The sequence below is a fragment of the Lysinibacillus sp. DFXJR4 genome, from assembly GCF_057196045.1.
Genome location: NZ_JBXUNW010000001.1, coordinates 1,415,672 through 1,471,696, shown reverse-complemented (window position 1 = coordinate 1,471,696; position 56,025 = coordinate 1,415,672). Strand labels below are relative to the sequence as shown.

The 56,025-nt window shown below is 33.8% G+C and carries 72 protein-coding genes and 2 pseudogenes (2 of these 74 only partly in view); 22 read left to right on the top strand and 52 right to left on the bottom strand.

Translation table 11 applies throughout. The annotated features are described in order from the left end of the window. From AC2CGN_RS07505 to AC2CGN_RS07485, 5 genes are all read left to right on the top strand, one after another. Positions 1 to 68, top strand: partial view of a hypothetical protein gene (locus tag AC2CGN_RS07505; RefSeq protein ID WP_429981641.1) — the final stretch only. It extends 265 nt beyond the left edge of the window; the window shows 68 of its 333 coding nt (coding positions 266–333); the start codon falls outside the window, past its left edge; the stop codon is at positions 66 to 68. 659 nt (positions 69 to 727) lie between these two features. Beyond that, positions 728 to 880: a YjcZ family sporulation protein gene (locus AC2CGN_RS07500; protein ID WP_313373234.1), complete on the top strand. Its 153-nt coding sequence runs from the start codon at positions 728 to 730 to the stop codon at positions 878 to 880. Between the two features lie 684 nt (positions 881 to 1,564). Then, positions 1,565 to 1,954 carry a spore coat protein gene (locus AC2CGN_RS07495; RefSeq protein ID WP_484513014.1) on the top strand — a complete coding sequence of 130 codons (390 nt, stop codon included), beginning with the start codon at positions 1,565 to 1,567 and terminating at the stop codon, positions 1,952 to 1,954. A 158-nt stretch (positions 1,955 to 2,112) separates the two neighbouring features. Continuing rightward, the gene (locus tag AC2CGN_RS07490) at positions 2,113 to 2,451 is read left to right on the top strand and encodes an ATPase (RefSeq protein WP_286923002.1); all 339 of its coding nucleotides are present in this window, start codon (positions 2,113 to 2,115) and stop codon (positions 2,449 to 2,451) included. 834 nt (positions 2,452 to 3,285) lie between these two features. Beyond that, positions 3,286 to 3,936, top strand: a complete 651-nt coding sequence (locus tag AC2CGN_RS07485) for a FusB/FusC family EF-G-binding protein (protein WP_484513012.1) — start codon at positions 3,286 to 3,288, stop codon at positions 3,934 to 3,936. Positions 3,937 to 3,985: 49 nt separating this feature from the next. On the opposite strand, the gene AC2CGN_RS07480 is transcribed toward AC2CGN_RS07485, so the two are convergent. The 3 genes and pseudogenes from AC2CGN_RS07480 to AC2CGN_RS07470 all read right to left on the bottom strand — a co-directional run. Next, positions 3,986 to 5,260, bottom strand: coding sequence for an oligosaccharide repeat unit polymerase (locus tag AC2CGN_RS07480; protein ID WP_484513010.1), 1,275 nt, complete (start codon positions 5,258 to 5,260; stop codon positions 3,986 to 3,988). Positions 5,261 to 5,636: 376 nt separating this feature from the next. Next, complete coding sequence (locus AC2CGN_RS07475) at positions 5,637 to 6,506, bottom strand: excalibur calcium-binding domain-containing protein (protein ID WP_429990276.1); 870 nt, start codon at positions 6,504 to 6,506, stop codon at positions 5,637 to 5,639. Positions 6,507 to 6,509: 3 nt separating this feature from the next. Further along, positions 6,510 to 6,578: pseudogene (locus tag AC2CGN_RS07470) on the bottom strand (excalibur calcium-binding domain-containing protein); the annotation flags it as partial. A 650-nt stretch (positions 6,579 to 7,228) separates the two neighbouring features. On the opposite strand from AC2CGN_RS07470, the gene AC2CGN_RS07465 reads away from it, so the two are divergent. Together AC2CGN_RS07465 and AC2CGN_RS07460 are read left to right on the top strand one after the other, a co-directional pair. Then, a complete protein-coding gene (locus AC2CGN_RS07465; protein WP_484513008.1) occupies positions 7,229 to 8,017 on the top strand; it encodes a hypothetical protein in 789 nt (262 codons plus the stop codon). Between the two features lie 414 nt (positions 8,018 to 8,431). Continuing rightward, on the top strand, positions 8,432 to 9,742 hold the full coding sequence (locus AC2CGN_RS07460) for an Ig-like domain-containing protein (protein ID WP_484513006.1): 1,311 nt from the start codon (positions 8,432 to 8,434) through the stop codon (positions 9,740 to 9,742). Between the two features lie 132 nt (positions 9,743 to 9,874). Here AC2CGN_RS07460 and AC2CGN_RS07455 read toward each other — a convergent pair whose 3' ends face one another. The 6 genes from AC2CGN_RS07455 to AC2CGN_RS07430 form a co-directional block, all read right to left on the bottom strand. Continuing rightward, positions 9,875 to 10,534, bottom strand: coding sequence for an N-acetylmuramoyl-L-alanine amidase (locus tag AC2CGN_RS07455; RefSeq protein WP_484513004.1), 660 nt, complete (start codon positions 10,532 to 10,534; stop codon positions 9,875 to 9,877). Next, positions 10,515 to 10,754, bottom strand: a complete 240-nt coding sequence (locus tag AC2CGN_RS07450) for a hypothetical protein (protein ID WP_484513002.1) — start codon at positions 10,752 to 10,754, stop codon at positions 10,515 to 10,517. The genes AC2CGN_RS07455 and AC2CGN_RS07450 overlap by 20 nt, the downstream gene beginning before the upstream one ends. A 455-nt stretch (positions 10,755 to 11,209) precedes the next feature. Then, positions 11,210 to 11,635, bottom strand: coding sequence for a hypothetical protein (locus AC2CGN_RS07445; protein WP_484513001.1), 426 nt, complete (start codon positions 11,633 to 11,635; stop codon positions 11,210 to 11,212). Between the two features lie 324 nt (positions 11,636 to 11,959). Beyond that, the gene (locus AC2CGN_RS07440; protein WP_484512999.1) at positions 11,960 to 12,901 is read right to left on the bottom strand and encodes an S-layer homology domain-containing protein; all 942 of its coding nucleotides are present in this window, start codon (positions 12,899 to 12,901) and stop codon (positions 11,960 to 11,962) included. A 164-nt stretch (positions 12,902 to 13,065) separates the two neighbouring features. Beyond that, entirely contained in the window at positions 13,066 to 13,503 is a 438-nt protein-coding gene (locus AC2CGN_RS07435; RefSeq protein WP_484512997.1) for a hypothetical protein, read from the bottom strand. 319 nt (positions 13,504 to 13,822) lie between these two features. After that, the gene (locus AC2CGN_RS07430; protein WP_484513187.1) at positions 13,823 to 14,374 is read right to left on the bottom strand and encodes an NADPH-dependent FMN reductase; all 552 of its coding nucleotides are present in this window, start codon (positions 14,372 to 14,374) and stop codon (positions 13,823 to 13,825) included. A 394-nt stretch (positions 14,375 to 14,768) separates the two neighbouring features. Between AC2CGN_RS07430 and AC2CGN_RS07425 the strand changes: the two genes are divergently transcribed. After that, positions 14,769 to 14,972, top strand: coding sequence for a helix-turn-helix transcriptional regulator (locus tag AC2CGN_RS07425; RefSeq protein WP_054550329.1), 204 nt, complete (start codon positions 14,769 to 14,771; stop codon positions 14,970 to 14,972). After that, positions 14,972 to 15,271 (top strand): hypothetical protein, encoded by a 300-nt coding sequence (locus AC2CGN_RS07420; protein WP_429981631.1) that lies wholly within the window; start codon positions 14,972 to 14,974, stop codon positions 15,269 to 15,271. The genes AC2CGN_RS07425 and AC2CGN_RS07420 overlap by 1 nt, the downstream gene beginning before the upstream one ends. A gap of 50 nt (positions 15,272 to 15,321) precedes the next feature. Here the strand turns inward: AC2CGN_RS07420 and AC2CGN_RS07415 are convergent, their stop codons facing one another. Beyond that, a complete protein-coding gene (locus tag AC2CGN_RS07415; protein WP_484512995.1) occupies positions 15,322 to 15,744 on the bottom strand; it encodes a hypothetical protein in 423 nt (140 codons plus the stop codon). Between the two features lie 204 nt (positions 15,745 to 15,948). On the opposite strand from AC2CGN_RS07415, the gene AC2CGN_RS07410 reads away from it, so the two are divergent. After that, positions 15,949 to 16,068 (top strand): DUF4177 domain-containing protein, encoded by a 120-nt coding sequence (locus AC2CGN_RS07410; RefSeq protein ID WP_484513185.1) that lies wholly within the window; start codon positions 15,949 to 15,951, stop codon positions 16,066 to 16,068. 107 nt (positions 16,069 to 16,175) lie between these two features. Here AC2CGN_RS07410 and AC2CGN_RS07405 read toward each other — a convergent pair whose 3' ends face one another. Beyond that, entirely contained in the window at positions 16,176 to 16,577 is a 402-nt protein-coding gene (locus AC2CGN_RS07405) for a YhfM domain-containing protein (RefSeq protein ID WP_429981629.1), read from the bottom strand. Positions 16,578 to 16,675: 98 nt separating this feature from the next. Then, a complete protein-coding gene (locus AC2CGN_RS07400) occupies positions 16,676 to 17,071 on the bottom strand; it encodes a YopX family protein (protein ID WP_429981628.1) in 396 nt (131 codons plus the stop codon). A 283-nt stretch (positions 17,072 to 17,354) separates the two neighbouring features. Here AC2CGN_RS07400 and AC2CGN_RS07395 point away from each other — a divergent pair, with 283 nt between their 5' ends. Further along, the gene (locus AC2CGN_RS07395) at positions 17,355 to 17,609 is read left to right on the top strand and encodes a hypothetical protein (RefSeq protein WP_429981627.1); all 255 of its coding nucleotides are present in this window, start codon (positions 17,355 to 17,357) and stop codon (positions 17,607 to 17,609) included. 50 nt (positions 17,610 to 17,659) lie between these two features. Here AC2CGN_RS07395 and AC2CGN_RS07390 read toward each other — a convergent pair whose 3' ends face one another. The 8 genes from AC2CGN_RS07390 to AC2CGN_RS07355 form a co-directional block, all read right to left on the bottom strand. Further along, positions 17,660 to 17,845 (bottom strand): RusA family crossover junction endodeoxyribonuclease, encoded by a 186-nt coding sequence (locus AC2CGN_RS07390; RefSeq protein WP_484512992.1) that lies wholly within the window; start codon positions 17,843 to 17,845, stop codon positions 17,660 to 17,662. A 552-nt stretch (positions 17,846 to 18,397) separates the two neighbouring features. Continuing rightward, a complete protein-coding gene (locus tag AC2CGN_RS07385) occupies positions 18,398 to 19,006 on the bottom strand; it encodes a YpjP family protein (protein ID WP_286923024.1) in 609 nt (202 codons plus the stop codon). Between the two features lie 717 nt (positions 19,007 to 19,723). Continuing rightward, a complete protein-coding gene (locus AC2CGN_RS07380) occupies positions 19,724 to 19,981 on the bottom strand; it encodes a DUF1871 family protein (RefSeq protein ID WP_429981598.1) in 258 nt (85 codons plus the stop codon). A 388-nt stretch (positions 19,982 to 20,369) separates the two neighbouring features. Continuing rightward, positions 20,370 to 21,116, bottom strand: a complete 747-nt coding sequence (locus AC2CGN_RS07375; protein WP_484512990.1) for a hypothetical protein — start codon at positions 21,114 to 21,116, stop codon at positions 20,370 to 20,372. 512 nt (positions 21,117 to 21,628) lie between these two features. Continuing rightward, on the bottom strand, positions 21,629 to 21,937 hold the full coding sequence (locus AC2CGN_RS07370) for a GNAT family N-acetyltransferase (protein ID WP_484512988.1): 309 nt from the start codon (positions 21,935 to 21,937) through the stop codon (positions 21,629 to 21,631). 5 nt (positions 21,938 to 21,942) lie between these two features. Further along, positions 21,943 to 22,134 (bottom strand): hypothetical protein, encoded by a 192-nt coding sequence (locus AC2CGN_RS07365; RefSeq protein ID WP_484512986.1) that lies wholly within the window; start codon positions 22,132 to 22,134, stop codon positions 21,943 to 21,945. Between the two features lie 186 nt (positions 22,135 to 22,320). Next, positions 22,321 to 23,094, bottom strand: coding sequence for a GNAT family N-acetyltransferase (locus AC2CGN_RS07360; protein WP_484512984.1), 774 nt, complete (start codon positions 23,092 to 23,094; stop codon positions 22,321 to 22,323). Between the two features lie 175 nt (positions 23,095 to 23,269). Continuing rightward, positions 23,270 to 24,088, bottom strand: coding sequence for a DUF2087 domain-containing protein (locus AC2CGN_RS07355; RefSeq protein WP_429981594.1), 819 nt, complete (start codon positions 24,086 to 24,088; stop codon positions 23,270 to 23,272). A gap of 306 nt (positions 24,089 to 24,394) precedes the next feature. On the opposite strand from AC2CGN_RS07355, the gene AC2CGN_RS07350 reads away from it, so the two are divergent. Beyond that, positions 24,395 to 25,480: an NAD(P)H-dependent flavin oxidoreductase gene (locus AC2CGN_RS07350; protein WP_484512982.1), complete on the top strand. Its 1,086-nt coding sequence runs from the start codon at positions 24,395 to 24,397 to the stop codon at positions 25,478 to 25,480. A gap of 308 nt (positions 25,481 to 25,788) precedes the next feature. Here the strand turns inward: AC2CGN_RS07350 and AC2CGN_RS07345 are convergent, their stop codons facing one another. Then, positions 25,789 to 25,977: a hypothetical protein gene (locus AC2CGN_RS07345; RefSeq protein WP_429981592.1), complete on the bottom strand. Its 189-nt coding sequence runs from the start codon at positions 25,975 to 25,977 to the stop codon at positions 25,789 to 25,791. A gap of 81 nt (positions 25,978 to 26,058) precedes the next feature. Beyond that, positions 26,059 to 27,084, bottom strand: coding sequence for a nitroreductase family protein (locus AC2CGN_RS07340; protein WP_484512980.1), 1,026 nt, complete (start codon positions 27,082 to 27,084; stop codon positions 26,059 to 26,061). 708 nt (positions 27,085 to 27,792) lie between these two features. Between AC2CGN_RS07340 and AC2CGN_RS07335 the strand changes: the two genes are divergently transcribed. After that, entirely contained in the window at positions 27,793 to 28,296 is a 504-nt protein-coding gene (locus AC2CGN_RS07335) for a MarR family transcriptional regulator (RefSeq protein WP_429981590.1), read from the top strand. A 445-nt stretch (positions 28,297 to 28,741) separates the two neighbouring features. Here the strand turns inward: AC2CGN_RS07335 and AC2CGN_RS07330 are convergent, their stop codons facing one another. The 9 genes from AC2CGN_RS07330 to AC2CGN_RS07290 all read right to left on the bottom strand — a co-directional run bounded on the left by AC2CGN_RS07330 (position 28,742) and on the right by AC2CGN_RS07290 (position 36,425). Further along, on the bottom strand, positions 28,742 to 29,662 hold the full coding sequence (locus tag AC2CGN_RS07330; protein ID WP_484512978.1) for a VanZ family protein: 921 nt from the start codon (positions 29,660 to 29,662) through the stop codon (positions 28,742 to 28,744). Positions 29,663 to 29,788: 126 nt separating this feature from the next. Continuing rightward, positions 29,789 to 30,898 (bottom strand): sensor histidine kinase, encoded by a 1,110-nt coding sequence (locus AC2CGN_RS07325; protein WP_484512976.1) that lies wholly within the window; start codon positions 30,896 to 30,898, stop codon positions 29,789 to 29,791. Then, a complete protein-coding gene (gene vanR / locus AC2CGN_RS07320; protein ID WP_429981587.1) occupies positions 30,891 to 31,583 on the bottom strand; it encodes a VanR-ABDEGLN family response regulator transcription factor in 693 nt (230 codons plus the stop codon). Before vanR ends, AC2CGN_RS07325 begins: the two co-directional genes overlap by 8 nt. Before the next feature lie 573 nt (positions 31,584 to 32,156). Next, positions 32,157 to 32,972, bottom strand: a complete 816-nt coding sequence (locus AC2CGN_RS07315) for a nucleotidyl transferase AbiEii/AbiGii toxin family protein (protein ID WP_484512974.1) — start codon at positions 32,970 to 32,972, stop codon at positions 32,157 to 32,159. Positions 32,973 to 33,472: 500 nt separating this feature from the next. Continuing rightward, on the bottom strand, positions 33,473 to 34,231 hold the full coding sequence (locus AC2CGN_RS07310) for an ANT(4')-I family aminoglycoside nucleotidyltransferase (RefSeq protein WP_484512973.1): 759 nt from the start codon (positions 34,229 to 34,231) through the stop codon (positions 33,473 to 33,475). Positions 34,232 to 34,363: 132 nt separating this feature from the next. Next, positions 34,364 to 34,576, bottom strand: coding sequence for a DUF6366 family protein (locus tag AC2CGN_RS07305; protein WP_286923055.1), 213 nt, complete (start codon positions 34,574 to 34,576; stop codon positions 34,364 to 34,366). Between the two features lie 141 nt (positions 34,577 to 34,717). Continuing rightward, entirely contained in the window at positions 34,718 to 35,512 is a 795-nt protein-coding gene (locus tag AC2CGN_RS07300; protein WP_484512971.1) for a class I SAM-dependent methyltransferase, read from the bottom strand. Beyond that, positions 35,500 to 35,931, bottom strand: a complete 432-nt coding sequence (locus AC2CGN_RS07295; protein WP_283872387.1) for a BrxA/BrxB family bacilliredoxin — start codon at positions 35,929 to 35,931, stop codon at positions 35,500 to 35,502. The genes AC2CGN_RS07300 and AC2CGN_RS07295 overlap by 13 nt, the downstream gene beginning before the upstream one ends. Before the next feature lie 272 nt (positions 35,932 to 36,203). Next, entirely contained in the window at positions 36,204 to 36,425 is a 222-nt protein-coding gene (locus AC2CGN_RS07290; RefSeq protein WP_484512969.1) for a hypothetical protein, read from the bottom strand. A 186-nt stretch (positions 36,426 to 36,611) separates the two neighbouring features. Here AC2CGN_RS07290 and AC2CGN_RS07285 point away from each other — a divergent pair, with 186 nt between their 5' ends. Further along, positions 36,612 to 36,920: a hypothetical protein gene (locus AC2CGN_RS07285; protein ID WP_484512967.1), complete on the top strand. Its 309-nt coding sequence runs from the start codon at positions 36,612 to 36,614 to the stop codon at positions 36,918 to 36,920. A gap of 184 nt (positions 36,921 to 37,104) precedes the next feature. On the opposite strand, the gene AC2CGN_RS07280 is transcribed toward AC2CGN_RS07285, so the two are convergent. From AC2CGN_RS07280 to AC2CGN_RS07265, 4 genes are all read right to left on the bottom strand, one after another. Further along, positions 37,105 to 37,230, bottom strand: a complete 126-nt coding sequence (locus AC2CGN_RS07280) for a phage holin family protein (RefSeq protein ID WP_484512965.1) — start codon at positions 37,228 to 37,230, stop codon at positions 37,105 to 37,107. A gap of 170 nt (positions 37,231 to 37,400) precedes the next feature. Continuing rightward, the gene (locus tag AC2CGN_RS07275; protein ID WP_286923039.1) at positions 37,401 to 37,535 is read right to left on the bottom strand and encodes a hypothetical protein; all 135 of its coding nucleotides are present in this window, start codon (positions 37,533 to 37,535) and stop codon (positions 37,401 to 37,403) included. 219 nt (positions 37,536 to 37,754) lie between these two features. Further along, positions 37,755 to 37,985: a hypothetical protein gene (locus AC2CGN_RS07270; RefSeq protein ID WP_484512963.1), complete on the bottom strand. Its 231-nt coding sequence runs from the start codon at positions 37,983 to 37,985 to the stop codon at positions 37,755 to 37,757. Positions 37,986 to 38,391: 406 nt separating this feature from the next. Next, on the bottom strand, positions 38,392 to 38,805 hold the full coding sequence (locus tag AC2CGN_RS07265; protein WP_484512961.1) for a hypothetical protein: 414 nt from the start codon (positions 38,803 to 38,805) through the stop codon (positions 38,392 to 38,394). Between the two features lie 839 nt (positions 38,806 to 39,644). Here AC2CGN_RS07265 and AC2CGN_RS07260 point away from each other — a divergent pair. Then, positions 39,645 to 39,956, top strand: a complete 312-nt coding sequence (locus AC2CGN_RS07260) for a hypothetical protein (protein WP_484512959.1) — start codon at positions 39,645 to 39,647, stop codon at positions 39,954 to 39,956. Between the two features lie 222 nt (positions 39,957 to 40,178). Beyond that, positions 40,179 to 40,643, top strand: coding sequence for a DinB family protein (locus AC2CGN_RS07255; protein WP_484512957.1), 465 nt, complete (start codon positions 40,179 to 40,181; stop codon positions 40,641 to 40,643). A gap of 745 nt (positions 40,644 to 41,388) precedes the next feature. On the opposite strand, the gene AC2CGN_RS07250 is transcribed toward AC2CGN_RS07255, so the two are convergent. Then, the gene (locus AC2CGN_RS07250; RefSeq protein WP_484512955.1) at positions 41,389 to 41,706 is read right to left on the bottom strand and encodes a hypothetical protein; all 318 of its coding nucleotides are present in this window, start codon (positions 41,704 to 41,706) and stop codon (positions 41,389 to 41,391) included. Between the two features lie 270 nt (positions 41,707 to 41,976). On the opposite strand from AC2CGN_RS07250, the gene AC2CGN_RS07245 reads away from it, so the two are divergent. Both AC2CGN_RS07245 and AC2CGN_RS07240 read left to right on the top strand, forming a co-directional pair. Next, the gene (locus tag AC2CGN_RS07245) at positions 41,977 to 42,153 is read left to right on the top strand and encodes an asparagine synthase (RefSeq protein ID WP_283872278.1); all 177 of its coding nucleotides are present in this window, start codon (positions 41,977 to 41,979) and stop codon (positions 42,151 to 42,153) included. Positions 42,154 to 42,437: 284 nt separating this feature from the next. After that, complete coding sequence (locus tag AC2CGN_RS07240) at positions 42,438 to 42,734, top strand: hypothetical protein (protein ID WP_286923044.1); 297 nt, start codon at positions 42,438 to 42,440, stop codon at positions 42,732 to 42,734. A 57-nt stretch (positions 42,735 to 42,791) separates the two neighbouring features. On the opposite strand, the gene AC2CGN_RS07235 is transcribed toward AC2CGN_RS07240, so the two are convergent. From AC2CGN_RS07235 to AC2CGN_RS07215, 5 genes are all read right to left on the bottom strand, one after another. After that, on the bottom strand, positions 42,792 to 43,730 hold the full coding sequence (locus tag AC2CGN_RS07235; protein WP_484512953.1) for an alpha/beta hydrolase: 939 nt from the start codon (positions 43,728 to 43,730) through the stop codon (positions 42,792 to 42,794). A gap of 236 nt (positions 43,731 to 43,966) precedes the next feature. Continuing rightward, the gene (locus AC2CGN_RS07230; protein WP_484512951.1) at positions 43,967 to 45,334 is read right to left on the bottom strand and encodes a sensor histidine kinase; all 1,368 of its coding nucleotides are present in this window, start codon (positions 45,332 to 45,334) and stop codon (positions 43,967 to 43,969) included. Beyond that, a complete protein-coding gene (locus AC2CGN_RS07225) occupies positions 45,331 to 46,005 on the bottom strand; it encodes a response regulator transcription factor (protein WP_429987204.1) in 675 nt (224 codons plus the stop codon). Before AC2CGN_RS07225 ends, AC2CGN_RS07230 begins: the two co-directional genes overlap by 4 nt. A 148-nt stretch (positions 46,006 to 46,153) precedes the next feature. Continuing rightward, positions 46,154 to 46,573, bottom strand: coding sequence for a hypothetical protein (locus AC2CGN_RS07220; RefSeq protein ID WP_286923048.1), 420 nt, complete (start codon positions 46,571 to 46,573; stop codon positions 46,154 to 46,156). A 242-nt stretch (positions 46,574 to 46,815) separates the two neighbouring features. Then, a complete protein-coding gene (locus AC2CGN_RS07215; RefSeq protein ID WP_484512948.1) occupies positions 46,816 to 47,109 on the bottom strand; it encodes a DUF5316 domain-containing protein in 294 nt (97 codons plus the stop codon). A gap of 129 nt (positions 47,110 to 47,238) precedes the next feature. Here AC2CGN_RS07215 and AC2CGN_RS07210 point away from each other — a divergent pair, with 129 nt between their 5' ends. Further along, positions 47,239 to 47,757, top strand: a complete 519-nt coding sequence (locus tag AC2CGN_RS07210; RefSeq protein ID WP_429981573.1) for a hypothetical protein — start codon at positions 47,239 to 47,241, stop codon at positions 47,755 to 47,757. A 127-nt stretch (positions 47,758 to 47,884) separates the two neighbouring features. On the opposite strand, the gene AC2CGN_RS07205 is transcribed toward AC2CGN_RS07210, so the two are convergent. Next, positions 47,885 to 48,193: a hypothetical protein gene (locus AC2CGN_RS07205; protein WP_286923051.1), complete on the bottom strand. Its 309-nt coding sequence runs from the start codon at positions 48,191 to 48,193 to the stop codon at positions 47,885 to 47,887. A gap of 1,011 nt (positions 48,194 to 49,204) precedes the next feature. Here AC2CGN_RS07205 and AC2CGN_RS07200 point away from each other — a divergent pair. Further along, on the top strand, positions 49,205 to 49,348 hold the full coding sequence (locus tag AC2CGN_RS07200; protein ID WP_429985209.1) for a YjcZ family sporulation protein: 144 nt from the start codon (positions 49,205 to 49,207) through the stop codon (positions 49,346 to 49,348). A gap of 97 nt (positions 49,349 to 49,445) precedes the next feature. On the opposite strand, the gene AC2CGN_RS07195 is transcribed toward AC2CGN_RS07200, so the two are convergent. Further along, positions 49,446 to 50,192: a polysaccharide deacetylase family protein gene (locus AC2CGN_RS07195; protein ID WP_484512946.1), complete on the bottom strand. Its 747-nt coding sequence runs from the start codon at positions 50,190 to 50,192 to the stop codon at positions 49,446 to 49,448. Between the two features lie 232 nt (positions 50,193 to 50,424). Between AC2CGN_RS07195 and csaA the strand changes: the two genes are divergently transcribed. Next, a complete protein-coding gene (gene csaA / locus AC2CGN_RS07190; protein WP_286924476.1) occupies positions 50,425 to 50,757 on the top strand; it encodes a chaperone CsaA in 333 nt (110 codons plus the stop codon). Positions 50,758 to 51,078: 321 nt separating this feature from the next. Next, positions 51,079 to 51,294 carry a hypothetical protein gene (locus tag AC2CGN_RS07185; RefSeq protein WP_484512944.1) on the top strand — a complete coding sequence of 72 codons (216 nt, stop codon included), beginning with the start codon at positions 51,079 to 51,081 and terminating at the stop codon, positions 51,292 to 51,294. 39 nt (positions 51,295 to 51,333) lie between these two features. Here the strand turns inward: AC2CGN_RS07185 and AC2CGN_RS07180 are convergent. The 9 genes and pseudogenes from AC2CGN_RS07180 to AC2CGN_RS07140 all read right to left on the bottom strand — a co-directional run. After that, a pseudogene (locus AC2CGN_RS07180) lies at positions 51,334 to 51,885 on the bottom strand (O-methyltransferase). Continuing rightward, positions 51,872 to 52,225, bottom strand: coding sequence for a hypothetical protein (locus AC2CGN_RS07175; RefSeq protein WP_484512942.1), 354 nt, complete (start codon positions 52,223 to 52,225; stop codon positions 51,872 to 51,874). Before AC2CGN_RS07175 ends, AC2CGN_RS07180 begins: the two are co-directional and overlap by 14 nt. Before the next feature lie 250 nt (positions 52,226 to 52,475). Further along, positions 52,476 to 52,631 (bottom strand): hypothetical protein, encoded by a 156-nt coding sequence (locus tag AC2CGN_RS07170; RefSeq protein WP_369595592.1) that lies wholly within the window; start codon positions 52,629 to 52,631, stop codon positions 52,476 to 52,478. A 224-nt stretch (positions 52,632 to 52,855) separates the two neighbouring features. Continuing rightward, a complete protein-coding gene (locus tag AC2CGN_RS07165) occupies positions 52,856 to 53,476 on the bottom strand; it encodes an NAD(P)-dependent oxidoreductase (RefSeq protein ID WP_484512940.1) in 621 nt (206 codons plus the stop codon). 55 nt (positions 53,477 to 53,531) lie between these two features. Further along, positions 53,532 to 53,948 (bottom strand): hypothetical protein, encoded by a 417-nt coding sequence (locus AC2CGN_RS07160; RefSeq protein ID WP_429985206.1) that lies wholly within the window; start codon positions 53,946 to 53,948, stop codon positions 53,532 to 53,534. A gap of 80 nt (positions 53,949 to 54,028) precedes the next feature. Then, complete coding sequence (locus tag AC2CGN_RS07155) at positions 54,029 to 54,379, bottom strand: hypothetical protein (RefSeq protein WP_484512938.1); 351 nt, start codon at positions 54,377 to 54,379, stop codon at positions 54,029 to 54,031. 144 nt (positions 54,380 to 54,523) lie between these two features. Further along, complete coding sequence (locus AC2CGN_RS07150; protein ID WP_484512936.1) at positions 54,524 to 54,724, bottom strand: hypothetical protein; 201 nt, start codon at positions 54,722 to 54,724, stop codon at positions 54,524 to 54,526. A gap of 198 nt (positions 54,725 to 54,922) precedes the next feature. Next, positions 54,923 to 55,606, bottom strand: a complete 684-nt coding sequence (locus tag AC2CGN_RS07145) for a DUF1963 domain-containing protein (RefSeq protein ID WP_429987195.1) — start codon at positions 55,604 to 55,606, stop codon at positions 54,923 to 54,925. Then, positions 55,596 to 56,025 carry the 3' portion of a DNA-3-methyladenine glycosylase I gene (locus AC2CGN_RS07140; protein ID WP_429985203.1) on the bottom strand. The gene runs 146 nt beyond the window's last position, so 430 of the gene's 576 nt are visible here — the last part of the coding sequence; its start codon lies off the right edge, out of view; the stop codon is at positions 55,596 to 55,598. The genes AC2CGN_RS07145 and AC2CGN_RS07140 overlap by 11 nt, the downstream gene beginning before the upstream one ends.

Below are 56,025 nucleotides of genomic sequence, written 5' to 3'. Positions count from 1 at the left end.
CAATGATTGATAAATTCACCACTACATTCGATAAATTGATTCCAGAACTCGAGGTTTTCTTACAGTAATATTGTTAACCTGTGATATAATACTTTAGGACAAACCGTAAAATGGTAACCAATTCTGAGCTGTAGTGTGCAAAGACGCTGCGGCTTTTTTTAATGTATAGATAACCTTATTTTGCATAAATTAATTAATGAGTGTATCGCACACACTTACTGTGGCGCTAGTTGACCGCCGCAGTTTTTTTATTTTTAAATCTATTTCTCAGGCTATAAACTATACAAAAATAGCTATAACGTCATATTAATAATAATGTAAAGTAATTATAGCCTTAATCCCCAGTAGTACCAGTAGCTCCAGTTACTTCCTTGAGGCATTAAGGGTCACTTCCCAGACGGTGACCCTTTTATAGTTAATATCTTCATATTGTTCATTAGTTTCCTGTAGCATTCAACAAAGCTACGGCTTTTTTATTTTTAAAATCTATTTCACAGGCAATTCACTATACAAACATAGCTATCATGTCATATTAATAGTAATGTAAAGCTAATTTAGCCTTACACCTCCGAATTTTTTTACTAAGGGTCACTCCTATCCCAGGTGACCCTTTTTTATTGACTTATCTCACAAAAATATATTTTTTAACGCCTATAACTGAATGGTTTAACACCCTACTTCTTCTCTACAACGAACATATTATATATTGTAGAAAGGAGGTGTTTTTATGGGATACTATTATGGTGGAAATGTTGGTGGCATTAATAATGGCTGCTACTATGGTGGCGGTTATGGTAATGGTTCGCAATTCGCCTTAATTGTTGTACTATTTATACTTTTAATTATTGTTGGTGCTACTTTCATGAATACAGGATATTAATTTTGCCTATTTAAGGGTCACTTCCCAGCCTGGTGACCCTTTTTTATTTCTTAGGCTATAAACTATACAAACATTTCTATCACTTCATATAAATAGTAATTGTAAGCTAATTTAGCCTTACACCTCTGAATCCTCTTTCTATTACTGTAGCGAGTTTCAATGCTACAACTTTTTTATTTTTAAATCTATTTCTCAGGCTATAAACTATACAAACATTGCTATCATGTCATATTAATAATAGTGTAAGTTGATTTAGCCTCACACCTCCGAATTTCGTTACTGAGGGTCACTCCATCACAAGTGACCCTTTATAGTTACTTTCTTCATATTGTTCATTAGTTTCCTGTAGCGTGTTACGATGCTACGGCTTTTTTATTTTTAAATTTATTTCAAAGGCAATTCACTATACATATATAGCTATCAAGCATATTAATAGTAATGTAAAGCTAATTTAGCCTTACACCTCCGAATCTTGTTACTAAGGGGCACTTCTATCCCAAGTGTCCCTTTTTAGTTTCTTTACTCAAAAGACCCTATAGGATTGACTTCGGTCTAGAAACAACATGGCTAATTATAAGTTTGAAAAAATAATATTTACTATATCTTTACTACACCTTCCTTATTGTCCAAACAACTGAATTTGATATGAATAAAATATTATATAGAATAGGAGGTGAATATAAAATGGCATCATTTGAAATTGGCTCTAGAAGTCTTTTCAATTTCCGAAACGAACGCTTTTTCCTATTAGTTGAAGATGAAATTACAATTCCAGATCAAGGTGTGGAGATTGATCCAGTGAATATCTATGAGATTGACCAACAAACTTTCAATTTTATCAGAGATGAAGGAGATACGCCTGTAGTTGTCCCACGTTTTAACCTTCCTCCTGTACCACCTGGATTTGAATTAGAACGAAAATGTATTTTCACAGTCGATAATTCATACTTTGTCATCTATGATTTAGAAAATGGCACTGATAACAATGTTTTATTAAGAATCAGTGCAGCTTTATTTAACTCATTAAGAAATTCTGGTGTTCGCGAATGTGTTCCTCAAGATTTCATTAATTAATAAAAAATCCAACCTTCAGTAAAATTATTATCATCATATTTACAGTAATGTTCAAAGATACTTGATTAATAAGACTAGTGAAAGTAAAAGAGTAATGCATATTATGAGAATGTAATCTGCAGATTATTAATCTTTAGTTTTGAGGAGGTGAAAATTACATGCCATTAACTACTGGTCCAATTGAAAATACAGGAAATCTACCAGCTAATGCCACTAGCGTTCGTATCAAAGTTCTCAATCTCACTGGAGGTTTACTAACAGGAGTAGTAAGGGTTTTCAGACTCAACGGCTCAAGACAATTATTATCAACAACTCCTTTTGCTGCTAATGCTAATGCTTCTACTTTTGTAACTCCAAGTGTAAGTGCAGCTCAGTATGAAGTTGAAATTGTTCCTAATCAAACAGGCGGATTATACAGCGTTTACGGTCGAACAGCTTCAGGTGTAATCATCAATGCCCAACGATTTGTGAACTCAGAATTAACTCCGATTCTTTAATTTTATATACAAATTTTCAAATCGCAGAAGCCTTATACTCAGTTATAAGGCTTTTCGTATTTTAACAATTCCCTTCCTGTACAATATCTTTCAATTAATTAGCCCTTCAGATAACCTATTTCTTTTGCATAGCTATGAATTTCTTGCTGGATTTTATCACAGTCCCCTACCTCCGCTGTTTAAGCCTCCATAGCCATATTTGCCATTGCAAGGGATACCCGTACGAATAAAATAAGCATATTCACAAACGAATGCCCCTAATGAACATTCATGTGAAAGTGGCCATTTTGATTTGAGTAACTTGGATACGCATATATTGGCTTATGTGTAATCATCCACAAAATAGACTCTGCCGTTTTTCACTTTCATGTAAGCAGTATTAGGAATTCCGTTCATTTACTCCTTCCTGTAAAAGGAATTGAAATATATAAATTTACACAGCCTTAGAAATACCTTCGCTTCTGATGCATTGTTAATGGAGTAAATTTTAAAACAATACAAGAGCAATTAGGTCATGCTCATGTTAATATATCTATAGGTACTTATGGTCACTTAACTGATGAAGATAAAGATAAAGCTAAGGATTTGAAGATATTTAACAAATTAATGTAGCTTGGTCGCTTATTTGTCGCTCGTTTAATTTAACCTACCTCAAAACCTAATACATACCAACGTTTCTATTAAAGGAGGTATCAAAATGAAAGCATTCTATTGTAATGCATGCTCTAGACCATCCCTATTACAGGTCAAAGAGGTCTAAATAAAATACATGATTTGAATGATCTCTTTAGGCCATCATTTTATCAAAAGCCTAATACACAGGAGTGATTTCATATGAATAATCAATCTATACAGCCGTTTTTAACGGTTGCTAACTACCATTTACTTGAACAACAAATGAATAAATTATTGCAAGCACTAGCTACAACAAAAGATAAAAATGTCATCCTTGCCGTACGTGGCATTGTCGATAGCGAAATTACGGCAAAATTATCGCTAACTGAGGCACAAACAATACTAATAGAAAAGGTATTTTCTGTGACGGACCGTGCACAGGGCGAAGAGTATTTAGCACAATTAATGCCATATGTTATTCCCTTTAAAGCTGTTACAGCAAGCACACTGAAAAACCTATTTAAAAAAGAGAAGAAATTAAAGCTACCAAAGCTTGAAGAGATGGATTTTCAGCACATTAGTTATTTAGCTTGGGATGACCCTGGTACACATCGAAAATACATCGTAATCGAGCAAGGGGAACAACTAAAAGCAATCAAAGGCACATTCTCCAACACAACCATTCGAGGTATCTGTGCCCTTTGCAATCGGCATTCTGATGTGGGGCTATTGACAACCACTGTCAAAGGAAATATCGTCGGAACGTTTACCAATCATAGTAATTATATTTGCGCGGATAGCCAAGCATGTAATCAGCATGTAACAGATATAGAAAAGACACAGACATTTTTTGAGCGCATTACTCAATAAATATTGAAACGTAAAAAGACTATCGCCAGTTGGGATAGTCTTTTTGCTTTTAATAACGGACAGTCTGTTTATCCATTTTGATAACGGACGATGCGATGATAACAAAGCCTAGCATCAAAACTAAGATTAAATCAAGTAATCCTGTATGCATCGAAACTGTGAAGAGCGTAATGATAAACGCATAAGCAACTGAGTGGAAACTACGAATCCCCTCTTGCTTTACCTTATTATAAATAAGTGAGATTAAGGCACCGTAAAGGAAGAAACCAATCGCTACTAATAAATAACCACCATCTAAAAACAATTGACCAATAAAGGTCGGCGTAGTCGTGCGGTTTTCACGAGTGATAACTTTTCCCTTCTCTACACTAATCGAATTGACAACCTCTGATACCTTCATACGAGGTGAAATTTGCTCGCCGGGTAATACTGTACTAAAAATTCCTTTATGGATTTGACCGTGTAAATAGCCTTCCTGTTGTGTATATTCAATAATTGTACTTAGCACAATATGACTTGTTACACTTTCTGCATTAATGGCACGTATCCATTTTGGGGTTAAGTTCACCTTTTGTTCAGCCGTTAATAACTTTTCCCTTGCTTCTTCCTCCAACAACGCTATATCTGGCTGATCTCGATTATTGAATGCTAATGATTGGTCCTCCATTATTACCCGTAAAAAACTAAACATGGAGAATGCAAAACCAACAACGAACAACGTTGTTAAAAACCATGTTAGCTTCACGCGTTTCACTACGTAGTGGAAAATAATAATGCCCGTAAACAACATAATAATCAATGGTGTTCGGTAAGCCATTAATAAAAACAAGAACATAACAGCCGCAAAAATAGCACCATATTTACATGCCTTTTTCCAGTTCATATGCTTTTCTAATATCATTTTGTACGACAATAGCAATAAAACGCCAAACCATAGTAATTGACTAAAGAAGTTCAGCTTTGGATTTAAATTCCGTCGATTAGACTCATCTGAAATCCCAAATCCACCTTCAAAAGTCATTAATATATAAGCACATAAACCAAGAATAGTAAGAAACACAATAAAATGAATCACATATTTGCTTAAAAATGACAGACCAAATGAAGGAATCGTCCATTGGAGTTTGTCAATAACGTAAACACCTATGTAATAGCAAATCACTGCTAAAATAACGGGTGGCCAAATCGATACAGTTATATTAAATTGTTCAAACTTATGCCAATCAAACATACTTGTGAAAAAATAGAGTACTAAAATAAAGGGTAAAAAGAAATACGGTGAAAATGTATCGATTTTATTTAATTTTCTAAAAAATTGTTTCATGCTTTTCACATCCGAGGATGCATTCCCTCCTAAAATCAAACTAATTAATACTATATATGTAAAACAAAAATAGTAAAGCTCCCCTACTATTTTTGTATATTAAAACCATTATTTTAAAATTCACACAGTATTGTCTGAGAAAAAGCCATTCACGCCCTAGCGTGAATGGCTTTTCATATTGTTATGACAACCATTTTGGAGGAGTATTTTTTTCCCAGAGTTCAAGCTCTTTCGTAATGGTTGCTTTTCTATAAGTAGACTACAAGAATATCAAGCATTCATATTATATCATATTTTCTAATTTTAGTATTATTGTATATTCACGTATGCCATTTTGGGGTACTTGTGGGGTACCGAACTATACAACAACATTTAACTATCTTTCACAAGCCCATCCATCTTTATCACGATCATGCTTCGAATCATAAGCTGGATGACCAACACCTACACCGTTTGGATAATCTTTTCGTAATTCTGTACAGTTTTTATAATACGATTTACCACTGTTACTACTACTGCTTGAAGAATTAGAGTTTGATGAACTACTTGGTTTACTATTTGTCGTTGCATTCGGACTTTTAGTACTTAAATAAGAATCTACTACATAGCCTTCATAAGATAAAGTTGAAATATATGACCAGCCAGCAATTGTAGAATGTACAGATACGGCTTCATTTTTACTAAGTTCTCCTACATTAGCTCCTGATGGACTTGCTATATTTCTCACAACAAGGTTTGATACTACGTATTTAGTTGTTGGTTTTGAAGTACTCATAAAGTTAGTCGCTGCATAGCCAATTACATTACCGTACTGTACAAATGACCAGCCATCGCCAACAGATCCAAAGTCTTTTACAACCATTTTATTTTGTAATGTTGCAACTGTTTTTGCTTTTAATGAAGGGATTTCTTTAACAACTAGTCCACTTTTAGAACTTGCTATTTTAATAGTGTACTGTGCATCTTCAAGAACAGAATCAGAAATAAACCCATCTATGATTTTCGATTCGGTATTTAGATAAGTAATACGTGAAAAGGCATTTTGTTCTTTGCTGATTAATGTAACAAAAGTTCCTTTTTCTACAGTTCCTAACACCTTAGAATTAGTATCTGATTTTTCATATACAGTTGAAGAAGAATTTACCATTTTAACTTCTTTAAAACTATTTGCATTAGCTATATCAAAGTTGAATGAAAATGCTAATAACAGTGTCATCATTAATATTACGAGTGTTTTAATTTTCATGTTTTAATCTCCTTGAATGTTTTTTAGTGTATATTTCTCACAAGCCCAACCATCCCCGTCACGATCCATTTCTTGTCATTAGGGATCATTGGTACACCTCTTAATTTTGTAACTCATTGTTTCCCTTAGTTTTTTGTTAAAGCAAATGCAATTACTAGAATAAGGGTCAAATATGTTAGTAATATTTTACCTCCTTCAAAATCATTATACATAATTAGCATTTAATTGGTATAAATGTATCAATTTTCTCAAAATAAAAAAGGTATTTTTATAGAGAAAATAATGGAGAAAACTCAAGAAGTACACTAAAAAAACTATTCAATAACAAATAAATAGCCCAGGCTCTATATTAATTGAGAGCCTGGGCATTTGTGTATAGTTGAGGAATGGTGCATCTTAACCCTTTGTGCAGAAGGGAAAAGTTGCACCTGAATTATTATATCAATTTAAGTATTCAGTAAATATCCAACAAATGGTTTAAAAAGAAATATAATCACATAGCATTGGATAATATACATTTTTAACTAATATTATCCAATTAATTAAAAATTTTTAATTACACTAACCTGTTCCCATTACTATTATTTACTAACTTGAAAATACAAAAGATTAACCACCCATCATGGAATGTCTTTTCTCTGTAGTAGTCAAATAGAAAATAATTATCCGCTTTTTATATAATTCATAAAGTGGTAGAATTTAGAACAAAAGGAGGATTATTAATGAAAAAACTATCATTATCATTGGTTACTAGTAGTATTCTTTTATCAATGTTGTTAACACATGTACATACTGAAACTGTACACGCTAAAGAAGTCGAAAACAAAGTGAATTCGAACACATACATGGTTGGTTTAAAGAAGCCACATACAAATGGCAGAGCTAAAGAAGTTAAAACTGAAATTAGTTCAGCTAGTCAGTTAAAAAACTATTTAGAAAAAAATTATTCAGAATTAAAAACTGACATTGTTACAGTAAATTTTAATTATAATGTGACTGAAAACGATGATTTAAATAGACCATATGATTTTTTTATTGATTTCAATATGTCTCTTACACCTTATAACATGTCTTTCGAAGCTGCCATGACTGAACATTTAAATTCTATTAAGCATCAAGATACCGCCAAAGAGGATGTTACTAAAGCTAAAAAGCAACTTAATGATTATATTGAAACTATGGCTAAAGATGTAATAGGAAAACTACCAAATAAAAAGATATTGGGGCAAGACTATAATAGCTGGTATCGTTATCCAAATCTAAAAATGGATCTGAGAATAGAAACAAAAATGAGTTGGACGAATTATGAACCAATTAGTACTAAACACGTTTGGTTTGACAAGCCCGAAGATTATTCTAAAAATATTGGTGTTAACATGGATCCTGCTTATAATGAATTAGAAAGAAATAAATATCGTCGAGAATATGCTCTATTAAAGTATAATGATTTCAAAATTACTGATTTTGGTTGGAGAAAATATTTAGATGATTTTAAATCATTTGATTACTAATTAGCTAAAGGTACTGGACACTCTCTGTGAACTTTACCCTTCACAGATGATGATTAAGTCGACGTACTACTCAAACGCTATATAGCTTTACCTATGCCTCTACAAATATGCCTTTTTGATATTTCTAGCAAATTTCAATATTATAAATGTCGGAGTTAGATAAAATTTAAATGGCGATAATTAAATGAACAAACAACCCAAGAATTACTGGAAGCTCGTTATATGATAAAGGAGATTAATACAGCCTTTGAGTTAGTAATTGAACAAGCTAAACAGCCCAATACGGAACGTGAAACAGATAACTAATAAAGTTATCTGGTTTTTATTATGGTAAATAATTATAAGTATGGTTAAAGTTGTTATTGTAGGTTATTAAAAGAAATAACCTTAGACAATTTTAAGGAGGATACATAAGTGATTAATTTATTCAAAAAAGGTTTTATTTATCTAGTGTTAATGCTGTTAGTACTAGGTAGCTTTAGTGTTGAAAGTGCTTCAGCTGCAGAAGCTGTGGATTATGAAGAAGGGGTAACTAATCTAAATAATACGCCTGAAAATAGTGCGGTAGTAGGAAAAAGTTTAAAAAAACCCGAAAAAGGCTGGAAGAGATATGACGATAACCACGAAAAGTTAATTTATGAAAAAGATAAGTGGTTAAGATATGGAAATACAATTGATTACAAAAATGGAAGCACTGGCGCTAAGAAAAATGTAGCTGCGAAAATGGAGTTTTGGTTTATAGGAAGTAAAATTAATATCATTACGTACAGAGCTACAACGTACACAAAGACTGCTTTAGTTAAAATAGACGGAATTGATCAGGGTTATCTTCAGACTTACGGATCTCACCAAGCTCAAACTTTAGCCTTTAAAAAAGAAGGTTTACCATTTGGTATTCATAAAGTTGAAGTTTTAATAACAAATACCCCTTCTAATGTAGACACATTCACTCTTAGAATAGATGCTATTGATATTGACATTGATGGTAGTCTTGTTGATGAGGAGGCTGTTAATAATTCAATTACTTTAGACAAAAATAATCTAGAACTATTTGAAGGTAACCAAGAAAAATTAACAGCAACTGTTACTCAGAATAATGCTAAAGTAATTTGGACAAGTAGTGATGAAAGTATTGCAACAGTTGATCAAGATGGAAATGTTACTGCTATTAGAGAAGGGGTAATTACAGTCACTGCAAAAGTTGAAAATACAAATCTAAGTGCCGATTGTGTAGTTACTGTAAAAAAACAAGGTAGTACAGAATTAGAGTCCATTACTTTAGATAGGAATGCACTCGAACTGTTAGAAGGCAGCCAAGATAAATTAACTGCTACAGTTACTCCAGATACAGCAAAAGTAATATGGACATCTAGTGATGAATCAATTGCTACTGTAGATCAGAACGGGAATGTAACTGCTATTTGTGAAGGTCAAGTTATTATCACAGCAACAATAGAAAACACAGATATTTCAGCAACAAGTACAGTGATTGTTAAGAAACCGATTAGTGAATCATCAAGTGCTATTCTAAGTATCACTTTGGTGAACGGTATAACAAAAGAATATGATGTGACTAATGCTGTTTTAAACAATTACTTAAATTGGTTTGATAGTGCACAAGGTACTTCTACATTCAAATTCTCAAAAACAATTTCACCATATAAAAAGGTAACTGAGTATGTAGTACATGATAAAATTGCTTCTTTTGAAGTAAGAGAATACTAAACACAAAATGACCAGGCACTCATTTTTAAATTGAGTCCTGGTCTTTTGTTTGAAGTTTAGGTTTAAGTAAAGATATTAAAACTTTACATTGGATAAGATATCACAAGAAGCTGAACAAAAACTAAACAATTATTATATGGCTACAACATTTGCGATTTGTGCAAGTTTAGCCGCCTTTATTTTTTCTGCACACGCTTGTGCTGCTGTCATACCTGTAAATGTGCCTGTTTTAACACGCCATTGCTTAGTGTTTTGCTCAATATAAGCTAACCATCCAAAACGATGTTTTAATACATCAAGTACATTTTCAGCTGCTTGTTTTGTAGCGTATGTTCCAGTAAGTACACGGTATTTGTTATTGTCTGTGATTGGCTTTTGTTGTTGTACATTACCATTTGCATTTTTAACCATCGTAATTAATTGTGACCATGTAATATTACCTTCACGCATATTTCGTGGACAATTTTTACCGCTGAAATGATTATGCTGTACCACATTACTAATTGGAATGTTTTCATCCTTCATGATTTTAGCAATTAACTCTGCAGCATTTTGTATTGCTTTTAGATAGTTACCATCACTATTGACGCAAACCTCTACCTGTATCCCCTGATTATTACCTGTTGTGCTTCCTGCAGCCCAACATCTCCAAATGTGTTCAAAGGATTGCACCGCCTCTTTATCATCGACTGTGTAATGCCAGGAAGCTGAACGACTATTTCCGTTGTATTGTAAACGTGCATGTGCGTCTGCATCGGCTCCTGAACGTGGATTATCTGTTTCGTGGACCACTAGCAGACACTTCATTGGTAATACGATTGTTGACGCTTAAATTGATGTTATCGGCTTTTAAATTGATAGCCGCCATTTCGTTTGTGATACGATTATTAACAGATAAATTAATATTATCGGCTTTAATATCAATAGCAGCAATGGAAGTATTGATATGTTCTACTTCTAGCGTTATACGATCATCTGTTTTCTTTATTTCACTTCTAAATTCACCCTGCAACTTTTCCTTGGTTTCTTCGATTTCTTCCTTTAATTCTTCTTTTGTATCGTCAATATATTCATTCGTTTCGCCTATTTTTTCTTCCTGATCTGTTCGTCAGTTCGAGATTTTGCGTCCGACTTCCTTCAGATTCCACGTCACCATGGACACCCTTGTCTTTCGCTAACAGTTCCTATTGCCAAGTCTGTAGTGGACTTTCACCACCTAGTTGTTACACATGCCGGGCACACACCTTTTAAAGACACTCATCTGAGTGTCTTTAAAAGGTGAATCTATCTAATTATTTGTTCGAACTTCTCACCATTAACTGTAATAACGGCTTTTAGAGGTTTTCCATCATTCTCTATCTCTGATGGAAGAAAACCAGCACAGTGTAAGGTAATAGTTTTTAATGGATCAATTTCATGGTTTGGTGCTATATCAAAAACTTTACCGTTATTTACCTCCATTACAATTTATGGTAAATATTCATATTTGTTATCATATATATATTTAAATTCTGAAATAAATAAATCAGCCCGTTTGCTTGTTGTTGTTAAATTTTTCAACGATATAATAGTATGCATCAGTATTTCTTGTGAGTTCTCTAATTCAAAACCATAGTCTACATCATTAGATGGATGAACTTCCCTAGTGAAAGTATTACTTTTTAACAAAAATTCTGCAAAATCATCCACTACGACAACTTCACCTAATTTTATTTGGGGTGTTACATTTGAATCTTCAGGTTTTGTCTTTTCTTCTTTTTTAGATATTTCTTTATTTGCTTCTTGAGAATCTTCTTCTTTGTTTTTGACAGGTTCAGAAGAACTTTTTTCTTCTGAGTTACCGCACGCAACTAAGAACAAAGTCATGCATAATAGTATTAAAAATTTCTTCATTATATATTCCTCCTTAACCATAAATATACATGGGTAATGGAGGGATTTCTATTACTATTTTCATACCTTCACATAAGCTTCACCCCTTTCAATGAAAAAACACCCTCATAGGAGAGTGCTTTAAAGTTGTCTATATCAATGTCTATATCTCTTTCATGTTGTATGTTTTTTATTTTCCAACTTGATATAGTATTTCATCCAGTCTCTCGTTTCTTCTTTCTACCTTTTCCTCTTACCGTTTCCTTTTGCTCCTCGTTTCGCTTTTGAGCATAAGAAAAAGCACTCAATCTTGAGTGCTTTAGGATACATTAATTTATGGTGTGACTATTGTGGTATCTTGTCTACTATCATTAAATCCACTTGAACTTTTTCGAGAATACTTGTGGATAAAATGATTGTGTTGGATGGCTGTCGCCAAGTAGTCATTATAAGAGTCTGAGATGTATCATAAGTTTTATAATCAGTTCCAAATTCTTGAACAAATTTTCTTATATAAAATTCATGCAATTCATCAGCTGTCCTAAAATCCACATCCAACGATTTCCAATCAAGAGATGTTGAAATACTTTGCAGTTCCCCATTTTTAAATAAATAGTGTGTCTTACCTGGTAAACCATTTCTTCCTGATGTCGTTAATAAGCCAAGATCACCATCCTTTTTGCCCGCATACAAATACGATTCAACTAAATCATACACTTCTGCTTTCGGCATACCTAATTTAATCTTTGAGTCATCAATCGGTTTCTGTTGGTTTGTTTTAGTATTTTCAGTTGAAGTACCTTTTAGTGGCACCTTTATATTTTGTGATTCTAAATATCTTACCAACCTCGCCATAAATACATGTAAATGTACAAACGATAATTTTTCGTTAGGTTTAAATGTTCCATCACTATAGCCAGTAGTAATACCAGCTGCTACTAATTTTTTTACTGCATTATGCGCTTCGCTTGATTTTGGCACGTCTGAAAATTCTTGATTTCCACTAGGGAGATATTTTCCAAATGCTCTATCAACAAATAAAGCAAAGTGGCCACGAGTTAGTGGATTATAAGGTTTAAACGTACCATCAGAATAACCATTACCCACACCTAATTCACTTAGTACTACAACTTGTCCACTTAGAAGATCGAATTCTAGTATATCACTATAAGGTGTTTTTGCTGGAAAATTTGGAATACCTAATATCTTTGAAAATATTACGACTACACTATTTCTTTTGGCATCGCCACTAAAAAACATATTCTCAGGGTTATCATATACCAACAAACCCCTATCATTTAAAAATTTTAAATCCTTTTAATAAGGACTTGTTTCTGGAACATCCTTAACCACTACTTCTGTCTTCGCGGTTCGGGACTTGCACCCTATAGTTCATACGCATGCCGGGCGCACACAAAAAAGCTACCACTTTGAAAGTGATAGCCAAAAAATTAATCCCATTGAATAGTAAATTCAAAATTCTGATATGCATTATTGTTTTCAGCAGTTTGAATTACTTCTACATAGTTCCATCCATAAGTTAAATTTGTTGCAAGTATATCGTTTTTATTCACTTTTATAAAGTTTCCGTTTAAAACATTTAATTTGTGATTACCTTCTGGTCTAAAGAGGAGACCAGCAACACCAGAAGAACCATCATAATAAAATTTAAAGTATCGTACAGGTGTGTATCTACTAGTATTAGATTTTTTTGTTACACCATTTTCAATTACTGTAGCATTCTCATAAACACTACTAGGAGCCAGTGCTTGTGCTTGAACTTCTGCAGAAATTGTTTCAGTGTTCAATTCTTGAGCTGATGCTTCGTTAGAGAGACCAGTAAAAATACCAAATGCTACAGCTGGGGCTAAAAATAAACTTTTCTTCATAAAAAATTCCTCCTTCTATGTATTACAAACATATTTTACCATAAATAATGTAAGTTTTTACTTTTATTATAAAATATGTATTTTATACCATCTATATTAGGAGTAATTTCAATTTTAAACCATTTATTGTATATTTTATAATAATATCCTGATAAAAAAAGCCTTACCGTGCTAGGGATAAGGCTCGTCTACTACGGTAAAATATTTAATTGTCGAGTTAGCTCATTTCTCACACACGTTGAGCAGGACGTATTTATTATTGCAAGGCAGAAAAGTGTTTTAGATTTATAGTGCATTTCCGTACACTTTTTTAATTATGTTATTTGTTAATCTCGTACACTAAACTATTGATAAGATCAATGAGTGATTGCTTGGTACTCTCGTCTTTCACTGTAGCATTATCGTTAAATTTAGTTCCGACAGATGGAACTAACAACGACCCATTTTCAACAATAATAGTATCAATCATACCCAGCGTAAGCAGTAAAGATTCATGAGCTTTGTCTCCACCGGTAATCGACGGTGAAGCCGTTATAACAGCTAATGGTTTTTTATAAAGTTCTCCAGACGATACAAGCCACTCTAAAGCATTTTTCAAAACCCCTGGAACACTTTTTGCATATTCGGGCGTACAGATTATAAGCGCATGTGCTTCATCTAACATTTTTCTAAAATTCTCAACTACAGGTGGTGGTTCCTTTCCATCTATATCTGGGTTGAAATGTGGAAGGTCCTTTATTCCGTTATAAATAGAGTAATCAATACTTTCAGGAACAAAAGCTGCTAAAGCCTTTAATATATTAGTATTGGAAGAGCCTTCTCGAATGCTACCTGAAATAGCTATTATCTTTTTTATGTTTGTCCATTCTATCACCTCTATAAATAGAATACTTGTTCAAATATAGAGGAATCAAAGATTTTGAACTATTTATGAACCGTCGACTTTCATTATAAAGAACCAGTTTAGATTATAATTAGACTTCCTATATCTCTTAAAAAAATATGGGCCGGCCACATTGTCATTTCTTCGCTGTTAGTTTTACCAGCGCTGGTCGGTCGTCGGTCGGTCTGTCCTGGTAATTTATTGTTTTGAAAAATACCAAGAGAAGAAAGATTTACCTGTCCGACCTCCCCTTAATTTTACACTGTATATTGATTAAAATGATACGTTTGGAACATTTGGAACATATGTAACTAGATTATATGTAAGAAATAGTTTACAATTTGTAAAAAATAAATTACAATCAGTATAAGAGGTGGTGCTATTGTTAAATAACAAATTAGTAATTTGTAGGGCGGAAAAAGGATGGACACAACAACAATTAGCTGATGTGGTTGGTGTCAGTCGACAAACTATAGCAGCTTTAGAGAAAAATAAATATAATCCGTCTTTGATTCTAGCTTTTAAAATTGCTAATTCATTTGAGAAAGAAATAACGGATGTATTTAATTATGTGGAGGATGAATAATGGTCAACGTAGCTACGATTAGTATTTGTGTTTTAGCAGTGTTAGTAATTATTGCAGAATTTTACAAATCTACATTTGAACGTAAGATGGAGTCGCAAGATGAGAGAGGTCAAATGCTCATCTTTAAAATCAAGTCATTTTCTTATTCTGTTCTAACTGTTGGTATATTAATTGGAGTAGCACTAGTAGCAATGTTTAAATTAATAGATAAAGAATATTTTATTTATTATGTAATGCTTGTGTTTTTCATTCAAAGTATATCATCATCTATTTATTTGGCCGTTGTTCGGAGAGTGTAAAATATTTTGTTAATAACCCTGTCTTACATTGAGGACAGGGTTATTTTTGTTTACTTCATCATCATATCAATTACCCGTTCACGCACTCGTTGTACGCTTGTATGACTCATATTAAGCTTTGCACCAATCCAACGGAAAGGCATGCCCTCTAGTAACCAATAAAGTACTTCTTGCTCTATGTCGTCAGTTACCTTATCGATTAGATCTTGTACCATCAACAATTCGCTTTTAGTTTTGTTAATACGTACCTCGCGTGAAGCTCTAATTTGAACATGTGCATGTACTGGATCACTTGTACTTCCAACAGCTTTAGGCATCGTTGCCTCAATACCATACTTTGCTGTAGATGCAGCAGCCGTTAAAGAGTCCAACTCATCCTTCATTTTCATGTACTTACACATATTGTCGTGGTACTTCTTTATTGCTTCGTCCAACTGATAACGATTTAATTCTATCTGCCCTTGTTTGCCCATTAGGTTCGCCCTCCTACGGTGTGGTATAATGATGTTGCAAGCACCGTCAAAGGGCATAAACCAACTCGAGCTGTAGCGTCTGCAAACGCTGCGGCTTTTTTATGTTATAATCTGGTTAAAAAAGGAGCTGTTTACGAATATAAGTTTGTTAAAATTGAGTTTAAAAAAATATCAGGTAGACCTACCGAAGATTACTGAGAAGTAATTAAAAATCACGCAAAAGAAGGTTGGAGATTTATTCAAATCTTAACTCCTGACTTTACTACTGCACCTGGGATGGGTACTTACTATGAACTAATTTTCGAGAGACCACAAAATACATAAAACCTATTTCTGAGGCTATAAACTAAGAACCTTCGAATTTAGTTACTAAGGGTCACCCTATCCAAAGTGACCCTTTAACGGTTTATTTTTACATATTGTGCAGTAAATCATTTTACTTCTTTATAAGACTCAAAAAATTCAATTAATGCTGGAATGGCTTCTTCATTCAAAGAATACATATCATTCATATAAAATCTTCCTGTATTTGCACTTGCGTAATACCATATATCAATGATTTCTTTCGAGTTATCACTGTACATCACTTCAAGCTTATATAAAGGACCTTCATCTGTATGAGGTTGTGATAATATAGTGGCATCTTGCATTGCATCTTCAAAAAGTTTTATTTGAGTGGCATTTTCAACTTCTTGTTTATCTAACTTAGCATTTATTCCTTGTCCAATCACAATTATTTTTTGAATTTCACCTGCAAACTCAAAAGTTTTCATCTCTTCATTATTACAACCGACAAGAAACAACAAAACGAATATTATAAACATTTTTTTCATTAAATCCCAGGCCTCTCCCTATTTGCTTTATAGATTAGACTTAGAATCTAGTAAAAAGTTACAAACTGCTGAAACTTTCATTTACTGCACATTTTCTTTCAATTGGATAATAGCTTTTTATCTTTAAAAACATCACCTATGATTCGTGATCTAAAGTGCACGTTACCAATAAAATTTTCATCCCCTACACAAAATGCTCCCTGATGAAAGATAACTTCTTCGTTCCATCCGTCATCATTTTCTTCATCATCATAAATACGGACAATATGCCCTGCATATATTTCGTTATCATCTAAATCGTTGTGTCCACTGTATTGTAGTAATTTAAATTCTCCATCATTGGCTTGCTCAACAATTCCAAAACCTAATGCTGTTGCAACTCCATTGAAAGTAATACGTTTGTTTTTTAAATCAAGCCATTCAACTTCTACAATTTCCCCATAACTTAAATGGTAAGGATTCGTAATTTTTGCTCGAAATTTAATAGCATTCACTTATAACAACCACCTTCACAATATCTTTCTATTATTTGTATAAAAACATAATCCCATTGCTATTTAATACATAGAATAAACCGTACCTTAAATTGCTTGAGGATAAATACTTTAGCTAATCCTTTAATACGGCACTTCCCATGGCTCCTTGTAAGGTTTAGATTCTTTTTTGATCACTTCTTAGTCTTGTTGGTAAAGATCAGTAACTTCATGAGTATTACATAATAATTCCTAGTGATAATAAAACCTCTTCTGAACAGACTAATTTGAGGAGGTGAAATCCATGTCAAAAAATCGAAACAAGAACCGAACTGCTGACCAAATTAGGCAAAAAATCCAGCAAGCTGAAGCTAACAAAATTCAAGCTTCTGGTCGTTTTTCAAATCAAAATTTAATGAATTCAACGAACAACGTAGAATTCGGAACTGAGACTGATGCGAACCAAGTAAGACAACAAATTCAAAATGCGGAAACAGAGTACCTCCAAGGAGCTTCTGGCCCTAAAGCAAATTATGGTTTTGGAAATAACTTAAATTAATTTTTTCCGGCAGATTTAATCTGCCGGTTTTTGATTTTAATCCTCCCAATTTACCATTCAATCGTCACCTCTGCCCTCGGATTATCTGAATACAACTTTCGAGCAACCAACTCTGTTACTTGGCTATCGTCATACCATAAAAACTTGCTTAGACTGTCTTTAATGCCCTTTACTAAATTGTCGATGTCTGGCTTGGTTGTTGGTATTAAAACGCCATCTACGGCTAATGTCGCCATGTGTATCACCTCGATTATTTATTTAGAAGTTGATTATTACTAAATCGTCACTGTAGTGCCCTCTGGTAATCTTTCACTCCGTTTGTATTAACACTTCATTAATTTTCAGTAATAATTCATCTTTATTAAATTCTTCTTCACCACTTAGCGTATCGAAAGTACTTTCTAATACGAATCTTAGAGAGTTTATTTTTTCTACATTTGTCAATCCAGGATCTTTATAACCGTTTATCACTTGCTTAGCTTTTTTATAGCAAACTCTTAATGCGTGTTCCTCGCTGTTAGTCTCAATAGCCCTATGACATTTAACGCATAAAGTTATTAAGTTTTCTGGATTTGTTCGAACCTCCTAATCTCCGTTTTAATTTGAAAAAACCAAAGAAATCAAAAAATGATGAAATTGGGGTACATTTTGGGGTACGCGTTTTTCTCTCCCCTATTTCGTTAGAACTGGGTCATAATTCAATAACTTAGTAAACTTCCACAAAGCTTGATATATCAATGTTTATAAAGAAAAAAACACTCGTATTTTTTACGAGTGTTTCATAATTTTTATGACAACCATTTTGGAGGAGTATTTTTTTCCCAATAGATATCCCCTAAATTGTAGTGTGCCATAAAGTTATCCTCGGCACTGTGGTAATGGAAGTTATAATAATAGCCTTCCTGTGGTCTTTTTTCAGTTCGTACATGGAAGCGAATTAAATCATTACCCGTTTCATTATTAATGATATTAAAGATTTTTTCTCCATAATTTCCACTTGGTCTTTCTGAGATTGTTAAGGATGCTAAAGATGAATCATCTAAGCTAGCCACTGTCATCGCAATGGCTTCCTCCATTTTCGGAAAAATAACAGCATCAAATTCATTGCTGATTTTTGGTCCAATTTTTGTGCCAAACTTTATGTAGGATTGTTCTTTTGCAGCATCTAAAAGCAACGCATTATAGTCAACTGGATCTTGCTGTATCTCTGTTTGCACTATCTGGGTGTCATCTGGTGCTGCTGCAAGGGCAGTGCCTGTCCCTTGATCTGGTCCTATTGAAGCTCGATTTGAAGGGTTATAATCAAATGCTTCCCATATCTCATGTGTTGGCGTAATTAATCCAAATGTTAAAAACGCAACCATGATGACAATACTCTTTTTAACCCACTTCTTCATTCATTAACACCTTCTCTCTTTATGTACAAATTGGTAATTCTGCTACTAATATATACGTACAAGCTAATAAAAGGTTTCATATTTCTAAAATTCATTGTACAATATTTATGTATAAAGTGAAACTTCATGCACTGGTAGAATGTTCAATCGCCTATGAATGTAAGTTAAAGCAATGTTGCACTTACTGGAAGATGAAGTATTTCAGATAAAAGTGTCGTTTTTTAAAAGGAGGTACAAGCATGGAAATCGCAATGGGTATTGGTCTTTTATTAATGTTAGGTTACTTATCATCTTTATGCTTCACGAACTAATTTAGTTAAAATGCATAATGATAACCGTTCTTATGCACACCGTATTATCAAGGTTTTTGCTATTATTTCCGAATTTCTTTTAACGCAATATGACTTCAAATTGGGGCTTATGGGGCTGCAATGGGGCTAATAAAATACGGCGAAGTTGTGCATAGGAATGTATGAGTGAGATTGGGGCAAATTGCTTCAATCTTTTTTTGTTATTATCCACACATTGCCGTTTCCTAAAAACAAGTTGTTAAACCTTGTGAAAAACGGATTTTTGAATTGTGCCTGCTCAATTTCAAAAATCCGTAACAATTGTCGGAGGCTTTATCTTCATTTTAGATGTTTGGACACGAAGTGGAACCAAAACCGCATTCATCACTCCTCCTTGCATAGTTGGCGCAAAATCATTTTTTGTAAATTAACTTTTATTGATTTTGTTCCAAATTTTCACCGCACTTGGATAACAATTATTAATCGAATATACTTCATCAGCCGAAAACATTTTCACAAAGACCTCATGTATCACAACAGCTAATTTTTCAACAGAAGTTGCTGTTGGTAATAGTTCTACAATAAGTCTTATTTCTGGGTTATATTCATCGTCAGGTGTATGATGTAAAAATTGCTTCGGATCCCAATTATCAATTACTTCTTTTACAATTTTAAAGTGCTCCATATTATCCCTCTTTTAATATTGTTTTTATTGATTTATTCAATGTCCTTATTGAACTAACCTGCACAATATAACTTAAGTTGGTGATCCTGTTGTTAAAACCACATAGCTAATAAAATCAACCAAATTACTGCTAAACCAACTATAACTATACGCATCATACTTAAGCCACCTATCAGGTCATACTTCACTTCTATTAATCTGCTTTGTAATTCAATAATACCTCATACCACTTTTATTTGAACAATTATTTCCATTTACCCTTCCACAACATAGTCTTCTATTGTTTATTCAACCCAAGCCATCGACAAACATCCTATCCACATGTCAATCTACCTTAAAAATTTCCCCTATCAAATAAATAAGAGAGCTATATAAAATTCATAATCTATCACTTATCTCCACTTGGCTTTAATAAATTCACTGGAAGCCATGAACTTTTTGAGTCGGATTCACTTAATACTTCTAGATAACCATTAATTTCAGTACCTAGCGATGAAAAAACACTTCCCTTTTCATACATTATTTCTGATTTAGCTCCATCTAATGGCGTTCTTTTCCCACCTGTATCTTTTGTTAACTCAAAACGCTCTCCGGATTTACTATGTATAGTCTCTGCGATTTTAAGATCTGTACCAGGATACTGATAACACACCATCCAACTACCATCATCGCTCTGGCAATACTCCAGCAGTTGTCCACTATTTGTATCCAAGAAAGAAATGCCCCATCTACTTCTGAAGTTAAATCCGTATGATCCAACACTATAAATACCATCACGATTTATAATAATATAAGTTGGTTCGTTATAGAATGATGAACGAATTTTTATTGGTACTTCTTTAAAAACTACCAAATCCGTTGCTTGTACCCGATATTGCCCCATCTGATAGAATGTTTTGCCATCATATTTTTCAATATCATACGTTTTAAAAAAGTTATTTCGCTTAACCACTAAAGATTCAAACGTACCATCTATATTTTTCCTGTATACTTTGATGTCTTTTTTAAAGGTCATTTTTCCTGTTTGCCCTTTTACAACTTCCGCTCCATCATACATCACTTTTGCTTCTGATTTTGTTGGATTTACTACTGCAAGTACAAATGCTGCTAGTAACACAATCAATAATTTTTTCATTATTCTCTCCCTACTCAACTTAATAAGGTATTATTTTAGCAATTGAAATTAATGATGTCAAAAACCCAACAAAAGTAGTGTGTTTTTCCATAACCATAATTTGACTCATCCACCATTCCAGCTAATTATCTAACGATGGTTAATCCCTTTCCTCTAACCATTTATAAAACTTACCCTCCACAATTTATTAATAAACACATAAAACCACTCATTTACTGAGTAGTCTAATATAGTTTATTCTGCTAAAGCACACTCTAAGTTGAATATAATCATGAATTTTTCTGTTGCTATATTTTTTTATTACAGTTGCTAAAATAAATATGTTACCTTGCATACCAAAAAATATTGAAAAAGCCATCAAAAATAAACAGTGCTAATGCACCACATAACCACAAAAGGAAACTGACAATAGGAATATTATTAAAAGTAGCAAAATATAGAATTTCCTTTTTATCGTAGTATAAAAAGGTCTATAAGTATTAGGAAAAAACTGATTCCCCCCTTCTCAATTTTTAATCATTTACCATTTCTTTCAAATTGTGCCGGTTGTAACTTAATTTCTTCTCAAAACTAAAGATTACTTTACTTTCATAAGTTCTCACATTAAATTTAATAAAACCAAGTGAAGTCCAGAAGTTTAAGGCTTTCTCATTCGTGGAATGAACCGCTATTTGAATACAGTCTACTTGTCGGTCTTTCATTAATTCTTCATAAGTCATATATATGTTTTTAGCATATCCTAAACCTTGATATTTTTTATGTAGGGCCAGTAAACTTAACCACGGTTTTTGATGACGAGGACTTGACATACCGTAATCCAAAATGGCTATATATTCTTATCTTTTTTTACTAAGTATCTCTTAATCTGTAATTTATCAGCTTCTTTAAATGTCTCTAAAATATCCTCATTCTCAAAAACCTGTTTATCATATGCAATTAAATTATATTCGATATTCGAGTTCATAATTTCCTTTTCTACATCCATAAATCTTATATCGTTTTTAATCAAGGTAAACATACTTATCTCTCCTATGTTATTAGTATAATTAAATCACCTATTCACCATTCCTGCCCATTACTTTCTCTGCACCATTTATACATTAAAAATCGGCACTTCACTACAGAAAATGAAAGTTGATTAAGTTCTTTTGGAAGTTGAAGAAGGATTTCAGTTACTTATTTATTAAATATCCACTAAAATGAACTATATTTTAATAGTATAGACATCATATTTTTCGGGATTTATAAAACCTAATTTACTAGCTAAATTAATTGAAGCATGATTATCAACATCACAATCCCAGCATGGTTGAATATTTTCAGAAAGGCAATAATCTATAAATTGCTCAGCAACAATACTTGCTAACCCTTTCCCTCTATAATTCGAGTCGGTTATTATATCTATTTCGGCATAATTTTTAGATTTAAAAATTGAAACGCCTTCGCTAATAACCCTCTCTTTATCCTTCACGCAAAAACCAATTCCATTTTCAAGGAAGTTATCGATAGAATCCCAATATTCGTCATAGTATTTTTTATCAAATTCTAAACAATGTTCAATCAGATTTTGATTAATTATTGTTATATCATACTCGCTAATGTCATTTCTTTTTCTATTTTTATAGGTCATTAAATCAAAAGAAAAAGCATAACGTTGTATTTTTCTTACTTTCATGTCGAGGAGATTTTCAATTGCACAACTCCAAGCCGGAGTAGTAGAAAATAATGTAAATCTTTTCCCTTGATTTACTGATGCCTCAAAAACTCTAACTAAATTCTTAAGAAATAGCTCATCAGTTAATTGCCCTGCAACATAAGACAATCCTGAATCCGTTTGAATAAAAAAAGAGTTATAATTAGTGGAATCTGCATGTACAGTACCTTTAATAGTAGAATCTAATACACTAAATACAAATGTTGGTGCTTCTTTCATTTTCTTCTTTATAATATTAAAATGTTCTTTTGGTACTGTAATCATTTGGTTATACCTCCATCATCCTATTAATCAGAATATTTTCAAACACCTATTTGTTTCACTAACTAACCTGGCCTATAATCACTCTACTTTCATCCTATATGGTTATTTGAAAAAAATTATTATAGTAAAGAACACACAAAACCCCAAGATCTATCAACCTTGCCTCAGAAACCCTTTAACCTTCTTTCACCCAATACATTGTACAATCATCGCTTCGCTCTAAAAAACCATATTCGATTAAATATCTTCTAATGGAAACATAATCACTATAAATAGGCTTTAAAATTGCATTTACTTCTTGTTCGCTATATTTATGACCTACCTCAAACTTCATTACAATATGTTTCAGTAAAATTATTTTCCTTTTTTCCTTACTTGGAAAGCTTTCAATAGGACCATCTAAACCATTTTTAAAATACGTTGCTAATACTTTTTCTGTCTCTTCTACTGTAATTGCATAACGCTCATCAACCTGAGTGGCCCCCTTATGAATAGGTTCGTATACCTTTGTTGTTTCTAGAGCCTGTATAATCGCTAGAAAAACTTTTGCTTGCCTTTCTTTTTCTTTTAATTTAAATCGATGTTGCCGAATCGTTGAAATACTATTTGCAGAAGTGTTTTTTATAATTTCTTTATCTGGTGCCCCTGTTGCAAATAGCTTAAGTAATTCCGTTTGAATATCTGATAACCCCGTGTATTTCTTATCCAATTGAATTAAAGCTTCAAACACAGAGCCATGTTCTTTCTCAATATGGAGCTGTAAAGCTTTTTTAGCTGTAAAAAAACGATCATTTATTTTGAATACTTCTTCAGCATCAAATGTTTTTTTACAAAATAAACATTCATATGCTTCCCCTCTGTTTACAAATCCATTAGATATTTCCTCTATTGTTAAATCATTTATATTCACAAGCAAAATCCCTTCATAAACATTATTTAATAAACAATATATAATATGTTTATTAATTTGTAAACAAAAATAATTTTCGTTCATTCATACCAACAATAAAACAGGTACCCACAGTTCATGAGCACCTGGGCTTACCTATTATTTACATCTACGCTACTGAATCGTAGTTGAAAAAATCCCTTGAAACTTTAGCCATCAATAATTGTGATATCAAATATCATTATTAAGGATTATACCCTCTGACAAAAAAGTAATATGATTTAAATATCCTACCCTTTTGTGAAGGTTAATATTTTTAACAAAGACTTAAAGCAAAATTGAATTCAATTTGAAAGGAAATTTAGAAATCTAAAGGAATACTAAATGAAAATAACAACGAGGTGTGAAATCATGTTAAATAATAACTTAACAGAACTTTTGAAAGTTGAGCATCCGATTATACAAGCTCCAATGGCTGGCGGAGTAACCACTTCAAACTTAGTTGCTGAGGTTTCAAATGCTGGGTGTCTAGGAATGGTTGGTGCTGGTTATATGACACCAATTCAAATGGGAGCACAAATAAAGGAATTAAAGGAGTTAACGTCAAATCCTTTTGGGATTAATCTATTTGTTCCTAATGAATTTAATGTGACAGAGAATGAAGTTAAAACCGCTAACCGTAGCTTAAACCCTCTCCGTCAGCAATTGAATCTACAACCAAAAGATAGTTTTGAAATTCCTAGTTTTAATGATATTTTTGAAACATTTATTGAACAAATTAAAGTTATAATCGAAGAAAAGATTCCTATTTGCTCATTTACTTTTGGTATTCCTTCTAAAGAAGTGATTGTTGAATTAAAACAATCTAACATTATTCTAATGGGAACCGCTACAACTGTTAGAGAAGCAATTGAAAATGAAAAAGCAGGAATGGATATTGTTGTTGTTCAAGGTAGTGAAGCTGGTGGGCATCGTGGAAACTTTATCAATAAACCTACAGAAAGTTTGATCGGTTTAATGTCATTGATTCCTCAGGTAGTTGATAATGTAAGCATTCCTGTTATTGCTGCTGGAGGAATTATGGACGGAAGAGGGTTAAATGCTTCTCTTTGCTTAGGAGCACAGGGCGTGCAGATGGGTACAGCTTTCTTGACTTGCTTTGAAAGTGGCGCACATAAGGTTCATAAAGAAGCCATCTTAAATGCTTCTGAAGATCAAACCGTTTTAACTCGTTCATTTTCAGGAAAATGGGCAAGAGGATTAGAAAATAAATTTATTTTAGAAATGCAAAAACACGAACAATTTTTACCAGACTTCCCTATTCAAAATACTTTAACACAGGAAATTAGAAAGATTTCTAGTGTAGAAAACAATCAAGATTACATGTCACTTTGGTCTGGTCAAAGTCCACGATTAGCCAAGTGTCAAACCGTTGAATTATTAATAAAAGATATTATTGCTGAATCTAAAAAAATAGTATGGGAAGGAAAGGGATGAAAACTACCTTCTTTTTCTTTAGCAGAAATGAATGATGAAGTATCATTGTTAATTCTAGTATTATTCTATAACCAAAAAGGCTTGATTTGAAATCAGATGTTAAAGTAGTTATCAATCCTTATTCGTATTTATCAATGTATTTTGAAATAAAGCTTGATTAATGTGTTTTAGGCATCTTATTAAAAACTCCATTTTGAGAAAGATTGATCAAAATGGAGTTTCTTAGAAGAAATTGTGTATTTTTTCTCCTTATTCTCCAAAATGTCTTGAACTCCGCCATACTTAAACATCTTTTCTTAAAGACTTTTTTAAATTTCGGAGTTTTTTCTTTTTCTAATTTCATCCCGAACTTTATTCAACTTGTAGGAAATTGATAGTAGTTGATTTTTAATCCCTCCAGGTGTAGAGTACGATAAATCGTATCGCTCTCCTTTAAGGAAAGTAAGGAGATGTCTCAATTGATCTTCTGATAGTTTACTTAAGTCTTCTGGTAGCATGTAATAACTCCTCCTTAACACTTAATATATCAATAATGTCGTAATTGCAAGTTTTACCGAAATGCAAACATTCCAATTTAATTAAAGAAGTGCGATGTTTAGTGTTGATGGAGCTGGTATGGGATTCAAGTAAGGAGCGTCTCCCCAGAACTCAAGCACCGAGACAATACGTTCCTGCGGCTGAATCCCAAATTGCTTACACTGTTCTTGATCATAAATCCATTCTGGAATCTTGCGGCGCACGTGCCACGCTTTGGATTTAGCCAGTAATTGAAAGTTCTGTATTAAACAGCATATAGCTGCGTAATCCTCTTCTTGCTTGTGAAGATCGGTTTCTTCTGTTGCCACAACTAATAGGAACACCAACGAAGTATCTTTATATGAAATTTGAAGTATATCTGTTTCCTCACTACCTTTTACATAGATAAAGCGCCATGGTTCTCGTAGTCCATCGTTCGGTGCCCAGATGGCCTCATTCAGAATTTCCAGAATGCTTTGTGAAGTAACCTGAAGATTATCTGAATGTAGCCTATCTCCCCTACCAATTGCAGTCCATTTATGTTCCGCAGGTGTTCTGCTTTTTCGAGTTCTCGGTGTTTTTTCAAAGTATCCTATATTTAAAATACCAGCAAATCTTTCCCCTTCCTGCAAACCAATTTCCTTAAAAAAGGACTTGCTTAAAATCATTGGATCTGTGTACCACAACATCCCTAAACCGTGTTCCCAACCTAGTAATTGAAAATTCTGCATTATGCTACAGACCGCAGCGTAGTTCTCATCGCTCTGCTGCTGATTTTCGGCAGATTCTGCAATAAAAATCAAATGGGCCGGAGTATCTGCTACTTTTTTCATTAAAAAATCAATCATTTTGTTGTTGAGAACGAGTTTTCCAAGTTTACTTTCCTTCAATTTAACTGTCATGCTCTTGGCTAGTCTTTGACGTGACTCATACGTACTGTAGTAAATGCAACGCCACTGTGGCATTTCCTCGGTTATGTACAAGCTAGCAGCTTTATGTAGCAAAGAAATGATTAGTTCTTTATCTACCGGAGCTTCTTTGAATTTCCGTATAGATCTGCGTTCTCTTATCGTCTTAGAAATATTCAATAAAATCCCTCCAATAAATCTTACTTTTAAAAAATGCGGGGAATTAAATACACACTAAGCTAACAAATAAGATATCAATATACTGACATGTCTTGTCTCCCCTAAGATTATTTTGAATCTCAATGTTATTAACGCAACAAAAGGTTAGCTTATTTGTACAATCGACTTTCTAAATTGTTAAAAACTCTTTTTCCTACGCCAAATTAAAGCGTAGAGACTTAGTTACACCTTCCATACAATTTCATTAACCTGTAAATTAAATATTTCACTGTAAATCATAAAGTTTTTCCTTTCATTATCTTATTTTTGTTAACTAGTAAATAATATTGCATATAAGTAAGGATTGTCAAATATTTCGATATCATATTGAAATACGAAAAAGGTTGATAATATAACTGACAAACCTAGGATAATGCCGATCTTCAATCATGAATTCAAAAGTAATATTCAGAAATTGAATGTCAATGATGAATGTGATATGTTAGTTTACAAGTAAACAAAGATCGGGTTTCGGAAGTACTTCATAGTAAAGAATACTAGAACAATGGTTGATGATGGGGATGCTTGAATGAAGATGAATCTTCGGAACTCTCTATATTATAATCAGAATAGATCTCTCAACGATCTCCACGAAATTGCACTCTATTTTGATTTTAAGTTGGTTACAGAAGAAGAAAGTATAGATTAATAAAGGAGATGCAAGACATAATGAATCCATCTGAAGGACTTAAGCGATTGCTATACGAACGCTTTCTCCACTTTGCGCATTTAATGGAAAACAATTTAAGGGACGAGATTGAAGAGTTAGTTTATCTCGCCCAGCTAGAGGGAATTACCTCATGTCCAAACAATATGACAAGTATTCACGTCATTGATTGTATAGGCAAAAACGAACCTATAAACAATACATCCATTGCGGAGAAAATGAATTTGTCCAAGGCTAGTATTTCGAAAATCAGCACCCACCTGATTAAGGAAGGCTATATTAAACGAAGCCAAATGAACGATAACAAGAAGGAAGTATATTTCTACCTTTCGTCTAAGGGCAAACAGATCTTTGAAGTGCACGCCATTATGCATGAAATGATAGAGCGTAGATTTATTAGTGTATTTGACTCATTTTCGGATTCTGAGTTACAGGCATCGCTTAAATTTTTTCAAACAGTGATTGATCAAAGAGACAACATTCTGAAAGGTAACGAAAAAGTATGATGGATGTACATCTCTAGGAGGTACGGGCATATCCTGTGAGAAAAGTTACGCAATAATCATATTCATTGTCAGGTGTTAAATCTGTTGTTATCTTTAATCGGAATCGATATCACAAGGACCTTTTATCAAAAAAAGAAACGGAATTGGAAACTATATATGGTCCAAATCCGTTTTTTTAAATCAACAATATAGCTTTTCACCAATTTTTGAACAGCACTTAATCTCAGAATGATAAATTTATCATACAAATTTGTTACCATTATCTAACTCTTTTAAAATCAACAGTATATCTTATTAAATTTGTCCATACCTTGCTCCTTTGTCAGAGCAATACCTAAATAGAATTTCTAAACTATTTACTGATGGCTTAATCTTAGTTGAGCACCAAGCATCCTTTTTGCCAATAAACTATCCTGGAATTTCACAACATTTGTCAACCTTTTGGTTATTCAACCCATTCAATCACAATTAAGCTGTCAACTTTTTTTCCATCTAAGCTCCAAATAACAACATTGTTGTCTTTGCTAAATGCTTCGCTTTCATTTGAAAGAAAATCAGAATACGATATTTGCTCATAACGTTGATGTTCTCCAGAAATTGTATTGAAGAAGTAATCTATTTTATCATAGCAAACATATATCCGACTTTCGGACGTTATTTCAATGTCCAAGAATTCCCTCTGTTCGGTAGCATTTTGAATGCTTTTTTCAACCGTAAGCACAGTATCCTTTACTTCAACAAACTTTCCGCTAAGATAATTTGGAGTATCGATAAAATCTTGAACGAGTTCTCTGTTTTCAACAGTAGTTTCCTTTGGAGATATTAAAAATAAATCCGTATTGTTTACAAACAAAATGCCCAAGGTAATACTTCCTGATATAAATATAAACACTGTTACGGAAACTAGAAATGATAAATTTGATTTTGCTTTGTTCTTTATCGTTATAAACAACTGATATCCGATGATGACTCCTATTGTGTTTAATAGTAAATCATCGATATCTGTGCTTCCTAATCCAAAAATAAACTGTATTATTTCGATAAAGGCACTAAAAATAACACCGCACAAAACAATAATCTTATATTCCTTTTTCAAAATAATTGGTAGTAGTAAGCCAAAAGGAATGAAAATAATAATATTTCCAAGGACATTTTCCAAAATTCGTATTAATGAAATGTCAGTACTAATCATATCAAAAATTGACTTGAAAGGAATGATACTTATTGTCCGCTCACTTGCACCAATGGCGGCGAATAAGTTATACATGCTTGCTTGTTTAAAAAGCGTAATGCGAAGCAAAATAATGATATAAAGTATAAAAAGCGCAAAAATACAATACCTCAATATTCTTTCTTTTTTACTCATCTTATGACCCATAATTCCTCCACATGAAAGTACCATTAAGAAACGGTTTACTTTTATTTGGTACAATCATACTCCATAAAAATAAACCGTTGATTTTATATTTCTTTTGAAAATCTTATTTTTTTCTTATCTTTCTGGCCTATTATTATTGATAGGCAAAGTAATCGTAAAAACAGTATTTTCTTCAAAGCTTTCTGCGGTGATTGTTCCATTATGTATTCTCATAATCTCCTTTGCAATTGCTAATCCAAGTCCTGCACCGCCTATATCAGATTGCTCGAATTCGTCTGTACGATAAAATTTATCAAATATACGTTCTAATTTATCATTCGGAATAGTTTCACCATGATTTTTAATTTTCGCGATTATACATTCGCTTGATTTCTTTGCCGTTACTTCGATAACAGTTTGCGGGTAACTATATGCGATTGCATTTTTTATCACATTGTTAAAGACTCTTGCAATTTTTTCCGCCTCAACAGCAATAAATAAATCGGTAGCAAGATCTAAATTTAAGCATAGTCCTTTTTGTTGTAGAAACGGATAGAACTCATCAGCTATTTGTTCAATTAAAAAGCACAAATCAGTCTCTTTTTTTACTAATGCTTTGTCTGATAGGCTGTAACGTGTGATATCAAAAAATTCATCTATCAAATTTTCAAATTTCAATGCTTTTTCAAAAGCTGTTCTTATGAACTTTTTCCGGTTTTCCGGTGGCATATCTGGTGCTTCACATAAAAGGCTTAAATATCCGACAACAGAAGCAAGCGGGGTTCTTATATCATGAGCAAGATAGGTAAGAGTATCAGATTTTTTCTGCACCTCAATTTCCATTAAATGCTGTTGTTCTCTATTTCGAGTTTTTAAAAGATTGAGCCAATTTTGCAAATCCGAAAATTCAGCAGGCAATACAATATCGTCTGCAGAATTATCTAATATAGAGTCCAGACTGTCCATGATTTTCATAATTTTGCGTGAGGAATTCCATTCAACACCAATCCATACTAATAATTGTGATGTTACAATAATAAAGAGAATAACTGCCGGTTCATAGCGATGAATTAAATACGCTAAATTGTAGCCTATCATTTTTTCAAGAAGAATATAGAAATTGTCTGAACATGCAATCATTATGATAAAATAGCCAATTGCAAAAATAACTAATACAGTAATTGCCCATATTAAATGCCGAAGCAATAATGTTTGTTTATATTTTTTTGAAAACTTCTTATTCAATGATATATCCTACTCCCCATATAGTTTTTATAAATTTCGGCTTATTTCCAGTATCATCTAGCTTCTCTCTTATATGCCTAATTTGAACCATTACTGTATTTCTACTGTTTTTAAAATATTTCTCACCCCATACCTGGCGAAAAATTTCGTCTGCGCTAAAAACTTTTCCTCTGTTCTTGCACAAAAGCCATAATATAGAAAACTCTGTCGGTGTCAACTTAATTGTTTTGTCGTTTAAATTACATACATGGGAAGTTTTATTTAGAAAAAGGCCCATTACCATAATGGTTTCCGATGTATTGTTTTCTTTCCCGTCATAATGATGCACTCTCCTTAATTGAGCCTTTACCCTTGCTACTAATTCAAGTGGCAAGAAAGGTTTTGTAACGTAATCATCTGCTCCCAATGATAATCCTGTAACACGATCTATTCCCTCTGTTTTAGAAGTAAGCATAATGATAGGATAAGTATGTTTTTCACGAATTAATTTACACAATTCAAATCCATTTCCATCTGGTAACATCACATCTAAAATTGCCAAATCAAAGCTTTCGTTTTTAATAAGCATAAGAGCGTCCCGTGAAGAATAGCACTTAAATACTTGAAAATTTTCATTTTGTAAGAACATTTCTATTAAATCAGTAATTTCTTTTTCATCTTCAATAATTAGTATTTTCTCATTCATTATATAGGCTCCTTATTTTTTTCTTTAATATGCGGGCTCTTCTGACGTCAGATTCATATAGTTTTGGACGAGCAAATCGAAAAAATAACGACATAAACCATCAGTTGTTGCTTTGTCTATAGTAGCATCTCACCTTATATTTCTATTAAGAGCTTTTCATATGTCCAATCTAAAAACTTGTAGACATTTCCTTTGTTAATTTTCAATTGTATTCGCTCCAAAAATTCAAAAGTTTGGTAAATCTATTCTATCAAAACATAGTAGCAAAAACTCTGAAGATGAACATTTTCTTAATGCTCGCATTAATGTTGTCACTTTAGGATTTACTTTTTAAATAAAAAAGCCCAATTTCTCAACATTAAAATCAAGAAATCGGACTTCTTCATTATTCCAATAAAAAATTTCGTTGCTCATATTGCTTGGTTATAAGTACTGGGGCTTTTGGTAGCATCATAGATATTGGAAACGGTTAAAGGTGGGGCTATTAAACTTTTATGTTTTATTTAACGTTACACAAAATAATTCATTATCTCTTATACAAAAAAGTCCGCAAAATCACGGACTTTTCCTTTTTTAATGCCATTTTAGTTGTTTACAATCCCAATGCTTGAAAAATTCTTCTTCCTGTAAAATCACATCATAGACGGGACTTAGGAATTTCTGTACTTGCCTTGTAACTATTTCAGATGTGGCTTGTTGCAGGAATTGTCTCATAAAAAATGCATGGTCCTTTTCTATAGTGAGTCGCTGTTGATCAAATAAAGTATCAATACATTCCTGTAGGACACGCCCCTCTATTGTCTGTGTATTAATCAATGCAAAAATTGTCTGAATGGCATTAATTGTCGTATCTAAAGTAGGGGTTTTATATATTTCTATAAATTTAGATGCAATCACATGCTCAGGAGCTTCTATTATCAGTACAGGGGAAGCCATTTGGAGCAATGTTGGATAAGCCATTGTTTTTAATGCCACAGGAGTATTTTCCCTAGAGTTAATCTGTAATGTTATGTATGTTTTCAGATGAGCCAGGATCGCTGGTATTTTAATAAACAGACCTTCATTTTCTGAAGAGATCATCACTTCATCCCATAAAAATTCAATTCCATCTTCTTGCCCCTCCATTGAACAAATCTCCTTGAATACTTGCTTTATAATATCTATTTGATAAGCAACTGGTTTAGCTGCAAATTTAGTATTTTTTGGTGGTTTTATAAAACCTTCTGTTACAGCGAACAATAAAGAATCTCCTGCAAGCCAAAACTGATCTTGATAGGAAGAAATCGATATTCGATAAATCATCCTTTCTTGACAATATAGTGCTATAAGTATGTCAATGCTTTCCTCTAAATCCTGTGCCTTCTTTGTTAATTGCTCAATAATAGTCATTGATATTGTATTCACATCTCTCATTGTCATCCTCACCCTTATCATATCAAAATTTTATTAAAATTCTAACTACATTATGACGTAAAGTAGAATTGGAGTAAACGGTAATATATACCAACAAACACCAAAAAACCTTTCGTTCATCTGAGCGAAAGGCTTCTAAATTGGACAAGGGGTAGCCACGCGATTGCGAAGCCACCCCTTTAGTATTTAATAGGTAACATTTTCGTAAATTGTAAAAAGTCTCAACCCAATCATCTGGGGAATATTATCTTGAAACACAATTGTTTCATCACCGCGGTAAAATTCCACTGTGTGCCTTCTAACTTAAGCAACGCAAACCCAACCTTCTTTTGCGTCCTTGCAGCCCCAAAGCATGCGCCAGTGTGAATAAGTATCCTCAAAAACAAAAAGCAGAATGCCAGATTACGGAAATATGCCACCTAAAATAGCACGGTGTTAATTATAACATATTATTTCCAAAGAGTAAAGAATTAAAATTACCAGGGTATTCCCTGTGAAACGTTCATCTTATATCCGTGCTGTGTAGACCATGATACCAGTGACTCCCAAAATCTTTCGCAGACTAGAATAATATGCTGTGGATTCGAAAGATTGCCGGTCATCACCATTTCGCATAAACTAGCAAATTCTTTTGGCTTATCTGTAAATGTTAGGGCTTCCGGAAGAACCTGGGCAGAGGTAGTATAGCATCGTTGATGGTGTAAGCCAATAATCATGGCACCACCCATTGCTAGATTCATCGCTAAAATTGGTAAAAATGAGTCAGGGCCCTGAACTTGTATATTTCGGATTTTTCCCATGTACTCATACATTTCTTCCACTAATGTCTGGCAAATCACTTCTTTAAAAACAGATGAATCTATGGTCGTTATGTTATCTTTAAGGCTATGGAAAAATGAATCTGGGTCATAGAGAGGAAGAATATCGAAAAATTGACCATGTGTTAGTGGCCATTCTTCATCTACACTCGCTGCTTCTGCTAAAATCGATTCCCCATCATCAAAGTTTATTTCTGCTTTCCAATCCCCTGCTGTCCACTCATAGGAAAAACTCTCCTTTAAAGAATGGCGTACACATTTCATTTCAATATCAGAATATGGCCCATCTGTTTTTCTAGCCAAAGAACCATACAATCCAATTGCTTTTACCTTTTCACCATATTTCATTAAAAGCTGATCAATAATCGTCATTACAATATTCATTTTATCTTCTCTAGTCATTTTACTTGGACCCATTATCAAGTCTCTCCTTTTAAATGTAGTATAGGATGGCAATGATAATTGCCCAAGGTGGTCCACGAGCTTAACGAGGAATTTTCTCTGGTGTCATAGTTAATTTCTCCTTTCATCTTTATAATAGGAAGTTTTTTACGTATAGAAGTAACTATAAATAATATAACCAATAAACAGCACTACAATTAAAAAAACCATACCTTTCCAACCCATGCCACCAGAAACATCCACTAGATTTCCATTTTCTGCACGGTTTAATCCTTCATTTAAAGAGCCTAAAGGATTATTTTTTAACTCTTTTTGTCTTAAATGTTCTCTTTTTTCTTGTGGTGTATCTTTTGAATCTATAGAAATCACCTCCGTATTTATTTTCAAGCAATTTCTTTATAAAGAATGGGATTCTCTTATTCTTTATATATTACCATATTTTGAATTATAAAATAAAAAGAAGGAGCTTTAGCAAAAATATTACTAAATGCTCCTTCTTAATTAGTTGGAGGTATTCATCACACCATAATGAAATTTTGCCGTCAATCGCTCATATCGTTGAAACTGATACTTGGCAAACCATTCTGAACGAAAATGAGCTTTTAACACAACCCGTTTTTTTGCCACACGTTTTGCTTCACATACCCATTCATCTGTTAACGAAGCATGCTCTCCAGCTATTCGGAGCGCCTCAAAATTAGTAGCTTCATCAATAATCTCCTCAAACATTGGGTCCATGTAGACAACATCAAAAGATTTGTCCGGCAATTTTTTCAAGTAACGAGTGGCTTCATCTTGAACTACCTCAATATGACGCATACACGCCGTTAATGGTAGCTCTGTTGTATCATAGGTTTGCATCCCCTGTTTGACAATAAACGCCACATTTGGATTTGCCTCAAGCCCTACAACACGCCCTTTTCCACCAACTGTATATGCGGCAAGCATTGCATCCGCAGCAAGTCCAAGTGTACAATCAAGCAATGAATCGCCTATTTCCAGCCGTGCCGCTTCTAAAAATGGCTCCTCTTCTCCACGAGCTACACGCTTTAAGCGAAATGCTGCTGAATTGGGATGAAAGAAAAACGGTTCATTTGTGCCCAAAGCATAGTATTCAAATCGTTTTTTTCCAGCAACTATTACATGTGCCTGTTGTTCCTCCGAGATTTTACGAATAGAACGTTTTTTTCGTGGCTCAAAGGAAGCCCCTAATTCATTATAGGCAAAAGCAGCGAGCGCCATCGATACATCGTCTGGTCTGCCCGCTGTCGTAACAATAGTCTTTATTTCTCGCATGTTTGCTCTAAAACACCTGTTAAATGAGTAACGATTTGTTCCACTGGAAACCCTTCAATTTGTTCACGTGGAATAAAGTATGCTAATTCCCCATCCTTTAAAATCGCCATTGAAGGTGAGCTTGGTGGGACATCCTCAAAATAACTACGCATCGCTGCAGTCGCCTCTGGATCCTGACCTGCAAAAACCGTTACCAGATGATCAGGCTTTACCGCCGCCACAGCCTCACGAGCTGCCGGACGTGCCAGCCCAGCCGCACAACCACAAACCGAGTTAATCACCACCAACGAAGTCCCCTTCGTCTCCGCCATAAATTCATTCACCGCATCAGCCGTCGTCAGCTCCGTAAAGCCAGCCCCAACCAGCTCCTCACGCATCGGTTTCACAACCTGCTTCATATATTCATCGTACGCGTTCATGCTTTTACCCTCTTTCATATGTATTCGCAAAGGTTATTATAGCAAGGTTTCTCACGAATGTACAAAAACATGCTTTTATCTAATTTCGCAGGTTTTCGGGGGAAATGTGACTTTTTTGTGATTTTGGTGACTTTTTTGTGTAACGAAGTGTTGTTAAAATTCGGGTCGTTACACACCTGAAAAATGGAATTACTTAGTATATAAATAATATAAGAAAGACCTGGTATCATTTTGAAAATGGCCCTGGTCATTTATTTATATGGCTTAAACGTCTAAAATTGATCACCAAAATTAACACATATTATATTTTCATCATTATGAATCATCCTGATTACGTTGTAGCCTTGTTCTCGTAAAAGATTTAGGGCAATTTCATCTGTTAATGTCTCATGTTCTTCATGAGTCAAAAATAAGCTGGATAAACCTATAATCGCTAAATCATCTGGTTTACGTTTGAATAAAAAACGTACTGGCACTATTGTTTCGTAACTCATGATCTCCACCACCTTTTACAGATATTTCTACATTGCATGGTGAATAACCTTCTTACTAACAATAAAATCAGATACTAACACTTTCATTTATTGGAATTACGGATATTGTTATCTAATTTTTATATACAATTAAAAATAAATTTCCTAGAATGGTAAATAGTAGAATAGATAGGAAGGAGATTGAAAATGAATACTTGCCCAAACTGTTTAGCCCAAAATTCTTTTAAAAAGTGTATACAAGATGATCACAGCTTAACTGTTTGTGAATATTGCAATTCAGTGATTGAAAAAATACCAATTTCGAGTGAAGATATTGTTGATGAGGATTTTTCTTCACCGAGGATATTTACATCTTCACTTGATCGCCCCCCAGTGTATGATGAAAAAAACATTGCTACATTTAATACTTTAATAAAAATTACACTGCTTATCGGTTTAATAATATTTGTATGTGTAATAATATATAATGTTTATACATTTTCGTATTTCTTTTAATTCTCTTGACAAGTATTCTATTTTTTATTGTTCAACACAAATAAATGTTGTATCACACAAAAGACCAGCTCGGCTAAAAATAGCTTTGCTGGTCATTGATAATTATTAGATTAATTTCAACAGGTACCTTACTTATTAGATTACTTTTTATCGAAAAGCTTTATAAAATGAACGTTTGCGCCAGTTAACCTGTTGCATAGTCTAAAGCATTTAAAATAATCAGAGCAGTTAGTAATATGGACCAACCACCTAAAAAATACGTAACAAAGCTAGACACTCCTAAAATTAATAATCGTTCGATTTGTTCCATCTGACACCTTCCTTTTCTCAAAATAAAAAGCCATGAGAAGCATTGAGAAACAGTACATGTTACTGATTCTCATAGCATATAAAAATGTCTTCCATTTTTTATGGAAGACACATGGATTTAAAAAATTTAAACATAACTTCTCTTTTCAAAACAAATACAACTTTATCATTCTATCCAGTCACTTTAGGAACAGAGGTAACTACTTCCCAATATTCTTTACCTAATCTGTTTAGCTCATTAATTAAGATTTCTGCATTTTCAGAATCCCATGTATAAGTTTGATAATCCCATTTTACATTTCCCATAAAATCCTCTCCTCTCATTTCACTACATTTCATCAAGAAGGAAAGGATTTCCTCCAGATTTAGACAATAGAAATAACGCTAAGCCTATGATTGCATTTCAAAATCTAGTTTTGTTATTTCTTTGTACTGTTTAGGAGTTATTCAAGAATAGACATTACAGTAATACTTCAGACAATTAATAAAAAAGTACCTGTTTTTTTGCACATTTGAAGCCAACAATTATCCAAAGTGATTGTGAAAACACCAAACAACAAGAAACATACTCACTATCCCCCAAGCAGTGGTACTCCATAACCACCAAATTACGGATTTAGCTTTTGATGAATTTCCCGCGTCTTCCATATTTGCTTTTATAAAAGCGACCTTACTTTCCATACCTTTTTTCATAGAAGTGAGAACAACAAATCCAATTATTATGAAACCAATAGTTATCCAAAGTAATAGGTCCACCTTTACACTCCCTTTATATAATTGAATTTCACCGCAATTTATTATAGTAAATAGATCCTACAAAGATAACAATATACCTTGTGTTAATTCAAGTGCGTTTTAGTTTATAAAATACCCTGTGAAAATAATAATCAATCCAAAATTTTACATAATAACGTATTAAAATGCTGAAATTTAAAATTCCCATAGCATTGTTTTGAAAGATTTTTCACTTAACGTTGTAAATCCGCTTTTTTCTGATGCTACCCCATTTAATTAGTGTGATCTCTTTTCTCACCATTGGCATAATTATTTTCGGGACTTAAAAATACTATATTTTGTTGATCATCCAGGGGCTAAACGCGATGCTTTTGAATGTATGCAATGGCTTGTAAAAGATGTTCTTGAGTTATATTTTGTGGAATGCTCATGAGTTATTTTTTAATGCAAGTTCAAGTACTTTACGTTGAACTATATGGAAATACTCTTCATACAAAGTATTGTTATATACATTATATTTATACATTTCTTCTGTCAATGAAACACGTACTTTTTCTTCATTCTTCCAGAGCCATTTAACTGTAATACCAAGTCCTAAATCTGATTTTTCTTCTATACTATCATCCATTACAATACCCACTGCTTTAATATGTAACTCTTTCGTAGTTATGGACATCGATTTAATATAAATAAAATCACCTATCTTAATTTTCTTTAAGATTTGATGAAGTGCAGGAGCATCATTTACACTCCAGTCTATACAAGCACAATTATTTTCAATAAATGCATTCGTTTTATCAAATTTCCCACTATATGAAGCTCCAATACCGTAAATAGCCATACATAATTCTCCTCCAAATCACTTACTATTTTAAGAAAAATCTCTACAGATATTATACCCTTAAATAGGAAAATTCGACAGTATTAATTTACAATATTTAACATATTATAATGATTTTTAACAATATATTCGAACAAATCACTATTGCTCTAGGAGAAAATAAGATTAAAAGTTAATTTTCCGTGATTTTTATAGCAATTTAATGATTGAAAAAATACCTATTGCGAGTGAAGAAATTGTTGATCAGATTTTCTTTCTTCTTAACATCTTCACTTGATCCCCCTAGTGTTTGATCAAAAAACATTGCTACATTTAATACTTTAATAATATTACGATGCCAAGCAAGAATCGCTCTGGTCAGAAGTGAAATCGCTCGACTTGCAGCAAGAACCGCTCCGGTAAGAAGTAAAATCGCTCGGCTTGCAGCAAGAACCGCTCTGGTCAGAAGAGATATCGCTCGGCTTGCAGCAAGAACCGCTCTGGTCAGAAGAGATATCGCTCGGCTCGCAGCAAGAACCGCTCTGGTTCAGAGGAGAAATCGCTCGGATGACAGCAAGAACCGCTCTGGTAAGGACAATAGTCGCTCGGCTTGCTTATCGGCCCCACCTTCATTAGTAGCATCTACCTTGTTGCTTAATTTTGGACAGACTTTTTTACTCAGCTCTCCACCTGTTATGCTGAGTGTTTTTAAATGTGAATTTTTATTATTTATCATTTTGCATTTTTATTAAAATCCAATAAGTTTACTTTAAATATCAATAGTATACAAATTTATTATTTAGTGACAACAATAGGTATTGTTGGTATATTAATTACATATATAGAAAGGAGATGTTGTCATGAAAGGTCTCTCGATTACATCACTTATACTTAGTATTATTTTTTTCTTCATGGGATTTTATAGATTATTTTTCTATTCAAACCCTGAATCCAGTGTACTTAAATCACGCAATGCATGGGTTGGTGGAGATGCTTATAATTACATAATTAACGGTACTCAAGCGACTGCATACTTTGTATTATTTGCTGCTTTTTTTATAGCATTTGTATTAATAAAAATCGCATTGCACTTGCAAAACACCATAGAGTCATCGCATAAAGAAGCGAGTAGAAAAGAAATAGATGAATATGAAATCATTAACATTAAATAATAATAAATACATTTAATATTTTTTACGTTAGACCAGGACCATATTTATGAACCTGGTCTTTTGTGTGTGTTCAGTAAATGAATCAAGTCTTAGTACTAAAAACTTTCTAACTATCGATTGTTAAAACTCTAAAACGCAAATTGTCATTTTCCTTCTATTTCAAACCTAAAACTGAATGTTATACTATTCTAAAAAGAATATGATTAAGGGGATGAAAAGTGAATGATTGGTGCTAAGACCATATTGTTAGATCAACTTCTAGCTAATGCTAATGATCGTAGTTGGTATATCTCATTCTATGAAGTAACTGATGGATTAACGGAAGAAGAAGCTTTTTGGAAACCTGATGATTCAAGTCATAGTATTGCTGAAATTGTCCAACATCTAATTTATTGGAATGAAACTTGGCAATTACGGTATAAAGAAAATCATGTTAATGCCAGTTCACAAACCAATAACAAGGCTGATACTTTTCATGTTAGAGATGAGGATACTTTCTTTGAATTAAAGGAAAAGCTGTTAAAAATACTACTTCAATGGCAAGAGCTTATTGAGGAAGAACAACTTTTATCGATTGTAAATGGATATCCTGTGAAGGCTGAATGGTGGGCAATCATATCTAATGCTGCAACTCATAATGCTTACCATATTGGACAACTAGCATATATTCGTAAAATGAAGAAATAGAAATTTGTTAGGCCTTTGGAAATACCCAGAAGTCTTTACTCTATTTTCAAAAGCTAGTTCCTCTTTTTAAAAATGCTCCTCCCCTTATTGCATATTCATACACAATCTTCCCACTGTACGCGTTCCCATTCCCTTTTTATTGGAAAATATGTATACTTAAAATTATAATTAATTGCCTCTGTAGCTATAGAAGGGAAGAGCGCCGGAAAACATTGTAGATACCGGGTCGCAAGGCAAGGGTTTCAGAAGCACCGAAAAGCAAATGAGCTGAGGCAGGTGAAATTCCTAGCCGGTGAAAGTCCGTAGGGAAGCGTGTTCCCCCTAGCCTATGCTTACGAAAGGAGTGCGGGTTCGAATCCCGTCAGAGGCATATGCTCTACAAATCCTCCAAATGTTGTTCTGAATTATCCCTTCTGTTGCATCCTATCCAATAGATAATCATTTACGACTATGTATAAATAAATAAGACCAGGCTCAATCGAATTGAGTACCTGGTCCAACTTGCTTGGTTGTAGAAATAGGAATTGAAAAGACATTGCTAGAATAACACAGCAGCCTGAACAATTTCTGAACATGAGAAGTATTACATTTTTCTCTCATCCAATACTTGTTTGCAATAGGTAAAATTTATCAAGTATTATCTCATATGACTGTCCTAAATATAATTCATTATGTGCCTTTGACTTTATGATAATATATACTTTTTACATAATAGGGATAATATTCTAAATTTGTATAACGGTTGTTAACTTTTTTGAAGCTCTTTTAGCAGTAATTTTAATTCTTCTGAGCCTATTTTATTAATATGAAGCAAATTCATTATATTTTCTATTGCATTTATTTTATTTTCAAATGCTAATGTAATCTTGTCATGATAGTCTTTCATCATGCTTCCTGGATTTAGCTCATTTAATTTCCCTTCTGCGTTTCGGAGAATTTCTAAACCATCCTCTAAACGCTTTGTAGTTAAATCATTTTCATCAGTATTATCACTATTAAAATTCCTAAAAAACGCTAGTGTTTCTTTTAATATTTCATTCACCTGCTCTATATAGTCATTCAATGTAATATCCCCCAATCTACCTATATCATAGGATAAATAGGATGTTTTGTCATTTCGAAAAATCACTACCAATTTAGCTGTTTAAATACTCAATGATGCGAAAGTAGTAAAATAATTCCTCTTGATGAAATCTCATGACATATTTAGCCTTTGAATATGTGCCTCAATCATGTTATGGACTTTTCATATTTATTAGTATAACTTTTTAGTCTGTAGCGAATAGTAATAGTGGTGCAAACACACCTATTAACTACGATGGAGGGATATTTTATGAATAACATTCGTGAAGGATTAATCCCAACAATTTTAGGGTCTGCTGTTACTGCTACTGGTTATGCATTAAAGCAAAAAAGTGGTTCTAACAAAATGATTGCCAATACTGTATTCGGTTTCGGTTTAGCGCATATTGTATTAGGTGCAATAGACCTTATTGAACATCGTCGTTAAATAGGAGAGCTCATTTTCGAGCTCTCTTTTTGATTATCAATAGAAATAACAGATTATACTCCATTCATTTTACCTTATGTTAATTTTTACATTTAATTATGGATTATTATATTTTAAAACTATACATCCCCTTTATTTTCCAATAAAATAAAGGAATAGCTTTAAAATATTAGGAGATGTAAAATAAGGAATTACTTTAATCTTGATACTATTCATATTATTCAAACAGAAACTTCATCGAATGGGGATCGTGTTAATAAAACTAATAAATGAGGGGTAAAAATATGATAAATCCAATTACTTCTACCATTGTCTTTTTTTCATATTTAATACTATTAATTATTTTGAGAATTGTTTTCTTCCATTTTGCTTTCAAAACACATAAACGGCCGCTTTCAATGTTTTATGATACGACACTTTTTATTGCAACGACAATATGGCTAATTACTATTAGAGAAATCATTTGGTTTAATTATGAATCCTCCATACTTTGGCTAGGTGCAATACTTTATCTAGTAGCCATTTGTGATTTTGGCTATAATATTTATCAATTAAAAAATATAAAGCATTCAACAAATTGAATTCGTTGAATGCTTTCAAAGGTGACTCTAGATGTCTAAAGGGATCTTTCAGTACACTTATTTTACTTCTTCCATAAACGTTCTAAGATTTTTAACTATTTCTTTAGATCTGGTATGGTGTAAATAGTGTCCTCCCTCAAGTGTCATCACTTTTCCATGTACTGAGTGTTTGACCTGCTCTTTGTGCAGATTTATCCAGTTTTCAACAGTTTCATCTTCTGTCACAAATAAAATAAGCGGTAGCTCTTTAGGGAATGTTAGATTTTCAGCTGCTGTAAAGTTTTTATAAAAGTTTTTCATTTCATTAGAGGTGCTGGTATTATAAAAGTTTTTAAGCGTAATCATCCTCGTTTGCTCTTTTGTTTCGTCATCATAGGGTAGTCCTGCATATGGATCTGTATCTTCTAGTTTTAACATCAATCTGCCTATACCTGATTTTTTAAGAAATTGAAATGTTTTTATAGGAAACTTTGTATCCATACCACCCTGTGTTGGTACACTGCTGTCAATACCTACAAATGCACTGACCTCGCTTGGATATTTATTAACATAATCTAATCCGTAAATACCTGCAATGGAATGACCCATAAGCATATATTGGTCAATATTCAATTGTTGTAGGGCTTCATGAATTTCACTTACAATATTGTCCGTGCTTCGTTCTGTATCGGTATCATCACTTAAACCGTATCCAAAAGGCTCAATGATGACGACCTTATAATATGGAGCTAGCTCTTTCACAAGCGGCTTAAAATCAAGTGCCGGGGCCGCTGTTCCAAAACCTGGTAGAAGTACCACTGTTTCTTCACCATTTCCTTGAATTGTGACATTCATATTTTGTCCGTTTACGGATACAAGCTGACCATAGGATTCTATTTTTCCTTGTTCTATTTTGTTGCAAACAATATTTACGATAAATACAATCGCTAGTACAAGGACAATTGCCACAGCTATTATGCCAATTGATTTAAGTATAATTTTTAATACTTTATTCATCTGTAGACACGAGAGGTTAGAAAACCGTTGAGGTCGTTTTTCACCTGTACTCGTGCTTTCCCTCCTTTTCATAACACCATGATGATTCCTGGTGGCTTATTCCAGCTTCTTTATGGGCTGTTAACGAAAGTATATATGATGAAGATGTATTCTCTATGACAACAATATGAACGCAATATGAACAACAAAAAAATGTTACAACTTAAGTGCACAAGTCGTAACATTTAGAATTGGTTTTAATCTGTTGGTGCTATGATAGGTAATGTGACAATGAAAGTCGTGCCTTGCCCAAGCTGGCTTTGCACTTGGATGTCTCCCTGATGAAGTGATACAATCTGTTTCACAATAGCCAATCCCATACCACTCCCCTCATACTTACGGCTATGGGAGCGATCAGCTTTAAAAAACCGTTCGAATATACGCTTTTGATCCTCTAAAGAAATTCCAATGCCCATATCAGCTACTCGGACTATTACATGATTGGTCTCTTGTTTTATGCTAACATCAATCCTGTCACCATCATTTGAAAATTTGATGCTATTGGTAAGAATATTTGTCCATACTTGATTTAATTGATCATAATCTGACATTAGGCGAACAGCCTGTAAATTGACATTAAAATGAATGTTTCTAGCAGACCATTGCGGCTGAATGGCGATGATAACTCGTCTAATTTGTTCATCAAGACTAAATGAGGCAAGCTGTAATGGCTGTGCTTTCGATTCAAGTAAACTCAGCTTTAGCAGGCTATCACTCATCTTGGACATTCGATTCGCTTCAGCAATGATAATATCGAGATAACGACTTTTCTCGTCTTCAGAAAGGTCGACTTGCTTCAATGCTAAAGCGTAGCCCGAGATTGAAGTAAGTGGCGACTGTACTTCATGAGAAACATTGGATACGAAATCTCTTCGCATCTGCTCAAGCTGCCGTAAATCGTGGGCCATTTCTTCAAAGCTCCGAGCCAAGGTACCTAGCTCACCCGATTGCTTAATATTCAGCTCGACATTGAAATCTCCTTCTGCTATATGCCTAGTAGCTTTTGTTAATTTTTTGATTGGCTTTACAAAAAACATCGCCGCTACTAAAAACACAAGGCTTCCTAATACAAGGGCATATGTTGAAAAATTCAATATCAATTTTATTGCCAACGAGGTAGAAGGTAAGGAGATTGGTTCTACAAACATCGCTTTGGTACCCATTTCAGTTGTTAAAGGCATTCCTAAGAGAATAGATGAAACACCACTTGACTCCACTTGAACAACCTCTCCAGACAATACTTTGCTGATCTCTTCATTTGTCACATCTGCAAATTTATCGCCGTTCGACTCTCCGAAACTTTGAAACTGCCCCGTTTCTTCATAAATGCGTATATGATAAGATTTGAGCTGATTCATTTCGCTTACGAATTTCTCCGCTTCATGATACGGTAATGTATCAAAGATTAGCGCAATGTCCTGTCCAAAGTTCAGTAAGGGGATTTGCAAGTTTTCGTTCAATTTATCTTTAAATATCCATGTTGCCACGAAAAAGGAAATGATTGTACCACCTATTACGGCAACTAAGAACGTTACTACGACACGTGTATATAAAGATCGAATCATCCAGTAACCTCGAGCCGGTAGCCAAGCCCACGTACCGTCTCTATTTGAAATTCTGTTGAAGTTGCGAATCTCTCCCGTAGGCGCTTTATATGTACATCGATTGTTCGATTATCTCCTGTAAAATCAAGCCCCCAAACCTGATCGATCAGTTGCTCCCGTGTATAGACCTGCCCCGGTGTTTCAGCAAGCTTGTATAGCAATTCAAACTCTTTGAGCGGCAGCGAAATAGACTCGGCTCCTCTCATAACCTTATACGTTTGACGATCAAGTGTAATAGTACCAAGCCTAATAGTCTGTGTGGAGCCAATTTTGTAGCGCTTTAGTAATGCTTTTATACGCACCGTTAACTCTAACGGATCAAAGGGCTTTGTCAAATAATCATCCGTTCCTAGTTCGAAACCTTTCACCTTCTCCCACGTTTCACCTCTTGCAGTCAGCATAAGTAACGGGAGTTCAGTATTTACTCTACGTAGCTCCTTACATAAAGCCCAACCATCCATCGTCGGCATCATTATATCAAGCACTACAAGATCAATATGCGTTGTGTAATAAATGGTCAGCGCCTCTTTACCATCCTTTGCTTCGATTGTTGTGAATCCATCCTTGCGCAAAAATAAGCAGACGAGTTCGCGAATGTTCGCATCATCGTCAGCAACAAGTATAGTAGGCATTCGTTTCCTCTTTTCCATTCTAGATTTACGGTACAATTATACAATAAATTTCATTCCATTACCTTTTGGAGCTAGCATCCGTTTTCACATCATCTTTGCACAAAAAAAGACTGTAAACAAACATGTGTTTGTCTACAATCTACGCAATCTATTTATACAATTCCTTATAAACAATCACTTTTAAAGCCATAATCTCTTCGTCTGTTAATTTTCCTTGAACTTCCTGAAGAACCTCATCCCTTGTCATTGAACCATTTTGCACTTTTTCTCGAATAGTATTCAGCTCCGAGATTCCCACTTTTTGAATTAAGACTTTGGTAGCCTCTTCTTTTGTTGTAAACGGTAATTTACTGCTGTCAGCCGTTTTTGCCTCCTCCATAAACGATTTAAGTTCAGGATCACTTTCAATCGTATTCTTAATTTCTTCGATTTCACCACTATTCTTTAATTCTGTTGAAACCGTCTCCACTATTTTATCGGAGGCAAACTTCGTACCGTAGTGATACACTCCGTAACCAATAACGCCAAGGAAAATTAGAAATATTAATAGGAATTTAATGAATCTCATATCTCACACTCCTTTATCCTAAAGATAATAATACTATATAGAATGCTGAGAAGAGAAATGATAGCCTTTGGTGGATAGTGGGGACATGAAAATTTGGTTGATTATCTGCAAATTTCTTAGACAACAAACATTAAAAGTTGGCATCTTAGATAAACCAATTACTGTAGATATACATTTCATTCCCTAAAATGGATGAACCAATTTTAGAGGGATTTTTAATTGATTGTTTGGATTAAACAAACTTATTTTACAAAATAATAGTATAATATAACAGCAATCAATATATTGGGGATAGCCATTAGAAATGAATTAGCAGTAAATTTATTTCTCTCATCCCTATGCTCCCTTGTTTCAGTAGCTAAGTTTGCACGCATACGATCGCCACTCACCATTGAGCCTGACATAATCATTGCAATTACAATTAACGCACAGCCAATGATTCCTGAAATGAAATAGGCTCTTTCCATCCCCCATAGAAGCATCGATATCGAGACACCTATGATGGATAAAATTGTGCCAATGAATAAATATTTCATCTAAACACCCCCATTACCTATAATACGATTGCCTTCCATATTTTGTTTCAACTATGGAAAATTTCAACCAAAAAGACGATAATAGACTATGAAGAAGATATATATCTACATAAAGTGAGGTGAATTTCCTTGACGATAAGCTCATTATCTAGTGAGAATTTATTGATTACACAAAAACTATTACAAGATGTTTCTGATAATAAGAAATTAAATTTATCTGCAGAACAAAAAATTGCCTTTAAGGAAGTATTAACTGAAACTCTTTTAGGCAATGGCATTAATACTATTTCTGACATACAGAAACAATCCATCATCAATGAACTAAAAAAATCAAATGGTCTCAATAATTATCTTTATGGTCTCAATCCAACAACATTGGATGGCAGCAATGTATCGACAATTCAACAACAGATTTTTAACAGTTTAGGGCTTTCGAATCCAAACACCCTATCCACGTCTAATCCTTTATTGACTGCCCTTAGCAATACTGTAGCAAATGAAAGTGCTACCTCAAAAATTGGGAACAATGCTGCGACAAAGACAAAAGCAATGGCATCCTATCGACAGCAATCTCCTATTAGTTTGAGTACAAATATGGGTGCCTTGGCCTCAAGGATTGGCGACATTAGATCAGGCTTTTTTATTTAAAAGGTTATCTTCTTCTCGTTAAAGAAACGGCATAATGCCCTCCCTTTAACATTTCATACTAAAAAGCAGGATTCTCTTTGGAAGGGGAATCCTGCTTTTAGAAGTTTTTCTATTCCTAACTCAATTTTTACTTAACATATTTTAAATACTTTTTAACAAAATCTACGATGTAATACACTTCCTCTTCGGTAATATTTAACAAATTAGAAACTCTTTGTCGTTTTGCAGGGGATTTTAATTGTTCCTTCACTTGATCGATTCTCATATATTTACATTTCCGTGGATTCACTTGATCCCTAATTTGCTTGTATCGAGTGTAAGCGTAGCGAGCAAGTGCATTCAGCATTTCGCGCTCCTGCTCATCTCGTTGCTGATTCTTAGCAACTGCATCGATTATCTCAGTATCGAATGTCCATGTACCATCTGTAAATTGCATAGTACCACCTCTCTAATTACTGTCATGGTCCTTAAACCATTAATCATTCTCCTAATCTTAGTAAATGCATGATAAAAAGCCACACCTAGTTAGATGTGACCCCTTGTTTAATTTTTAATTGTATCTAATCTGAGAAATTGAGCGATTTTTGGGTTGACCTGAGCGACTTTTGGGTTCAACTGAGCTACTTTTCTGTTGTGCCGAGCGACTTTTGGGTTCACCTGAGCAGTTTTCTATCGTGCCGAGCGACTTTTGGGTTTACCTGAGCAGTTTTTCTGTCGAGCCGAGCGACTTTTAGGTTCACCGAGCAATTTTTCTGTCGAGCCGAGCGACTTTTAGGTTCACTTGAGCAGTTTTTCTATCGTGCCGAGCGACTTTTGGGTTCACCTGAGTAGTTTTTCTATCGCGCCGAGCGACTTTTGGGTTCACCTGAGTTACTTTTCTGTCGAGCCGAGTAACTTTTGGGTTTACCTGAGCAGTTTTTCTGTCGTGCCGAGCGACTTTTAGGTTCACCTTAGAAGTTTTTCTATTGTGCTGAGCGACTTTTAGGTTCACCGAGCAATTTTTCTGTCGAGCCGAGCGACTTTTGGGTCTACCTGAGCTACTTTTCTGTCGAGCCGAGCGACTTTTGGGTTCAACTGAGCAGTTTTTCTATCGTGCCAAGTGACTTTTGGGTCTATCTGAGCAACTTTTCTGTCGAGCTGAGCGACTTTTGAGTTAATCCGAACCGTTTTCTGCTAATCAAAGTTGTTACAGGGTTTGCCCAATTAAGACTGCTTCCTTATTTTAATTTTTAAATCTATTTTATAGACAATTCACTATACAAATATAGTTATCAAATCATAGTAATAGTAGTGTAAAGCTAATTTAGCTTTGCACCTCCTAGTTTGTGGTTTTGGGTCACTTTGGTTCGAGTGACCCTTTTATATTTAAAAGTTTTTTAATAGATGAATAACTCCCCTCCTATTAATGGCTTTACATATTATAGATTGTAGAAAGGAGAGGAAAATTATGAGTTACTGGCAATGTGGAAATGTAGGCAGCTGGAACAATTATAACTGTGGAGGCAATAACAATGGCTACGGTTCAACATTTGCCATTATTGTTGTTCTATTTATTCTGTTAATTATTGTCGGTGCTACTTTTATTTATTAACGCTACATTGGAAAGTTTTAAAAAATACTCCATACTAATTAGTCAACCTTACCTACTACAGTAAACAGGGTCACCTCAAAGTGACCCTTTTAATAGTTTAGCGTTGTTTATTTTCCTTCTTTTTATTTAACCTTTGTATCTCAAGAAGCTCTGAAATCGTGACAAATTTATAGCCTTGTTGTTCAAGCTCAGGTAAAACCTTTTTTAACGCTCTTACGGTTTGTTCACGATTTCCTCCACCATCATGAAATAACACAACACTCCCCGGCTTTGCTCCTTTTAAAACAGTATTGATAATCTTTTTTTCTCCAGGGCTTTTCCAATCAAATGTATCTAAATGCCATGACCACATCACCACTTTATAGCCTTCTTTGTGGATAGCGTCAATCATAGCATCTGTGTATTGTCCCTCAACTGGCCTAAATAAAACAGGAGAGTACCCTGTAATCCCATAGATAGTTGCATGAGTTTGCTTTATTTCTTTTAGTAAATTAGAAACATTTGTTTTAAAAGGATGTGTATAGGTATGAATGGCAAGTTCATGATTTTCATCGTGTATACGTAAAGCTAGCTCTGGATTTTTTTCTGCATTTTCTCCCACAATGAAAAATGTGGCTTTAGCATCGTGTTTTGATAATACATCTAATATTTCAGGTGTATACTTTTTATGAGGACCATCGTCAAAGGTTAGGGCAATTACTTTTTCATCCGTTTTTATATCCCACAAAATTTGTCCTGCTTCTTCGTAATATCTTCTTCCTTTGTCTGCAAAAGATTTATCATTTATTACGAATACGAATAGTGCAAAAATGCATAATGATAGTAAAAGATATTTTTTCCTCAAGTTTTCACCTCCTGCAAATACTTTCTATCCTTTATTATTTGAGATTCAAACTAAAAAATGCTTTGATTTTTGTTTTATTAAATACCTAAAATGACAATTATTAAAAACAATTTCTGCATAATGTGCATTCAAATGGTATAGTAGTAGTCAGGAACATTTTTTGTAAATAAAGGTGTAGAAAGATAAATCTTCAATTAGATGATATTAACTTTCATATTAAAGGAGTACTGTAATGGCAACTATAGAGGACTTTGTTAATCTTGATATTCGGATTGGTACTGTTATCCAAGCAGAAGAACTTCCAAAAGCTAGGGTTCCTGCAATTAAAATGAGCATTGATTTTGGTGATGCTTTAGGAATCAAGCAATCATCTGCACAAATTACTAAACGCTATACACCAGAAGGGATTATAGGGAAACAAGTTGTAGCTATTGTCAATTTCCCTCCTCGGCGTGTGGCAGGCTTTAAATCTGAAGTTTTAGTAATCGGTGGCGTGCCTGTAGAAGGAGATGTTATACTCTTGGCACCAGATCAGCTTGTGCCAAATGGAACTAAAATAAGCTAAAAACAAATCGCTATTTGCAGGATATGGATAGTAATTACATTTTTATAGTAAAAAAGGAGTTTGTGATGGAACTAATTTTTGCGCTTTTACCTCTTATAGGCATATTTATTTTTTATCTTATTCCTGCTATTTTTATCATTTGGTTTTTATTTAAATTTATTAAAATCCAGCAGGAGCAGACGGAAATCCTTAAGAGCATTTCAGATAAGTTAAATAGGAATATTTAAAATGATAGAAGACTGCAGCTAAACTGGAAGGGTTTGCTAACAGTCTTTTTATATGTAAACTAAAATAAAGTGGAAATGAAAAGAAGGAATTTGTATGGAGAAAAATTGTAAATCAATTCTTATTTCAATTGGTTGGATCCATGCATTATTTGCTTTTGTTTTTTTTCAATTATTTTGTGGCATAATTGCCGTCTGTATGGGCTTTGTTTTGAGAAAGGATTATCATGCAGAAATTCACGGTCTAGTCTTAATGATTGTAGGAATCATAACTGGCATTGTTGGTTGGATTCTCAATTATTTTTACTTTTAGACTATGAAGAAAAAAACAACAAACTATTCATAATGTCTGTCAGTGCTTCACTTTTGAAATTGTCATGCCGTCACCGATTGGCATAATAACCGATTCTAGTTGAGGATGATCAGCTACTGTGACATTGAATTCTTTCATCAATGCTGTATAGCGCTTAGGTGTCACATTAGAATCAGCCACACTGCCAGCAGCAAGGGCATTATCAGTAACGATAATCGCATCAGTATTTGCAAGCCGCACACAATATTGTAAGTAGTTTTCATAATTTTCTTTATCAGCATCAATAAAGAAAAAATCAAATCTTCGTCCATCCTGAATTAACTTTTCTAAGCTTTGTAAAGCCTGGCCTGTCATATAGCTAATTTATTTTCCAATTCCTGCTTTGGAGACCTCTAGCTAAACAAATCCCACTATATTCGCCAAGCGCCCCCATTTCAAGGCTGCTTTGAGCTTTAGTCATGGAAACAAGCATTGTTAAAAGCTTTCCAGATGAAGGTGCAATCCTTGTTCTGTAATGGACGAGATGACCTCCTCTAAAATAGGGTCTTGCTTGTAAAAGACAGTATTAATGTATTGATTAATTTTTTTCATGTAAGCTATTTCCTTCATCATTATTATCCTCAGCTGGATCTAATGATGCATTTTCCTCTGTTTCACTTTCATGAATATCAAATAATTGGATAAATTCATTAATAACCATATCAATTGCCTTTAACTCTCCTATTAAAATAGGCTCAATGGATTGAAACTCTGGCTGTTCTAATTGTTGCTTGATCGTTGCACGCTTTAAATTCATCATTTCTAAAAATGCAATAGCTCTTCCACGGCGGAATGTTTTAGGACCTCGGTGTGAAGAGCCGTCCCGTCCTCTATGATGCTCCCCGCGATGATGCCTTTCTTTTCTAATTTCCTTATCGATTTCACTTTTCATATGCGAATCCCCTTTCTTATGTATACATCACTATGCAAATAAATTGTATACATACGTATACACATTGTCAATTGTGATTATTTATGAAATATATATTAATAATTTTTATAGCTAAGGCAAATGGCTGAGCTAAGAGTTTTTTTACATCATATTTATAGTAGTATACCAGCGCTTTAACCTTACAAAAGCACTCCTTTTATACGGTCACTTTCTATCCTCGAAGGTGACCCTTTTCCAAAATAAAAAGACGTCATTTGGACGCCTTTAATGTCTTATCAATTTCCTCAATCAACCGATCAACATGCTCCTTTGTTATGTTTATTACATATAATTGTGTCGTTTCTCCGGTTTCATATAGTTTTTTATGCTTAGGATATTTGATTGCAATCGAACTATCTTTCTCCATAACAATCACCTCTAAAAGATATATTCGACACAAAGTATAATTCACCTTCTATAAAAAGGAAAATATACGCTACATTTTACTCTTATGTAACCATAAAAAAACAGTTAGAAGGTAATTAATTGTGAACCATATCTTTAGAAAAACACTTCCTTGAAGTCGGCTCTATAAAGTAGTTAGCAAGATACGGAAACATTAATTTTACCCCTTTTACAAACACTTAAATATTAATACGCAATTCCAACTCGAGCTTTCAAATAATCGCTATTTTTGATTTGTTGGTAAGTAAATTCTGCCGTATCTGCTACCGATATCTCGGTGCCACCCTTTGGTAAAAAGCTTCGTTCGATGCGATAATGACCAGTATACATTCCATCAGGTAAATAAGTAGGGCAAACAATGGTCCAGTCCATCTTTGATTGTTTCAATAACTCAAAGACCTGATGATGCTCCTGAGCGGAGAAAGTGGTTGTTCTTCTTGATTCACTTGACTGGTAGCGCAATAGACCTGGATCTAAACGGCTTTGTAAAATGCCAGCAGTTCCAACTGTTATAATTCGTTTAACATTTTCTTTTGTCATAGCGTCAAGAATTACAGGTATACTTTTCGTTAAAGTAGTTGTTCCATCTGTGCTTAAGGCGCTGATGACAATATCTATATTTTTCATAGCCGCTTCGATATTATGTTTGTCAGTGACATCCCCTTTAATAATATGTAAATTGTCATGACAAATGTTTAGCTTATGTGGTGTCCGAACTACAGCAGTCACATGATGATTATCCCGCAACGCAAGTGAAACTACATGACTGCCTACGCGTCCTGTTGCCCCTAACACTAAAATTCTCAACATACTCACCTCTTTGCTTCGATTATAACACACTAGTTTTAAAGCTTTTCCATCCTTAGTTTTGTAAAGACACATCTACAAGTTGAACATTAACAATAAAGTTATGGAGATTATTATTTTTTGCAATCCTATTGACAATATATTGGATTTCACTTTCTGTACTCTTATCAATTTTATCGATGTTATGTAAGTGGATAGTCATGATTTGATTCGTAGGAGATTCAACTAAATAACCAATTGTACTATCTGGAGAATAACCTGCTGCTCTAAGGGCAATGATCGTTTTTTTGGTAAAATCGGAGGCTTGTAACTTGTCGCCAATTTCTTCAGCATAATTTGTAGGAGGAGGTGTTTGAATGGTAGGAACATATACGGGTTGTTTAGTTGTAAGAAGTACCAAACTAATGAAAATGATCAAAAATAAACTTGAAATACCTTTTATGAATCCTTTCATCAATTCTCTCCATTCCATTTTATAATACTACTTTACAAAAGGAATTAATGGTCACTTACAAATCGCCAGGCCATAAGTAAAGCTGCCTGGCTAATTCTTTATCGAAAAAGTTTTCTTGAACGGTTTTTTACAATTACTTTGACAACAGGTTCTAGTTTTCCAATATAAGTATCCCCTAAATAATCCACATCAATAATGATAGCTCGTGGTTCAAAGCGTTGGATGCTCTCAATAAGACGTGCTGTATTACGTCTTTTGACAAGCTGTAAAGGTGTAAGAGAACTCGATCCAAAATCAAATTCTCTGGTAAATGGGCAAGAAATTACGAAAGTAGATAAGATTAAAGCTACATTTTGTAAAATTTTATCAACGCCTGTAGCACTGAAGTCAATGTTACTTGCAGCGGTTACTTGATGTGTCATTCTATCAACCTTTCTTCTGCGATGCATACTATTCTTCTGAAAAAGAGCACTTAAATATGTATGCTAACTGCTCAAAAGATATGAACGGTGTATCTTTTCTATTTATCTGTACCCTTCACCATTTTCCTTTAAACACTTACCACTGCTAATGCATTCACTGTTACTAGCTTTCTATCTTACCAACGCAAAGTAGACAACATACAACCAACTTAAACAGCCATGTATAATAGCCCATAATATTGAATGATTGACACTCCAAGAAATTGTAATAGCTAGAACAGAGCCAAATCCAATACCATTTTTCACAACTGTTTTATTTTCCAACTTTAGCACCTTCCTTGTCTTTTTATTTTCAGGCATATGGCGTCTCATCATTTTTCCTCCTTTAGCAATTTGGTTTTCCACCCTGCTAAATATAACATGCAAGCCCTCCCAATTCTTTTTATCAACAATCGCGAAGGCTTGTCGTTAATGCTTAGCTACAATGAGTACATACTTTCAAATTATTGTAGAGAGTATTTGATTTATGACTATTTCTTTCATTGCTGTAAACGAGAGATGAGATTATTTTTAATAAAAATCACAATGAACTCGCCATTCTTTTAAGATGGGGTTAAAAAAGAAATAGAAATTCCCATTATCCACAATATTGAAATATGCCTTTTCGTCTGAGGCAATTTGAAGGACAAATGGATAGTCCTCACCAAAATCATGTCCGCTTTGGCAAAATGCTGGGTAGCCACCTATCTTATGAACAGCGTAAATTTCCTCCACAATATCATCAAAGTAATCTAGCTCTTCATCGTTTTCGAGCCTTAAAATTTCATCTTCCACATCACAAGGGATACCTCCCCCATCCCATGCTGGATAATCATTAACTATTAGCTTAGGCGTCAGAGGAAATGCGCGAATATGGTCATGCTGCCAATTTCGCTGTACCAAACCCTCTAATGATGTATAGGCTCTAATATCAAAAAATCGACTTAGATCATCCTCTATTAAATGTTGGAAAATTTCCTCGTGGATAAATACAGTCAATAGCTCGATTGATTGAAGTGATTCTGGAACAAAAGGTAGCTCCTTTAAAAACAGTGTGGCAAGTGGCTGAAACTCTTTGGGTCTCTGTTCCTCAGGTAATGACCAGCCTACAAAGCCTATCCAGCTTTCAAGAAGATCATGAGTAGGGCGAATACCTCCTGTTGTAAAGATTGTAGCTTGTCTTACTAGCTGTGCCTTAATATCATTAATGTTCATCATCAGACACCTCAGTTCGACAAAAACAATCTATTACATGATCATTCACCATCCCTATGGCCTGCATATAGGAGTAACAAATTGTACTACCAACAAATTTAAAGCCATCTTTTTTTAATTGCTTACTCATTTGATCGCTAATCACTGTCGTGACAGGTACTTCAGCGATGGACGACCACTTATTTACAATCTGTTCGTGGTTTACAAAGCCCCAAATATAATGAGAAAATGAGCCGTATTTTTCCTGTATTTTTAAAAAGGCTTGTGCATTTGAAACAACACTTGCAATTTTTAGTTTATTACGAACAATACGAGTATCCTGTCGAAGCTCCTCTAGCTTTTCCTGGGTATAGAGAATAATTTTTGAAGCATCGAACTGGTCAAAAGCAGCTCGATACCCCTCCCTTTTTTGCAGAATA

Coding starts and splice junctions, on each gene's coding strand:
- vanR (WP_429981587.1), bottom strand. CDS start 31,583: ATGAATGAGAAAATACTAATTATTGAAGATGAAAAAGAAATTACTGAT.
- AC2CGN_RS07480 (WP_484513010.1), bottom strand. CDS start 5,260: ATGAAACAATTTTTTAGAAAATTAAATAAAATCGATACATTTTCACCG.
- AC2CGN_RS07490 (WP_286923002.1), top strand. CDS start 2,113: ATGCCATTAACTACTGGTCCAATTGAAAATACAGGAAATCTACCAGCT.
- AC2CGN_RS07225 (WP_429987204.1), bottom strand. CDS start 46,005: ATGCCTACTATACTTGTTGCTGACGATGATGCGAACATTCGCGAACTC.
- AC2CGN_RS07290 (WP_484512969.1), bottom strand. CDS start 36,425: ATGAGTTACGAAACAATAGTGCCAGTACGTTTTTTATTCAAACGTAAA.
- AC2CGN_RS07170 (WP_369595592.1), bottom strand. CDS start 52,631: ATGGAGAAAGATAGTTCGATTGCAATCAAATATCCTAAGCATAAAAAA.
- AC2CGN_RS07475 (WP_429990276.1), bottom strand. CDS start 6,506: ATGAAAATTAAAACACTCGTAATATTAATGATGACACTGTTATTAGCA.
- csaA (WP_286924476.1), top strand. CDS start 50,425: ATGGCAACTATAGAGGACTTTGTTAATCTTGATATTCGGATTGGTACT.
- AC2CGN_RS07285 (WP_484512967.1), top strand. CDS start 36,612: ATGAATACTTGCCCAAACTGTTTAGCCCAAAATTCTTTTAAAAAGTGT.
- AC2CGN_RS07200 (WP_429985209.1), top strand. CDS start 49,205: ATGAGTTACTGGCAATGTGGAAATGTAGGCAGCTGGAACAATTATAAC.
- AC2CGN_RS07330 (WP_484512978.1), bottom strand. CDS start 29,662: ATGAGTAAAAAAGAAAGAATATTGAGGTATTGTATTTTTGCGCTTTTT.
- AC2CGN_RS07265 (WP_484512961.1), bottom strand. CDS start 38,805: ATGGCTATTTACGGTATTGGAGCTTCATATAGTGGGAAATTTGATAAA.
- AC2CGN_RS07240 (WP_286923044.1), top strand. CDS start 42,438: ATGATAAATCCAATTACTTCTACCATTGTCTTTTTTTCATATTTAATA.
- AC2CGN_RS07375 (WP_484512990.1), bottom strand. CDS start 21,116: ATGAAAAAATTATTGATTGTGTTACTAGCAGCATTTGTACTTGCAGTA.
- AC2CGN_RS07185 (WP_484512944.1), top strand. CDS start 51,079: ATGGAGAAAAATTGTAAATCAATTCTTATTTCAATTGGTTGGATCCAT.
- AC2CGN_RS07315 (WP_484512974.1), bottom strand. CDS start 32,972: ATGACTATTATTGAGCAATTAACAAAGAAGGCACAGGATTTAGAGGAA.
- AC2CGN_RS07435 (WP_484512997.1), bottom strand. CDS start 13,503: ATGAAGAAAAGTTTATTTTTAGCCCCAGCTGTAGCATTTGGTATTTTT.
- AC2CGN_RS07380 (WP_429981598.1), bottom strand. CDS start 19,981: ATGGAGCACTTTAAAATTGTAAAAGAAGTAATTGATAATTGGGATCCG.
- AC2CGN_RS07295 (WP_283872387.1), bottom strand. CDS start 35,931: ATGAACGCGTACGATGAATATATGAAGCAGGTTGTGAAACCGATGCGT.
- AC2CGN_RS07355 (WP_429981594.1), bottom strand. CDS start 24,088: ATGAACGAAAATTATTTTTGTTTACAAATTAATAAACATATTATATAT.
- AC2CGN_RS07230 (WP_484512951.1), bottom strand. CDS start 45,334: ATGATTCGATCTTTATATACACGTGTCGTAGTAACGTTCTTAGTTGCC.
- AC2CGN_RS07365 (WP_484512986.1), bottom strand. CDS start 22,134: ATGTTTACCTTGATTAAAAACGATATAAGATTTATGGATGTAGAAAAG.
- AC2CGN_RS07215 (WP_484512948.1), bottom strand. CDS start 47,109: ATGAAATATTTATTCATTGGCACAATTTTATCCATCATAGGTGTCTCG.
- AC2CGN_RS07445 (WP_484513001.1), bottom strand. CDS start 11,635: ATGAAGAAATTTTTAATACTATTATGCATGACTTTGTTCTTAGTTGCG.
- AC2CGN_RS07385 (WP_286923024.1), bottom strand. CDS start 19,006: ATGAAGAAGTGGGTTAAAAAGAGTATTGTCATCATGGTTGCGTTTTTA.
- AC2CGN_RS07500 (WP_313373234.1), top strand. CDS start 728: ATGGGATACTATTATGGTGGAAATGTTGGTGGCATTAATAATGGCTGC.
- AC2CGN_RS07350 (WP_484512982.1), top strand. CDS start 24,395: ATGTTAAATAATAACTTAACAGAACTTTTGAAAGTTGAGCATCCGATT.
- AC2CGN_RS07395 (WP_429981627.1), top strand. CDS start 17,355: ATGTCAAAAAATCGAAACAAGAACCGAACTGCTGACCAAATTAGGCAA.
- AC2CGN_RS07390 (WP_484512992.1), bottom strand. CDS start 17,845: ATGGCGACATTAGCCGTAGATGGCGTTTTAATACCAACAACCAAGCCA.
- AC2CGN_RS07310 (WP_484512973.1), bottom strand. CDS start 34,231: ATGGGTCCAAGTAAAATGACTAGAGAAGATAAAATGAATATTGTAATG.
- AC2CGN_RS07155 (WP_484512938.1), bottom strand. CDS start 54,379: ATGCATCGCAGAAGAAAGGTTGATAGAATGACACATCAAGTAACCGCT.
- AC2CGN_RS07235 (WP_484512953.1), bottom strand. CDS start 43,730: ATGAATAAAGTATTAAAAATTATACTTAAATCAATTGGCATAATAGCT.
- AC2CGN_RS07280 (WP_484512965.1), bottom strand. CDS start 37,230: ATGGAACAAATCGAACGATTATTAATTTTAGGAGTGTCTAGCTTTGTT.
- AC2CGN_RS07405 (WP_429981629.1), bottom strand. CDS start 16,577: ATGAAAAAAATGTTTATAATATTCGTTTTGTTGTTTCTTGTCGGTTGT.
- AC2CGN_RS07260 (WP_484512959.1), top strand. CDS start 39,645: ATGAAAGGTCTCTCGATTACATCACTTATACTTAGTATTATTTTTTTC.
- AC2CGN_RS07420 (WP_429981631.1), top strand. CDS start 14,972: ATGGTCAACGTAGCTACGATTAGTATTTGTGTTTTAGCAGTGTTAGTA.
- AC2CGN_RS07145 (WP_429987195.1), bottom strand. CDS start 55,606: ATGAACATTAATGATATTAAGGCACAGCTAGTAAGACAAGCTACAATC.
- AC2CGN_RS07485 (WP_484513012.1), top strand. CDS start 3,286: ATGAATAATCAATCTATACAGCCGTTTTTAACGGTTGCTAACTACCAT.
- AC2CGN_RS07360 (WP_484512984.1), bottom strand. CDS start 23,094: ATGATTACAGTACCAAAAGAACATTTTAATATTATAAAGAAGAAAATG.
- AC2CGN_RS07150 (WP_484512936.1), bottom strand. CDS start 54,724: ATGAGACGCCATATGCCTGAAAATAAAAAGACAAGGAAGGTGCTAAAG.
- AC2CGN_RS07160 (WP_429985206.1), bottom strand. CDS start 53,948: ATGGAATGGAGAGAATTGATGAAAGGATTCATAAAAGGTATTTCAAGT.
- AC2CGN_RS07245 (WP_283872278.1), top strand. CDS start 41,977: ATGAATAACATTCGTGAAGGATTAATCCCAACAATTTTAGGGTCTGCT.
- AC2CGN_RS07335 (WP_429981590.1), top strand. CDS start 27,793: ATGAATCCATCTGAAGGACTTAAGCGATTGCTATACGAACGCTTTCTC.
- AC2CGN_RS07205 (WP_286923051.1), bottom strand. CDS start 48,193: ATGCAATTTACAGATGGTACATGGACATTCGATACTGAGATAATCGAT.
- AC2CGN_RS07465 (WP_484513008.1), top strand. CDS start 7,229: ATGAAAAAACTATCATTATCATTGGTTACTAGTAGTATTCTTTTATCA.
- AC2CGN_RS07175 (WP_484512942.1), bottom strand. CDS start 52,225: ATGAAAAGTGAAATCGATAAGGAAATTAGAAAAGAAAGGCATCATCGC.
- AC2CGN_RS07300 (WP_484512971.1), bottom strand. CDS start 35,512: ATGCGAGAAATAAAGACTATTGTTACGACAGCGGGCAGACCAGACGAT.
- AC2CGN_RS07275 (WP_286923039.1), bottom strand. CDS start 37,535: ATGGGAAATGTAAAATGGGATTATCAAACTTATACATGGGATTCTGAA.
- AC2CGN_RS07415 (WP_484512995.1), bottom strand. CDS start 15,744: ATGGGCAAACAAGGGCAGATAGAATTAAATCGTTATCAGTTGGACGAA.
- AC2CGN_RS07495 (WP_484513014.1), top strand. CDS start 1,565: ATGGCATCATTTGAAATTGGCTCTAGAAGTCTTTTCAATTTCCGAAAC.
- AC2CGN_RS07220 (WP_286923048.1), bottom strand. CDS start 46,573: ATGAGATTCATTAAATTCCTATTAATATTTCTAATTTTCCTTGGCGTT.
- AC2CGN_RS07255 (WP_484512957.1), top strand. CDS start 40,179: ATGATTGGTGCTAAGACCATATTGTTAGATCAACTTCTAGCTAATGCT.
- AC2CGN_RS07345 (WP_429981592.1), bottom strand. CDS start 25,977: ATGCTACCAGAAGACTTAAGTAAACTATCAGAAGATCAATTGAGACAT.